Here is a 57,671-nt window from a genome sequence, read left to right on the forward strand (position 1 = left end):
TTTGCAAATGCCTTATAGGGAAGCCAATCGATTTATATAAAATTTTGCAAATATATTTGAAATTTTGAATCAAATGAAAACAATAGGTATAATTAACGGAAAATTAATTACTATTTATAAACATCTGAATTCCAATAACATGGACCTAACGGTGTTCTGATAAACGGAAAAACAAATGCCCTCTTTTTCCTTTCCAGCGCTACTAATACCCTAATACGAGACGTTTAAAACCTACGAAATGCTACAGGGTTTTTCAAAAAAAAATGTTGGGGCTCTCTAACCGGGATTTCGTAGTAGCTTTTCTTGAAACAACCCGCTTACCTCAACCTTTTTCTCAAGATAAATACCGCCCCAAAACCAATACCTGCCAACCCCATCAACAAAACGCCACTAAGTGAATCTCCAAACAAAAAATGTCCTGTGCCAAACAAAAAAGCATAAACGGCGGTGACTCCGGCTGCAAAAGCAAGCAGGGAAGCCTGAAAATCAAAGACCAGAGAACTTGCAATCGGCTGTCCATTATCACGCAAACGCTTATGAATTCGTCGCCAACCAGGACCTGGAGCCTTTGTTTTTCGAACGAATGCCATTAATACCTTTCCATCCGTATCCGGTGTCCAATAGGCTGCGGCCATCCAACTCAGGGTAGTGATCACAATGCCGATAAGCAACTCGGCAGCCGTTGTCAGGGGCTCAAAAAGGGCTGGATGTAAAAAAGCAAAATACAAGGCCATCAAAAAGGAAACGGCCATGGCCACCATTTCACTTATGGCATTGATACGCCACCAATACCACCTCAATATGTAAATCAGCCCCGTTCCGGCTCCAATCTGCAGTAAAATGGCAAAGGTCTGTAGGGCATTTTCCAGTTGCAAGGCTACGTAACCACCGATCACCATGATGAGCAGGGTGGTGAGCCGGCCCATCCCTATCAGGTGCCTTTGAGAAGCATCGGGCCGAATAAACCTTCGGTAAAAATCATTTACGACGTAGGAAGACCCCAGGTTCAGCATGGTGGACAAGGTAGACATATAGGCTGCCACCAGGGAAGTAACCACCAGCCCCATGATACCGACGGGCATAAAGGAAAGCATGGCCGGATAAGCCATATCATCCTGAACGATGGAGGCATCTGCTTCCGGAAACGCCTGCCTCAGGGCATCCAGATCTGGAAAGACAATGATGCTGCACAGGGCCACAATGATCCAGGGCCAGGGCCGGATCGCATAATGTACGATTGTAAATAGCAACACGGAAGAAAGGGCATGGTTTTCATCCTTGGCAGCTAGCATGCGCTGCACGATAAACCCTCCGCCACCCGGCTCCGATCCCGGGTACCAGACCGACCACCACTGTATAAAAACGGGAATCAGGAAAACGATTAAAAACAACTCCCAGTTATTAATGTCAGGGATAAAATCTAGTTTTATGCTTACTTCAGGGTGCTGGAGTAGTTCATCCAGTCCACCAACGGCCGGATGATGGACCGAAACCCAAGCCGCAGCTATGGCACCAGCCAGGGAAATCCCAAACTGCATAAAATCGGTAAACACTACGCCTCGCAATCCTCCCAGGCTACTGTACAGTACCGTCACGAATCCCGAGATGAGCAACACAGGCAAGGGACTAAGCCCCAATAATACACCGCCGATCTTAATGGCTGCCAGGGATACGCCGGAGATAATGACCACATTAAAGAAAATCCCCAGGTAAATGGCTCGAAATCCCCGAAGAAAAGAGGCGGGTTTGCCGCTGTACCGCAGTTCATAAAACTCAATATCCGTCAACACTCCGGACCGTTTCCAAAGCCGGGCGAAAAAAAAGACGGTAAGCATTCCGGTCAACAAAAAACTCCACCATACCCAATTTCCGGAAATGCCATTTTTCCGGACAATATCCGTCACCAGATTGGGCGTATCCGTTGAGAAAGTAGTGGCAACCATCGAAATACCCAGTACCCACCAGGGGAGATTACCACCGGCTTTGAAAAATTCCTGTATGTTTTGAGCCGATTTTTTGGAGCTGTAAATGCCAATCCCAAGGGATAACGCGAAAAACGAAACGAGTATCAGCCAGTCTATTCCCTGTAATAACATGGCCGGAATATAAGGCATAAACCTTAAAAAAGTAGCAACGATGCCCTAAAACAAGAGCATTTTTATAGGTATCAATGCTGAATGATAGCCAATCCATGGTGACAACGGATACGCGCTGGTGCCGATCAGAGTTGGGAGGAATTTTATAAGGTAAATACCAAAAAACGAGGTGGTACAAGTTGAGTATGTTCGAAAAAACCTACCCCTTTAACGTAATAGTGAATCGGGTTCCCTGACATGGCTTGCTCTCGATTTCTATTTTCCCTCCCAATGCGGTGACGTGGTTGTGTACCAGGTACAATCCAATGCCTTTACTATCCGTATTGGAATGAAACGTTTCTCTAAAACCAAACACCTTGTCCCCAACTTTCTCCATATCAAATCCGATTCCATTATCTTCAAAAACAAGCTGTGTAGAACCATTCCTAATCTTTGTGGAAACCGAGATAATCGCAGGGCTGCCTGGCATGGCATATTTAATAGAGTTTGTAAACATATTTAAAAAAATACTTTCCAGGTAAGCTTCGTTATAGTGTATCTCCTTACAGTCTGAAAAATCAACTTGCACCAGGGTATTAGACGTTTCTATCAAGGATCTAATTGAATTGACCACCTTTTTCAGGATCCTCTCCAGATCCAGGGGCTCCACCTCCACAGTCAATACATCTTTTTTGCTTAGATTATCTACGTACCCGTCTAGTGTGCTCTTCAATCTCTCTGTAGAAAGTTGCATCAGCTCAATAAATTCCAATATTTCTGATTTCTCCATATTGGAGGCATTAAAAATGCTAAATAAAGAAAGCAGGTTATTGACCGGTGACCGTAAATCATGGGAGGTCGTGAAAGTAAGCTCTTTTAATTTTTCATTGGACTGCGTCAGTTTGGTGATCAGCGCATTTCTGTCCGCTTCCAGTTTCTTTTTATGCGTAATGTTTTTGGCTACCGCGTAGATAAGCCCTTCTTCCTTTGCCGGTACAGAGGTCCAGGAAAGCCAAATGATGTCGCCGGAATGGGTAATATACCTGTTTTCAAAATTAAGCAGGGGAATTCCATCTGATATGATATAATTCCGGGTTTCCACCGTAGCCTCCAGGTCCTCCTGATGTACAAAGGAATTGATAGGCCTTCCATATAAAATTTCATCCGGATACCCCAGCACTTTTTTTAAGGCCGGATTAATACGCTTAAAATACCCATCAAAGCCTGCCACACTAAACAAATCCAGGGACAAGTCAAAAAACAACTCCATTTTAAACGAAGTCGTTTCATAGAAATTCTGTTTTTTTGAGTAACAATCCATAGCTGATTAAAAATTGAACCGTAAAAGTATCATGTGAAATAAATGTTTTGACAATTTTTGTTTCAAATACATGCTGTTTCCAGTAATAAAAATATCAAATAATTTAATTAATCTCTTACAATACGCATTAAATTTTATGAAAGGCTATTCCAATGTATCAACTTTTGTAAAAAAATAATCGATTAAGCTAATTCTTTTGTGATAAAATTCAAATTTTTTAGTTTAAAAAGATTTTTTAGACCTATTAACACCTAACTAAAAACCGTTGATTTAAGCGGGCCCCATATTAAAATTAAAATCCATTTGTTTTCATTTACCCGCTCCGGGCTTTTTTTCCTTTACTATTCTCAAATAAATCCGTTCTTATGGGCTATATCGTTTTTTAGATAAAACAATTACTTGTGTGTATCTATGACCCTACCACAGTTGATCTGGGTTTGATCCAGTGCCATTCCGATAAACATGGGGTAACTCCAGCTTTTGTAGCGGCCCCAAATTTCCCCGGAATACCTCGGGAAAATTTCCTCTTGAATCACTTCCAGCAAGGGTTGGGCTTTATCACCCAATTGTCGCACACTAATCGCCGCCTGTAATACCTGCACGGCATCATCCAGTTTGAGCATTCGTTCCAATACCTCAAATGCCTGAGGATCATTCATTCTCTTTGCCGCAATTTCTGCCGCTTTGATGGCTACCGCCGGTGCCTCATCCTGCATCAATTGGCTCAAATGAGGCAAAACCATACCGATTTCTCCGGAATAGGCATCCAATGCCACCAATGCCCAAAATCGAGCAGAAGACTCCTCCGATTCAAAAAAAGGAATCAACGTCTCCGGTTCCTCCACCTCTCCCGTCATTCGGGCCACCTCCAATAGCTCACGGAAGGTCTCCGGAGTGTAGCCCTGTGCGATTTCGTAAACACTTTTGCCTGCCGTTTTTGCCTGCTCCATCATGATTCCCTCCGTAACCAAACCGGTATCCCGGTGCCGGATCATCCATTCGTCCAACTCTTGCCGCAAGCCGGAGATCCGTTCTGCCAGTTCCGATTGGTCAATCAGGTTATGTTGTTCCAAAGGATCGTTTTCTAAATCGTATACGACTTCAACTGGCTTGGGAGCAAACAGTTGTAAGACAGATTCCGACAGTTGCCCCCTATCCCGCAAGCGATTGATTTCCGCATAACTTCCACCTTTGTTGAAAATCAAAGCGTTCTGGTAGTAAGGCAATTGGGGCATAAAATGCCGGACGTATAAATACCTCCCGTCATATACGGATCGGGATACTTCGTAACAATCATCTGCCCGGTCCCGGTATCCAAACACAAACTCCTTTTCTTCCGCTGCTTCTCCCAAAAAATTCTTTCCCTCCATCATCTCCGGAACCTCAGCACCCGCCAACCGAATCACGGTGGGGGCAAAATCTACAAATCCTACCTTTCTGTCGGTTACGGAGGCTTGAATGTTGCTTGCCAAATGGCTGTATTTGTCCGGGACGTGCAGAATAAAAGGGATTTGCAATCCGGCATTGTCCAGCCAGCGTTTATGGCCAGGTAAGCCGTGACCGTGATCCGAAAAAACGAACACAATGGTTTCATCCAGCAAGCCATCGGCTTCCAACTGTCCGAGCAGTTTGCCCACTTCCTGATCAAAAACCGCCAGCAGGTCGTACATATGTGCCCATATCTCTCTCATTTTGGGACTGTCCGGAAGGTGAGGTGGTAAAACCGCCTGATCGGGATCACTGTATACCTCCAGCGACTCGGTATCGCATTCCCGTAGGGCATTGGTTGGACCTTCATGGGTCATCATGAAATTAAATACACTGAAAAAAGGTTGCCCATCTGCCCGGTTTCGCCAATGTGCTTCCCTGCTGCTTTCATCCCAGCGTCCCTGGTGATCAAAGTTGTAATCGGTTTTGACATTATTGCTGGTGTAATAGCCCGCTTCCTTTAATACCTCGGGTAAAATTTTCAAGTTTTCCGGAACCGGTATTTCCGAGCGAAGGTGTTGGGTTCCCAGGGAACTGGCATACATTCCCGTAATTAAAGTAGACCGGGCTGGCGCACAAATGGGAGCATTGGAAAATGCCTGGGTAAAGCGAATACTTGTTTTAGCCAGGCTGTCGATATAGGGGGTTCGGGCGTAGGCATCTCCGTAACATCCGTAGATGGGACTCAGGTCTTCATGGGAAATCCATAAGATATTGGGCTGTTCAGGTAATTCTTCGTTCGCTCCACATGCCATTAATCCCAGTAATATCAGGAGCACAACGCAAATGAGTGTTTCCAGGTGAATTATTTTCATGGATTTGGGTTTATAATGATGCGTTTGTAGCCGCTCAGGGCAGGCTGCCCCTGGTCGATTACTTCCAGGATCAAATGGATCGCCTTTCCGGGAGCAACTACCGGCATTTCGAAGGATATTTTGCGCTTATTTTCAGCGTATTGAAACGGAAGCGGTTGTGTTGGACGGTATATTTCTTCGTAAACCCACCAATGAAAATCCAGCTCCTGTCCATCCGGGTCGCTACTTTTACTGGCGTCCAGATACACTCGCTCTCCTGGTTTAGCAGAAATAGATAGTGGTGTCATGGCCATATCGCCATTTACTACGGCTACCGGATTATGGTTGGCCTGCTCAAATGGGAGCTGCGCCCATTGCACACGGGCCATAAAATCGGATTGGAATGCCGTGCGCCAACGCGCTACGGAATGTCTTTCGTTAAGGGTTCCCTCCAGGTAATCCGGAGCGTCTATATACAATTTCCCTTTAAGCAGGCGATACCTGCCACCCCAACCTCCCCAATCCGGACGCTCGGGCACATTAAGCCCATTGCCAATCAAGCCCAAAAAAGAAGGGCTGTCCCCTTCCTTCATTCCATTCGTGCCATGCCCATGCAGTTGGTAGCGTTCGCTGAGCGGACCGTTTCCGTGAATGTTTGCCCTGATCCAGGCCGCATCCTGCATTTGCTGATTGCCAGTCATGTACATACCTCTAAAGGCCGACAATTCACGCACACCTGTGAATCCATACCAGGCGTAGCCATTTGCAATAAAGGTTAGCTCCTTGAATTCGCTAAGCAGGTACTCCCGGTGTCCGTCCTGATCTCCAATGGCATGAACCTGGATGTTGCGGCAAAAAGCGGCTACTTCCTCCGGAGATCTGTTTTGGCTAACCTTCCACAAGGCCTGCGCCAGTTCTCGCAAACCTCCCCAAACAGGAATATGAACCAAGGTTTCCGACGCATCTACCACTTGGATAATGGCCTCTGAAGCTTCGGTGTCAAAACCTTCCCCGATCTCTTCGGAATTTCCTTGCCCCTCCCTGACCAAAGAAAGAAGGACCTCCGGTTTCGGAAAATCTTCCGAATGCAGGCTAAGATTGGGGTACACTTCCCGGTAGGCCTGCAAATGTCCCTTGATGATTTCCGGACGAATGTCCTGTCCATGCCCCAACCTGCTGGTAGCGCACAAGGCCTTGATATCGAAATGGTCCGCATAGTATAAAAAGCGCGTCAGACTTTGCTCGTCATCCGTATCCCCTCCAATATCGGTCAGTAAAATTACTTTTGGTTTTTGGCGTGTAAATCCATTGCTGATTAAAAGGCAATTGATCAGCAACCCAAAAAACAGGTATACGATTACTTTCATACTCAATTTCCTTATTAAAAGGGCAACAGCACATTACCTAATAAGCAGCGCAAAGTAAATCTGTCGCCGAAATCACTTTAGCTCCAGGGCTTCTGTGTTGACAAATTCTTCGCCACGAATGGAGACGAATTCCTCCAGCATGGCTTTTACCTTTTCGGGATGCTGGTCGGCCAGATTTTGTTGTTGTCCCCTATCCTGACTCAAATCGTACAGTTGGAAATCCGAATCGTTGCCCAATTCTATATTTACATGAGTGTTAACCGCCGGACCCTTATAGGGTGGGATGAGCACCCAATCTCCCTGCCGGAAGGCTGTCCGGGTAGTGGCCTCCAAAACCAGGGATTCCCTGCCCTGATCAGCTTGACCCAAAAAGGTATCCATAAAATTTTGCCCATCAGCACTTTGTTCACTGCTACCTGTCAATGCAGCCAGGGAGTTCAGCATATCGATTTGGCTGATCAAGGCATCCGACTGTCCGGGTTCGATGGTACCCTTCCAATAGGTGATGAAAGGCAAGCGGGTGCCGGCTTCAAACAAACTGTATTTCCCTCCTCTGAATGGTCCCCATGGGGTATGATCCCCTAGTTTTTCCACCGCCTCGTCGTAATAGCCATCGTTCAAAACGGGACCGTTGTCACTGCTGAAAATGACCAGGGTATTTTCCAGCAGCCCTTCTGCTTCCAGGGTTTCCATAAACTGCCCGATGCACCAATCGGCCTCCAGTATCACGTCTCCCCGGGGCCCCATTCCAGATGTTCCAGCAAAACGGGGGTGCGGCGTACGGGGCACATGGGGCTGTTGAAAGGCATAATAGAGGAAAAAAGGGTCCTCCCTTTCTTGCTTAACATATTCCTGTGCTTTTTCCAGGAAATGATCCGCCATGTCTTCGTCCACCCATTTGGCCTTTTCTCCGCCTTTCATGAACCCGATGCGGGGAATGCCGTTGACAATGCTATTATTATGGCCGTGGTGCCAATTCATAGTCAGTAGCTCGGGGTTATCCTTTCCAGTGGGTTCCCCGTCAAAATTTTCCTGGTAGCTGATTTCAATGGGATCTTCCGGATCCAGGCCTTGCACCAGGCCGTCTTCCAGGTAAACGGTGGGTACGCGGTCCTGGGTGGCCGCCATGATGTAGGAATAATCAAAACCCACTTCATTCGGTCCTGGGCTTACCTGTTCGTTCCAGTTTACATCTCCTGCGCCTAGTCCCAGGTGCCATTTACCCACGACAGCCGTGGTATAGCCCTGCTTTTTTAGCATTTTAGGAATGGTCAGCTGTTCCGTACCAATCAGCAAAGGAGCCGTTCCGGGCAAAATCTTGGCATCCTTATTTCGCCAGGGATAGGTGCCGGTAAGCAAGGCGTAGCGACTGGGAGTACAGGTGGCGGAGGCCGCATAGGCTTTTGTAAACTTCATTCCCTGATTTGCCAGGAAATCCATATTAGGCGTTTCCAGGGTACCCGCTTCATAGGCACTCATGTCACCATACCCCAAATCATCCATGTAAATGATGACGATGTTAGGCTTTTTGGCGAGGTTGGTTTCCTCCTTTTTTTCGGTCTGGCAACCAAAAAAAGGCACAAGCAAAAAACTAACAAGTAGAGAGAGCACGAGATGAAGGCGGGTCATAGATGGGGTGTCTTTAAAATACAAATGAGTTTGAAGTCAAGATAAAAAAAAATATTAATTTCATTGCGATTGCCTTTTCATTTTCCATTTTTAATAATTAAAAAAGGGCACCCGGTGGGTGCCCTCTTAACTTCTTATTAAAACCGATTTCCTAATTAATTATCCCAAAACAAGGTTCTGGAAAGGTTGTCCTCAGGAGCTACCTGCTGGTAATTCTCCGTGTTGTAAGTTTGCTCGGAACCAGGGTATATCCACCTGTTGGGAGGAAGACTTTGCTGATTGGACTGGTCTTCCCAGAACACCAAATCCGGCATTTCGATTCGTCTCAACTCGGCCCAGTTTTCGTTGGGTTGCACCACGTTGAAATGAAGCCATTTTTGTTCGGCGATAAGCCTCATCTTCTCCATATCTCCGGCAGCCGCATCCCAACTGATATCCGCATCGGCCAAATAGGTATCGATGCCAGCTTCTGTGATGGGAATTGGCTCGGGAGAAATCAAGTTATTACTCATGCCTCGAAGCATTTCGTAATAATGAATGGATTCCCGGACCCCCATTTCATAATGTTCTTTCGCCTGCGCATCTTGTCCCTCTTTCAGGTAGTATTCGGCAGCCATAAAGTGAATCTGGCTGGCGTTTATTAACATACCCGGGAAATACTGGTTTCGGCTTAGAGTGGTACGGTTGTAGATGGCCATGGTATTTGAGCCGATCAACTCGTTCTGTTCTGCACCACTAAGCAATGGATCCAGCGTCAGAAACTCTCCTTCGGCATCTTCACCCGGCTCAAACACATAGGTAAGCCGTGGATCATCGTTATTTAACATGTGATCCAGCACTGCTTTACCAGCCACATTCCCATCCCAATCTTCCAAACCACTTTGAAAACCAGTTGCACCTATGAGGGTTCCCAATTCATGAATACGAAAGGTGATGTTCTCATCGTTGGAAGTTACGATGGGATAATTGACAGGATTAGACAAAATCGCATTGATTTCGGATGCCGCACGATCAGAGAAGGTGGGTGTATCACTAACCCTGGTCAGCATTCGAATCCGTAGCGAATTAATGTATTTTAACCACATGTCAATATCACCGCGGTTTATCAAATCCTGAGATTCAAATCCTGTTAATATACCCGGATTGATTTCCATGGTTCTCAACTCGTCCGCAAATCCAGCCAGATCGTCCAACATTTTAGTATAAATGGCTTCGGGCTCGTCGTAAGTAGGATAGGATTCAGAATAATCGCCACCATTGGTACTGAGCATCCCTGCATCCGAAAAGGGGATGGCCCCATGCAGGTCCACGACTTTCTGAGTATGATCGTATAGATAAGCAGCTGCCGTAATCATAAAGACCCGGTTATCCTGCTTGTTCTGATCACTCAAGCCAGCATACACTTTCTCTAATTCCCGGTACTGCGCCAAAAACTGGTAGTAATTATTCCAGCGATCATTGATGGCGGCCGATCCGGGAACATACTGGTTCTCCTCATTGACCCAGCCAATGGCCTGGGTGTAGCGGTTAAGCGTAATCCTCAAAACCACAAAATAATTCCAATAACTGGGAAGTACATATTCCCGGTTGGCAATCATAAAACCGGTAAATTGCTTCTCAACGGAGGTTTCCGAAACCTTGGAAGGATCGGTGTAATTCTCCTCAAACTCGGAGTATTTACAACCTGCCAGGCTGGTAAGTGCTACCAAGGTCAGTAATACTATTTTATTTTTCATGATGCTTTGATTTTATTTAGAAACTTGCCCTAAGCATTAAACCTACGGTTCTGGTAGCAGGGTTGGTACCTGCATTGGTAAGGGTCTGTGACCATCTTGAACCACCTGTCAACACCTCCGGATCCAGGTCCTTGATATTTCGATAAAAGAAGAACAAATTTCTTCCAAAGGCAGAAACATTGATGCTGTTGGCTCCCAATCGCTCTGCGAAGGTAGAAGGCACATCATACCCTAGAGAAAGTTCGCGTAGCTTCAGGTAGGTGTTTTCCTTGACGTATAGCTCGTACCTGGCCTGGCTGTATTGCGGACCTCCCCAGTTATAGGTTCGCTGGTAGTACAGGGCCTGCGAAATGACATTGGTATTCGGATTTCCATCTGCTGTAACGCCATCCATAAGCATGCCGTCATCATACACCGTTTCTCCGTTCGGGCCTTGAGGGCTGGTAGTTTGTACCCCCTGTCCGTCGGCGTTAATGTAATAAGACAATCCGCCTCTTTCTGCATTCATGTTGTTTAAGCTTTCCTCAGTCAATCCCCTACTAATCATCCAGTTGACTCCGGTAGGCATCACATGGCCACCAATCTGGAAATCTGCCAATACTTGCAACGAGAAATTCTTGTAGTTCAGGTTGTTGAAAATACCACCCACTGCCTTGGGCATGGCATTACCTGCCACGATCCATTCATTGGGATCAATTTTATACATGCCATTGGGCTGAACAATTTTTTCTCCATTGGCATTGGTCTCTACTGGAGGAACAAAGAAATCTCCCATGGGACGACCTACCACGGATCGTAGATGAGCAGCGTTTCCATCGTAGTTTGCATGCATTAATTCGGTAGCGTTATTCGCTAGTTTTTCTACCACGTTCATATTACGGGCAAAATTAACACCTGCCACCCAATTTAATCCATGAGCCTGGTAAAGGGTTCCGCTCAAAGCGACCTCAATCCCTTTGTTTCTCAGGGTACCAATATTCGCCAGTACGGACGTGGCCCCAGAGGTAGCTGGCAAGGTCAAAGGTAAAATCTGATCCCGGATCTGCGCATTGTAGTATGAAAATTCGAACGACAATCTGCCATTAAAGAACTGACTGTCCGTTCCAAATTCAAATTCATGCTTCTGCTCCGGACGAATACCGTCGTTTCCAAAACTACTGGAGATATTGGTATACAGTACAGGAGCTCCACCCGGCTGTTGAACTCCGAGCGTATTTTGATTGTAGGCAATATTGGCCCGGTACACGTCCGGATAATTACCCACAATACCCCAGGAACCTCTTATCTTGGAAGCACTGATCCAGGAAGGCAGTTCAATGGCATCCGATAGGATGAAACTGGTATTGGCTGAAGGATAAATAAAGGAATTATTGTCCGGATTCATGGTGGAAGTACGGTCCCTTCGTACAGTTCCTTCTACATATAAGAATCCTTTATAATTCAGGTTTAAAGTACCAAGTGCAGCGTCGATGACCCTTGAGGTTCTCCTGGATCCGTTATTGGGCAGGTTGACCGAAGCCACTACGTCAAATAAATTCTCCGTGCTTAAGCCTCCATTTGTACCTCTGGATATCGAGGAGAAACTTTCCTTGTCCGCTGTATAGCCGGCGGTGGCGCTAAGGGTTACATCGTCCGTAATTTTCTTGTCGTAATACAGGAACACATCCCCGTACAAAATACTAAAGATCTCATTGGACATGCTAAACCCTCCCGAAGGACCAAAAGCCAGGGGCCGGGTAGTAGAACTCTTATTTTCATTTTCCCGGTAAGTAAAATCGGTAGAAATCCTGGTTCTCAGACTCAATTCATCCGTTAACGAAAAGGTATTGGTAATGCTACCAATCACCCTATTGCTCAACTCGGATGCCCTTTGTTCGTTTACACGCCACACATAATCGGCTATCGCACCTTGAAAACCGTTTCTGGTGATGTTCTCATCAGGTGTCAGGCTTTGTCCGTTTCCGGTAACAAATCGGTAGCCCCTACTGGTTTTGTATTTGTCCAGGTACCAGGCACCGTTGTCAAAACGGGTCATCATCCCTCCAAAATTATTGATCAATCGGTCTACAGAATACGGTCGATTAGATGTATTTTGATTGATATAATTGATCATTAGATCCGTTTTTATCTTTTTGGTAACCCGGAATGTGGCATTCAAATTGGCAATATTTTTGCTATTTTTCGAATTCAAACTCAACGCTTCATTGTCCTGCCTGGTAAGGGAAAAACGAAAATCAGCCACATCGGTGGAGTTGGAGATGGCCACGTTTACCTGGGAGCTGATGGGATCGTTGAATAAAGCTGAATAATTATCCTCTTGAGCTACATAAGGCCTCATCTCCCCATCCCAAGCCATAGCAGGTTGCCCATCGAAAGGAGCACCATAATTGATATTTGTGGCAGGAAGCCCTCTAGATCCATCGTCGTAAATAAAAAAACCATCTTCATTCACGCCGCCGTTTGCCCAACTAAGTCCCTCTACATGTAGAGGGGCTCCCGGACCTCTTACATTCTGATAACGGGGAAGGTAAGCGATTCTATCCATAGCATAATTGGCATTGAAATCTACTTTAAACCCTTTCGTATTTCCTTTTTTGGTGGTGATCAGGACCACCCCATTCACCGCCTCTGATCCATACAAGGCAGCGGCTGAGGCTCCTTTTAATATGGAAATATCGGCAATGTCTTCAGGGTTAATATCTAGCAAGCCATTTCCCCTGAGTCGCTGATCGCCCCAGTAATTGTTATTGTTTACTTCCTCGTTTCGGATAGGGATACCATCCAAAATAATCAGAGGCTGGTTTCTACCGGTGATGGAATTGATTCCCCGGATAGTAATGTTTACTGCGGAGGTAGCTCCCCCAGCTCCCGCCTGAATCCGAACGCCCGGTGCCTTTCCATAAAGGGCCGTCGCCAAATTGGGAGTTCCCACTTTGACCAGCTCGTCTGATTTAATGGTAGAGGTGGCGTAACCCAAGGCTCTTCGATCTCTTTCCTGACCGAAAGCAGTCACCACAACCTCATCCAGGCTTTCGACGTCTTCCTGCATGGTCACATCAATGCTACTTTGGTTTCCTACTCGGATGGTTTGGGTTTCGAAACCAATGAAAGAAAATACCAGCGTGGCACCTTCCGGAGCGTCAAGGATGTACTCTCCATTGATATCCGTAACCGTTCCCGTGGATGAACCTTGTACGGTGATGGTTACTCCCGGCATCGGCTCACCGTTATCATCTGTGACCGTTCCTGTCACCTGCGCCTCCACTGCAATTGATTCCACTGCCGAAGCAGTACCCAGGCTGGTATTTGCCAGGGTTTGGCTTGCCAACAAACAGGACAGCGCAATACCTTGAAATAAAACGAAGATTGTTCTCTTTATTCCAACGGTTTTTTCTAGTAGTTTTTTCTCATTCTTCATTTTTTGATTGGTCAGGTTCAGGTAAGCATTTGCCATACATGAACATTTTGATAAAATGGTTACTTAATTTTTGACAATCCGATATAATAAGGTGACTGTCGGTTTCTTTGTTACATAGGCAATCGTATTTTTTTGTGAGGTATAAAATTAGATTAATTAATTTAGAAGTTCAATTTTATAATTTTTTTTGTCTTAATCCAGAAGTTACCTAAATTTTTTATTTTGATAACCAGTATTTTTTTAAAATCCAAAGTAAAATCTGTAAATGGCAGCATATAGTCTGTTTAATTCTCCGAAAATTCAATAAAAACCGGTCCACCTCATGCTCCTCCAACGCCGATGGTAGCGGGGTTTCGGGAATCTAAGCCATCCCTTAGCTACAGCAGGAGTCAGAACTGAGAAGAAAGCCATACCACTCCCCTGGCAAATGGCCCAATACGCTATCAGGCAGGTATACTAAGTAAAACACATTCCTAAATGAATATTAAGATAGTGTTATGCCTGATCAGCCTGCTTCTCTGGCTGAATCCGGGTAATGCCCAAGATCAGCTTCCTAAAGGTTCGGCTCCCAATATTATCGTCATTCTGGCAGATGACCTGGGCTATGGGGATTTGGGGGGCTTTTATGGCGGGCAAGCCCACACCCCTCACCTTAATCGTCTGGCAAAAGAAGGCGTGCTTTTTACCGACTTTCATAGCAATGGTGCCATGTGCTCTCCTACCCGTGCGGCCCTATTGACCGGAAGGTATCAGCAGCGGCTCGGTATAGAGGATCCCCTACCGGGAGATTGGCAGGAAAAAGGGATTGGAGCCATAAAGGGAATTGCCCGGGAGGACCTGTATGCTACACCGACAATGGCGGATTACCTGAAGAAAGCCGGTTATGCCACCGCTTTTTTTGGCAAATGGCACCTCGGCAACCACCCGGATGCCAATCCCCGGAATTTTGGTTTTGACACCTTCCGAGGTCTGACTTCGGGCGATGGGGACTACTTCTCCAAATTGGATCGCTTTGGCTATCCGGACTGGTGGAGAAATGAACGCCTGGCTTTCCAGGAAGGATACACCACGGATGTCATCACCGACAATGGAATTCAATTTATAGCCGAAAACAAAGGGCAACCGTTTTTCCTGTACCTGGCCCATTTAGGGGTCCATTTTCCCTGGCAGTCACCAGCAGATGCCCGGTTGGAAACCCGTAAGGAAGGCGTTGATTACACCTCCAGCCTTCCCGGACCTGCCAGTAAATTGGGCCCACACGCACCTGAAGAAGTTCCCGAAGTACTGGTAAGCATGATCGAAGCACTGGACCAGAACGTCGGCAAGCTGCTCGCTTATCTTAAATCGGAAGGGCTGGATCAAAACACCCTGTTGTTTTTTACCTCGGATAATGGGCAATACCTGGACTACCAGGGCGATACCTGGCCTGTCGTGGGATCCAATGGCCTGCTGCGGGGTGAAAAATCAGACCTATACGAAGGTGGACACCGGGTACCGGCCATTGCCTGGTGGCCTGGAAAAATTCCAGCGGGGAGTCAGTCTCACGAAACCCTGGCCACCTTTGACCTTTTGCCCACCTTTTTGGCGTTGACGGGTCAGCCGCTGCCCGACCTGGAAGGACCGGACCGACTGGACGGACAAAGCCTGCTACCCGTCCTGACCTCCGGTGGAAAAATGTCCGAACGAACCCTTTTCTGGAGAACTCCGGAAGCCATTGCGGTGAGGAGGGGCCCCTGGAAACTCCTGGAAGACCGAAGCGCTGGCACTCTAAGTTTGTATAATCTGGAGCAGGACCTGGCCGAAAGCCGGGACCTGAAAGGTGATTTTCCGGCAATCCTCCGTGAGCTAAAGCAATCGCGAGATCGCTGGGAGCGGGAAATGGATGAAAATTGATAAAGGAATGGCTTTTCACAGTGTGTACTCGAAAAAACCGTCGAGGTCCCGAAGACCTCAACGGTTAAAGCCATTGACCGTTGGGGTTTCCAAAACCCCGACGGTCTTTCTGCAGCGAGTGCACGAAAAAACCCTCGAGGTCCCGAAGACCTCAAGGGTTATTCCGGGCCCCATTTACCAAAACAAACTATAAAATATGTTAAAAAATTTCTTTAAACTAACGTTTCTATGGATATTAGGTGATGTATTTATTTATGGATTTTAAATTATATTTCCATGTTCAAAAAACTACATTTATTACTTTTCATAGGTTGTTTTATCGTTAGCCTGCATTCTTCAGCTCAAATAAGGTTAGAAGTATATGGAGGGCCTTCCCTTTCCTATATGGATTTTGAAACAAGCCCTTCTAATATCCAGTCTCAAAACGAACCTTATAACCAATTGAGTTATCACCTTGGTTTGGGAGCCCTTACCCGTTTATCAGACCATTGGCAGCTCGTTACCCAGGCGGAATTATTTGTCAGGTCCATGGCAGTGAGGAATTCCGGCGATTTTGGAAGTGGTGGGTTTACCTATCTCGGTCCTACCAACTATGAAATGCCCACCTTTGCTTTAGGAGCCAGATACACTATTGAGAAAGAAAAATATGGCTTTTATTTGCAGCCATCCGTTGGCTTCACACTGCTTCCCCAGGAGATCAGAAACCCAAGTACCGCTTTTAACGAGCTTCAAGACAACTTTAACAGGGATGTAAACCAAGTCAGCCCCTATGGTCTGGGGCTCAGGCTTGAGGCAGGTATAAAAAGGTATACCAGAAACAAAAACTACTTTATGGTAGGTATCAGGCATCAACAGGGACTAAGGGTGACAGATGAAATGGTACAAACTACTTCCAGACCCGGCGAACCTGAAGTAAGGGTAGCTGGCAGCAGCAGGAGCTCGTACACCGGCCTGTTTATCGGCTTTGGGCTAAATACGGACAATTGGAAAAAATAAGGCACTTTTTGAAATCAACCATTAGCTATTATAGACAAATTTACTTTGATGCAGAGCGTACACGAAAAAACCGTCGAGGTCCCGATGACCTCAACGGTTACAGACATTGACCGTTGGGGTTTCCAAAACCCCGACGGTCTCCTCGCCGAACGGACACGAATCAAAACCCTCGAGGTCGGGAAGACCTCAAGGGTTACTGGAGTTCGTACACCGGCCTGTTTATCGGCTTTGGGCTAAATACGGACGATTGGAAAAAATAAGGCGTTTTTTGAAATCGACCATTAGCCAATAAAGACCAATTTACATTTTTAACCCTCTGTAGGATTTAAAATATCCAGCCGTTAAGCCCCAAAATCAAGGTGTTTTTTCCGTATTTTTTTAAAATGTAAATGAACGGCATAAAAAAGCTAATTTTTTAATCCTTTTTCAAAATGAAATTGATTTTTACAACAAAATACTGGACCCAATTCGCCCTATATCAGGAGCTAATATTAATTTTTTGTTAAATAATAGTTACAAATAATACCTCGGCTTCGATTACTCAGTACAATGACTTATTGGCAGCTAGCATAAAACCCACCAATAAGTTTTGTAAAAACCAGACCATGGTACCTGGAGGGGTACGGTGAAAACCCTACATAACAGAGTAGCCAATTAACCTAAATTTTATCATCATGATTACTTTAGAAAAATTCATGTCTGAATTGAAAGGAGAAAACATCAATGAAATCGTAGCAGCAGGTAGCAGTGCCAGCTCTATGAGTGGTGAAAGCTCCGAAAGCTCTGAAAGTTCTTTGAGCTCTGTGAGCTCTGAAAGTTCTTCCAGTTCTTAATCCAAGTTAAGCAAAGATGGCCTGGCAGGTTGATCCTAGCCGGGTCATCTTTCTTTTTCAATGCGGAGTGTCAAAATTATACTTCTGGAAACCAACTACATCAAAATAGCCCCAAAATGGAAAAATACCAGATTTCAAAAAGCCTGCATATCATTTCCCCTATGGAATACAATCGGGAATTGTGTCCTGAACGCTTCAAAGAAAATCATCATGTAATCACTGCAGGCCATCTAAAAAAAGGTTTTTTAATCAATTCCAGTGTAAGGTATTTCCTTGAGAAATTTAGTTCACCTAAAACGTTGGACGAGGTAATTGATGAGGTTGCAGGGGAACTGGGAACGGAGAAAAACAACTTAATGGCACATTGCGAAACCATTTTTAAAATTTTTAAGAAAAGAAGCTTCTTAGTGAGTGAAAAGGCAGCCGAGAATCCACAGCCCAGGTTACCCTATTTTGAGGCAGGTGATACGTTAGGGGTTTTTGACATCCTTCATTTAATATCCAATAAAAAATTTGTGGACCTCTATAAGGTTCGTAAAAGTGGGGGACTTCAAACGTATGTCATTAAATTATTGAGTAGCAAAAAGACAGAAAACCCAAAACAATTTCAAAAAGAACTTTCCCAATTCAAGCACGAATACAATTTGTTGTGCAAAGGCGAAAGGGTAAATAGCTTATGTAGGGCTTATCATTTTGAGCAGGTAGGCAATGAATATGCCTATATCGTCATGGAATGGATAGATGGAGAAAGCTTGCCCAGGTTTCTAAGGCACCATCCCCTATTGACAGAAAATGAGGCCTATGGATTGGTATTTGAAATTTTAAAGGGATTTGCCCAACTACATTCGGCCAAAATAATACATGGGGACATTCATCCTTCGAATATAATGGTGGGTGAAAAACAAAATGTAAAAATCATCGACCTAGGTCTGGCCCTTACCCATGATCACCCGGCTTCGGAAACGGTTAAAAAAGGTGGCGTGATGTACTACATGCCTCCCGAACGGATCAATACTACCACCATTAATAAATTCACCAAATTCCCTGATTACTATTCGGATGTCTATCAATTAGGCCTGGTCATGTATTTTATTTTTTTTAGAAATGAGCCCTTTAAAGGATTTATATGGGAGGATTTGTCCCATAACATAAAAAACGACGATTTCATTGTTCCGGAGAAAACCGTTTGGAAAAGGGAATTAAACCCTGAATTGAAAGATATCATCTCCCGCTGTGTTTCCAAAAATCCTGAACAAAGGTACCGGGATGCAGGAGATTTATTGGCCAATTTTAAACGAACAGCAATCGTAAAGGCAGGACAAGAAAAAAAATACTATGCGTAGTGTGAATGAACAACAACTCAAGCACAACGATTGTGGCATCAGCGCAGCAAAGATTATCTACAATCTGCACCATATTCCTGTAGGCAGGGAATACATTGAAGATAATATTTTCATCTCAGAAACGGGTTCCAGCCTTCACGACATCAAGGATTTCTTTTCAAATCAATCTTTTGATGTAAAATTCAACCTGCTGGATGTCAACAGCCTTAAATTTGATACCCAAAAGATCAAAGACGCTACTCCCTGCATCCTATCCATTAAAAACAGGAAAGGATTACATTTTGTGGTAATCCAGGGCTTGAAAAACAAAAAGCTAAAAATTCTGGATCCTGCAGACGGACAAAGCTATCGGTGGTCATTTTCAGAATTGATGCACCGTGCCCATTATGCCAGTGTCAATTATGATTTTGTAAATAATCATGACCTCATCGAACAAATAGTTTCCCAGGAACTGGAACCCTATGGTATTTCTGCGGATAAGGTGGAGGAGATGGACAAAGACACCATAATCAATAAACTGACTTACTTTTCTTACCTGAAAAAGAATTTTGGATTTGCCAATGAGGCTGCTGAAAAGGATTTTCTGGCAGATTTACTTTTCCATCAGGACCTGAGCATGTTGCCCAAGCAGTTCCGGGCAATGAAAATCAAATCTTCAAAAATCAGGTTAAAAGTACCTGTAGTCCTCACCATTAAAAAGGGGGCTGGGGTACAGATTTCAACAGAAGCAAAAGCCACCGACGAACGATCTAAAAATCCCTATTTCCGGCTATTTAAGGAAATGAAACCTTTCCACAGGCTATGGAGTATTTATATTGTTACTGCGATCTTAGTTTCTTTTTTCAGCCAGTTTACCCTGTTCAAAAGTCAGGTTTTGATCGACCATGTGCTCCCGGACAAGGACCTGAACCTGCTACTGTTTTTTGCATTTGGTTTGATGTTTTTCAAGATTTTTAACCTGATGATCGGCATTTATAAAAAATACATTGCCATTCACTTGGGAAATATTTTCGATAACTATTTTCTGACTTCTTTTGCAGAGAAGCTGAATATGCTACCCATCCGCTATATCCAGACTTTCAGCCGCGGAGATCTTACGGAACGAATCAAAGACAGTCTCAAGTTAAAGTCATTCTTTATTAAATTTTTTACAAGAATACTGATTGACGCTTTTGTCAGTATAGCCGCTTTGGCACTGATGTTTGCCATACACTGGAAAGTCACCCTCATAGTAGTGGCTGTATTGGTTATCTTTATCATATGGTTTTACTTAATCACCCCCCATATCAGGTCGAACGAAAACCGGCGTTTTTTCGAAAAATCAAATTTATTTTCCGCACTTTTTGAAAATATTGATGGGCTTCAGGTCATCAAATCATTCAGGATGGAAACGGTATTTTTACAAAGGCTGATACCGAAGATTAAACAAATACTGGCGATTCAAAAAAGGGTGAGGTATGTCGCCCTGTTAAACTCGGGAGTGATTCATATGGTGATTGCCATAGCTTCCGCCATGATCATGCTATTTTTATCCAGAAGTGCCATTTTATACCAGGACATCACAGCGGGTCAGATCATCACCTATATTGCATTTTCTTCACAAGTCTTTTCAGCAGTAAGGGGCATTTTGGACGAAAGCCTGGACATTCAGGAAAATGAGATCATCCTTCGCAGGTATTTTGATTTTAGTAAGGCAGGCCAACCGGAACCTAAAGCCATCCACCAAAAGATCAAAATTGATCAGATAGAATCCATTGAATTTCAACAAGTAGGATTCAGTTACCTGCCTCACAAACCGATTTTTAGTGACCTGAATATTACGATTTTCAAGGGGGAGAAAATTCACATGGAGGGTCGCAATGGAACCGGCAAAAGTACCTTCTGTAAGGTGTTATCGCTGCTTTATCCACCAGAATCAGGTGAGATTTTCCTGAATGGAGAGAAATTTTCCTTTTACCAACAGGGATCCATTCGAAAAAAAATCCTGCTGGTAAGCAATGAAGACATCCTTTTCAATGACACCCTGGGCTATAATATGGCGTTTCAATACGACATCCATACAAGCAAGGTGCTGGAATTGGCAAAAGAACTGGGATTTTATGAGTTCATTTCAGAGAAAACGGAGGGGCTGGATTTTATTATCAATGAGCAGGGTCGAAACTTATCTACCGGTCAGCGGAAGAAAATATTGCTCATGCGGGCTTTTTTATCCAAAGCAGAATTGATCATTTTGGATGAAACCTTATCCGGTATTGACCGGGAATCCAGAGAAAAAATTGAGAACTACATCAATAAAGAGGAAAACCGTTCCTTTATCATTATTTCCCATGAGCCACTGGAACATGTTGAATTTACCAAAAAACTGATCGTAAAAAATGGAAGTATCGAACAACTACAGTTACAGTATCAGGGAGCATAAATTTACCATTTGGTTTTTCAGAAGTCTTATTTTCATTACCCTCATGGTTTTGGTTTTGTTTTTCACCATCAAAATCAATGAGTCGGTTACCATTAGCGAGGGTGAAATCATTGCAGAAAACCCTCAGAAAGACCTGAAAGCGCCATTTGATGGACAATTGCAAGCCATTCTGACCAGAGAAGGGCAGTCGGTAGATGCAGGAGATACCCTGGTCATCATCAAAAACCGGGAATTGGAAGCCCAAAAAAACCAAATAGAAAATGAACTGGCCTACCTGAAAGCCAGGGCCAAAACCATCTCGGAGTTGAGGTCCAGCCTGAGAACAAAGTTAAATACCTATGCCAGCAGCACCCGGATTTCTTCACAAAAACTGGCACTGGACACCCAACTTCTGGAACGCCACATGGAGATGACAGCCTATCAGGCTGAGCTGATGAACAGCCGTTTACAATCCGCCAAAGAAAAGTACGAAGGGGATTCTATTTTGTACCATAAGAACATGTTAAGCAAATATGAATTCAATGATGCCAGGGACACCTACTTGTCATTGAAAGAAAGCATCGTACAACTTGAAGACGAAAGCGTGACCTACGGCGGAGAAAAACAGTTGGCAAGAAACGCCTATGAGAAAATGGAAAACGAGCTGATACTTGGAAAATTGGAGCTGGAAGAAAACCTTAACACGCTACACCAAACCGAAATAGAATTGGAAAACCAAATCAAACAAGCGGAGGCCACCCATACGCAGCTCACCAAAGACCTCGCCTTGCAATACATTACTGCCAGCGAAAAAGGGACAGTCAATTTCCTGTTTAACACCAAGCTTTCCAGTAACCTGATCCTGAAAGGAGACCTTTTGGTAAGCATCGCCCCGGAAACCTCCAACTATTACGCAAAAGTATCTGTCCCCGAAAAAGAACTCCCCTTTCTAGAAAAAGGCTTGAGGGCCAGGCTAAAATTGGATGCATTTAACCAATATGACTTTGGAACGCTGGAAGGCACACTGGATTTTATTGCGGAAAGGAAAGAAAACGAACTATACTATGCACATATCAAACTCCCTGAAAGTAGCGATTTGACCCTTAGGCCGGGATATGCGGTAAGGGGTGAAATTATCCTTAACAGGATGTCCATTTACCAGGTATTTATCAAGAAAATATTCAATAAAATCGACGGCTCATGAATGTAAAAAAAACGATCCTGACAATTTTATGGATAGGGACGCTGAGCCTGCAGGTTCAGGGACAAACGGTTCTTTCCCTGGAAGACTGCTTTAGGATAGGCATCAATCAAAACCTGAACCTTCAAAAGATGCATAATGATGTCCGAATTCAAGAAATTGAAAAATCGACCGCTCAATATCAACTGTTACCTTCTTTGACCTATGACATGAATCATTGTTTTTCCTTTGGAAAAAACATTGATCCGGTGACCAATTCCTTTGCATTTGAGCAATTTAGCGGAGGGGAAATGGGGCTCAGTTTACGCATGACCCTATTCTCAGGTTTCAAAAACCTACTTGCCATCAAAGAACAGGAATTCGGTGTTCAGGAAAGCCAATACGCCAAAAAATCAGCTGAGCTGGCATTGCTCACTAAATTGACTCAACTGTATGCGGATCAAATCCTGCTGGAAGAACAAATAAAAGTGATTCAAAACAATATTAGCACCCTGGAAAATGAATTGGAGATCATCTATGAAAAGATCAAAATAGGAAGACTTTCGGAATACGAAGCCTACACTTTCGAAGCCAGGGTTAGTACGGAGAAAGCGGAATTCATAAAAGTAAAAAATGAATCGACATTGGTTTTGCAGCAAATCAGGGAATTGTTAAACCTAAGCTATGACACCGATTTTACCCTGGCACCTGTGGATACCGCTGAAGTGGAACAAATTTACTTCAAACCCATTTATAGGGAAGAAATCCTCCGGCATGTAGGTCAGCACCATCCGGAATTACAACAGGCAAAGGCACAGAATCAGGTATCGGAAATGTTATTAAAAGGTGCCAATCGCAGTTTTTTTCCAACCTTACGCATAGGAGGTAGTGTTTTTTCCAATTACAACGTAAATTTAGGAAACGATCAAAACGGGGAACTTATATTACCCAGGCAAATCCAAAATAATCTGGGCCAATACCTGAGCTTTAACCTCAGCATCCCGGTTTTCACTCAAATGGGAAATGCCAATCAGGTGAAACAGGAAAAAATCAAATTGCATAACAGCAAATTAGCAATGGCGGAGACAGAGAACGCCATCACCTCTGTTACCCTTCAATTAATCAATGACTTTGACACTTCCAGAGAACTGTATAAAATCACCCGCAAAGCCTGGGAAAAAAACAAATTATCCTACTCCCTACAGGAAGAAAAATACAGGCTGGGGAAAATCAGTTCAGTAGAACTCCTGACAGCCAGAGATATCCTGAACCAATCCAATGCTGCTTTTTTACAATCAAAATTAACCTTGTATTTCAGCAACGTACTATTAGAATTAATCGATGAAATTTAAACCCTTGTACAGCTCAATCGATCTGCTACCAGCCGTTTCCTTCAGCGAAATTGGTGAAAAGCCAACTAATGAGGATTACGTTTTTCCCAATGAGGAGTGCCTGTCCGATGAATTCCAGTCCTTTATTTGTTGTGATGGAGTAGGCGGTGCGCCTTCCGGAGAAATCGCCTCCGAGATTGCCTGCCATTCCATGGCCGAATACTTTAATCATCATCCCAATAGCTTTCACGATGCTCGGTTCATGCAAAATGCCGTTACATTTGCGAGGGAAAAAATGATGGCCTATGAAAACAAGCACCCCGAAAGTAAGGGAATGAAAACCACCCTGACCACCGTTAGTTTTCATCAGGCGGGGGCAACTCTTGCCTGGATGGGGGACTCGAGAATCTTTCAGGTCAGGGATGGTGAAATCCTTTACCAAACCTGGGACCATTCCTATGTAAACAGATTGGTAGAGCAAGGACTATTAACCGTAGAAGAAACCCGTCACCACCCTAAGAGAAACGTTATTACCAAAACCTTGGGAACAGCGAAATCAGAGCGCATTCCTGAATTGAAAGTTATTAGCGATATCCGAAAAGATGATTACTTTTTGCTCTGTACGGACGGTTTATTAGAAAAGCTCACAGATAAGCACATAAGTAAATGGCTTGTAAAAAAAGAGGAGCCAGAAAGGATCAAAGAAAAAATCCTGGACCATTGCATGGGGAAAACCCATGACAATTTTTCCATGATCCTGATAAAAATCAAACGTGCAAATAGCGATGGAGATTAAAACAATCCTTTTTTCCCCTTACCATTTCCAAAAGCTAATTCCAGAAGGTATCCGGCTGCCCAAATCCGCTAATAGGATATTCCTAACCAAAAACGCTACCTTTTCAATGATAGCATTGTTAAATAGAAATTAATCCGCCGCCTGATATTCCAGCCGGTAAATTTTCCCATCAAACCCACAAATTAACAGTTCATTGGACGGATCCAATCCAAATGCGGCGACAGGAAACGAAGCCTGCACTAATTCGGTATTGGTGGGATTGCTCCTATCCGTAACGTCCAGTGCCCAAATCCTCCCGGAAATAAAATCGGCATAAATATACCTTCCTGCCAGTTCCGGCAGGGCCGAACCCCTGTATACATAACCACCTGTGACAGAACCGTCTCCCTCACTGTGGTCATAGGCCCACACCGGAAGCTCAAGTCCTTCCGTTTCACAGGCAGATGCAGGATCAAAGCATTCAAAACCCTCCATGGTATTCCAGCCGTAATTCCCGCCATTCTCAATCAGGCTGATTTCTTCGTAGCGGTTCTGTCCTACATCCGCCGCCCATAGCAGGTTGGATTCCGTATCAAAACTAAACTTCCATACATTTCTCAAGCCATAAGCAAAAATTTCTTCCCTAAAGCCCTCCCCGTTTCCGACAAAGGGATTGTCTTCCGGTATCGCATAATTCAAATCTCCTGCCTGTGCATTTACGTCAATCCTCAGCAGGGATCCCAGCAAGGTTTCCCGGTTTTGACCATTGCCCTGTGGATCTCCCCCGGAACCTCCATCTCCCAGGGCTATATACAGGTACCCGTCGGGACCAAAAGCAAGTTTGCCCCCATTGTGATTGGTAAACGGTTGCTCGATTTCCAACAGTACCGTTTCACTTTGCGCATCGGCCTCGTCCGGATCGGAAGCCGAAACCTTAAATCTGGATATTACCGTTCGTGCCGGATTGGAAGCGGTGTAATTGACATAAAAAAACCCATTTTCGGCATAATCCGGATGAAAGGCAAGCCCCAATAAGCCTTCTTCGTTTCCGGAATCATTCACCTGGTTCACCAAGTTTAAAAAGGTACCTTTTTCTTCGGCCTCTGCTTGGTTAGGGAAAACGGAAATAACCCCCCTTTGCTCTACCACAAAAATCCTGTCGCTATCATCTCCGGCATGGAGGATTTCCAGCGGTCGGTTGAATGGAAGGTTGGGAAAGGCTTCAACCAATTGTAGGACTTTCTCTTCTCCGGGATCGGGAGCGGGATCGGGATCCTCCTGTACACAAGCAGTAAGGGAGATCAAACCGGTGAAAAAATAGCAGGCAAGTAAGCGTGAACTAGAAATCATAAAACGGATCGTTTGTTGTAAACCAAGAAGGTAAAAACGCTGCAAACCATATGCCAGCAGGTAAAAAGCCCAAAAACAAGCCGAAAATAGCCGGTGGTGCCTATATGAGTTGCAAGCCAGCATTGGTTTTCCCATCGGGATTTTGCAGTAAATGGCAGAAAATGCAGCCTGCTATATATTGAACATATAGGTAAATTTCAACAAAAGTGCCTGATTTTGCCTGGTTTCGATAAAGGGTGACATGGAATAATTGTAGGTATAGACCAAAAATAAATCCGACATGGTCAGGTACCTCCACTGAAACCGGCTATTGATATTGAAATTTTCCTGCTGGGTATTGTATTGTAAAAAGGTGGTCCAGAATAACTGAGTGCTGAAATTTACTTCACTCCGGGCATTGATCAAGGTTAGGGTGGACGCTCCGGCAGGTTCCGGGAGTGAGAGGATGTTTTGCTCCCAGGCCAGCGAAAAGGTCCCCCAGGGCTGCCGTCTTAAATTCAATTCCATTAAATAGGTAGTCAGGTAGCCGTTGTAAAACAACCCTGTTTCCACTTCTGCCCGAAAAGGCAGGGAGGTTCTGGCATCCGAGCTGTAGGAAAGGTTGGCACGGGGGTAACGGTAAAGCCCTGGCTCCAGTGGTTCTCCATCGGTAAATCTGGTGTGAAACAACAAGCGGGTTTCCAATGCCTGAGCCTGAAAGGTGATTCTGCTCGTGTTTCTGAAACTGAGTTCATAGTCCAGCCGATATTCATTGTCCATCAATGACCAATCGGTATAATAATTTACGGTATTCCGGAGCTGAATATCATGCAAAATTACCTTGCCGCGATTCTCGGGACGAAAGGTGTACCCAATCCGTGCGTGAAAATGTTCCGATCCCAAATGATATAAGGTGTCATTCAGGGCATCGTAGTTACTCATTTTAGGAATGAATCCCATATCCGCATGGTAATCATCCCCCATACCGTAGTAATTCAACCGGAAATTCCATTTTCTTCCTCCGTATTCAAAGCCCAGCTGCCGGTAGTTTCCCATGCCGATCTGCGATTTTTCCGAAAGGTGAAAGGACCCAAAATAATTCCAGGTACCGGACTCATTCAGGTAGTTAAGTTCTAAACCGGCATTCCTCCCAAAATCAAATTTGTCTAACCCATTACCTACCGTCTGCGCCTGTCGGTTGGTGACATATCCCCTTAAGACGGATCTTTCCCATAAACTTTGGTTAAAGACCCCCACGCTATAGTTTTGGGCCGGTCCGGCTTCGGTAGGCCTGGTCTTGATATTCATCAGCCCAATCCTGAAGTTTGGGTTAAGATTCCCGCTCAAACGGGCTCCGTAGGCGATCGGCACCGGCCGGTTGTTCACGTCAAGCCCAATTCGCCTGGTAAAGATCGGTTTGGCCGAATTCGGTCCGAATCCCGTAAAAAGATCATTGTTTTCGAGAAAAAAGCCCCGTTGCTCGGGAAACCGGAGGTTGAATCGGGTTAAGTTGGTCTGTTGCACATCTACGTCCACCTGTGAAAAATCCGGATTTATCGTCAGGTCCAGGTTCAAAGAAGATGTGAGTGCCACCTTCGCATCCATGCCCACATCTGCGGTCGTTTCGTTTTCAGCACCCCGAACCGTCCCGGCCGTGACATAGGGTATAAGGGAAATGTTGGTGCCTGTTTTGTCGGGGGCTTTGTCCCAAACCATATTGCCGGTGTAGCCCAGGTCGTACAACTGAAAATTGACAGGAATGGGTGTCCAGCTATAATATTCATTCTGAGACATGTTGTTCCGGATAAAATTGATTCCCCAGGTCGATATATCCTTTTTAAACCTCAGGGTTTTGAAAGGAATGGCAAGTTCCACAATGTACCTATCGGGAAGCCTGGTCACTGCAGAAAACCATCGATTGTCCCAACTAAAGGTCAACTCTCTTGGCGCATTTGGACCAAGTAAATCCTCAGACTGTGCATTAAAGGGACTGATTCCGAAAAACAGGCCATTGGTTCGGCTATTCACCGGGTCGATGATTACTCCAAATCCATCCCCTTCAAAGAAGCTTTTGTCTCGTTCCAAGGTTTGTACGACATAATCCTCCACATCATAGCAAATGGCTGAAATGTAGACATTATCCGAATCATAGGTCACCCTTACCTCCGTACGGGGATCGGCTTTTTTACCATCCAGCGGCTGTTGCATCCAGAATTCATCCGCCACATCTGCCTCCAACCAGGCTTCCTCATCCAATACCCCGTCAAGTGTTATGGGTGTTGTTGCTCTTTGGATCTGTAATTGGTAATTGGACAAGATTTCGGTATCCGATTGGCCAAATAGAAAAGTAGCTCGCATCAGGAGTACAAAAAAGGAAAGAATGGGAATCTTCATTCGTTTATGGGTGCTTGATATGGTCAGCGGGACCGATGAAATGAAAGTGGTTAAGGCGGGGAATAGTTGAAAACGAAATCAATAAACACCCATCTGTGACCAAATTTAATTTTTTCTCCTTTTAAAAAGAAGTTGCGATTAAAAATTCAACGGTATTTTATATGACCGGCATTTATTCATTTATGGGTACTTAAAAACCAAACACTATTAGGCCTCAATGACAAAAAATTCACAAAAATTAAATAGCATAGCAGCTTCATTTCGCTAGTATATCCTCCCCTATTCCGGGGCGTTGGTTACAAAATTCGTCAAGCAATTCATGGTTTGTCATGGAAAGTACACCACGCAAAAATACAGGAGATCCACGAACCAACCGAATAAAAAAGCCGGTTTCCCTTATAGAAACCGGCTTTTTCAGCAGATCCACTACTTCCTGGATCCACATAATACGAAATATCAATTCATGGCCATGGTTTCGTCTTCCTGGTAAAATACCCGCCATATTTTTCCGCTTACCGAGTCAGAAATCAACACTGTCCCATCGGGAGCCTGGGCGATACCAGTAGGCCGGTGCTTGGCATCACTGGGGGCCTCTATGGTTTCTACTCCGGCAAAACCTTCTGCAAAAGCCTCGTGGGTTCCAGTGGGAGACCCGTTTTCAAACGGTACAGCAGCTACAAAATACCCCTTCTGCTCCAGAGGTGCCCGGTTCCAGGAACCGTGAAAGGCTACCAGAGCAGTGCCTTTGTACGTTTCCGGCAACTGATCACCGGTATAAAATAGCAGGTCATTGGGTGCCCAATGGGCAGGGAAGGTCATTACAGGCCCTTCGGTACCTTCGCAGCGCTCGGCTTGCTCCCGGTCGCCCCCGTATTCCGGAGCCGTCACCCTTTTGTCCTGAGAAGGATCATAATAGCAATACGGCCAGCCAAAATCAGCACCATCACTTAAGCGGAACATTTCCTCCGCTGGCTGTTCGGCACTTTCCTCTTCGGTATACATATCAGGGAAGAGGCCGTGCAACATGTCGCGGCCATGCTGAACCACATATACGTGGCCATCTGCGGAGTTGTAGTCCAGTGCCACGGCATTTCGAATACCTGTAGAAAAGCGGTAACCGTGTTCCAGCTGCGTTTGTCCCGTTTCTTCGGCATCAAAGCGCCAAATGCCGCCGTGCCGCTCTAATAGCGGGCAAGGATCCATTGCGGGGGAGCCTTGGGTACGGTCTTGCTCCTGGCAAGCATTGGAAGGTGCGCCGACATTGACGTACATGTGACCCTGCTCGTCAAAGGTAAAGGGCTTCACCGCATGAGAAGTTTGTACGGGCAGACCCGAAACAATCGTATCGGGTGCGGTGGCGTTATCCGGAATCAGGTTGTCTCCCGAAAAGGTAAAACGGAACACCGTGCTGTCGTTTGAGGCGTAAAGGTTACCCTTGTAAAAGGCCATGCCGGTACCGCCAAAATCGCCAAAGTATTGGATGTCATCTGCCCGGCCATCGCCATCTGTATCCCGCAGGGCAACAATTCCTCCTTCTTCGGTGGCCTCGCGCAGGTTCATGTAAATGTCGCCATTTTCATTGACCGCCAGGTGACGGCCCCTTCCCAGGTCCTCCGCTACTACGTAGGCCTGTAGTCCGGCACCCAGATTTAGCCCCCCCTGGTCTTCATCAGCTGTGAAGTAAGGGGATGGGGTTTCCGTTTGTTCGGTTGGACTGCCGCAGGCAGCCATTACCAGCACCGCCATCAAGCAAGTGTACAAGCTTTGGGTATAATTCATGGTTTTTATTGGTTTTCGGTTTGGAAAGAACTTAAATATACAGCTAATACCCCTTAAGAACAAATTTTATTGTATTTAGACGTTTCGCCTCCAATCCTCAAAACTGTCTTCATAGATTAATTCACAAATAATTAACCCGCCTGCATCCCGTTTACCTGATAAATCCAGTATCGTTAAATAATATAGTAAGGTTAGATTATCATTTTCTCCATAAAGCTATCTTTAGCAAGTACGATACAGGCAATTTTGTTTTTTGGTCCGATTGCCAGGATACTACCTTATAATGCAGGTTATTAGTAATATCAATTTCATTTTTGGTTCTTTATTCGCTGCTTCTTGGCTCACCAAAAACGTGGCGCTTCCAAAGCACCTTCTTGTCGGCCGAATCGGAAGTTTAAGTACCAAACTATCTACAGCCCTTATCTGCCCTATGTTTATTTTGCTTCAGTTGGGCATCGTGCTACTTTGATGGAAATTTATATTTTTTGTAGATTATTTGAAGTTTTTGTACTTTGGAACGATACTGAAGATGGATTTCTTTAGTTCAGCCAAAAACAAAACATGAATTATAATCAGGTAGCAGAAGAATTTCGTACAATGGCCTTGGGTTTCAGGGATAGCTTGATCGCTTTCCTTCCAAAACTGTTCCTTGCCCTACTTGTATTGGCCATCGGTTATTTGGTGGCGCGTCTGACGGAATGGGCGGTAAAGCGGTTGTTGAATTACTTAAACAGCCTGATCAATGACAGGTTCCGAGACAGGATTCAACACATCAGCTTTGGCCCCTCAGCTGCGTTTATCAGCAAGACTTTCTTCTGGATTATTTTTATTTTCTTTCTTATTCTCAGTACGGAAGTACTCGGTTTATCGATTATTACCACCTGGCTTGGAAGCGTTCTGACCTATTCACCAAGAATTTTAGCTGCCATTTTAATTGTTTTTGTGGGAATCATTGCGGGCAGAATGTTGGGAAAATTGATTGCCTCCGCCACGGCCCAGGTAGCCATTTCTTACGGTAATATCCTCGGAAAAATAGTTCAGTACACTATTCTCATCACTTCCATCATTATTGCCGCTGATCAGATCGGTATCGATATTGCTTTTCTCACACAACTTATAAACATCCTTTTAGCGGCGATTGTGTTCGGTGCGGCACTGGCATTTGGCCTGGGCGCTAAAACATCGGTCAGCAATATTCTCGCTTCCTATTACATACATAAACTGTACAAAGAGGGAGATTATGTGAAGATAAGTGATATAGAAGGCAGGATTATTAATATCGGCACTACGGCAGTTCTTTTGGAATCGAAAACAGGCCGAGTGACTATCCCTTCAAAGGAGTTTATCGAAGTAAAATCTGTCTTGATCAAAAAGGAAAAGTAATGGATACGGATGAAACGATACTGGAGGCTTTTATTCATAAGCACGGCCGGGCAGCCACGCAAATTCTCGAGGAGCTTGAGCCCGAAGAGGTGGCCACCTTGTTTCGGGAAATCCGGGTTGACCTGGCTGCCAGGATACTGGAGCCGATGTATGCCTACAAAGCGTCCCGTATCTTGGAAAGCCTTGATCAAACCCGGGCTGTTGAAATAATAGAACAAGTAGACCTGAAAACGGCCGAATTAATATTGAGACAGATGGAGGGGCCGCTCCGCAATTCACTATTGGAAGATCTGCCATCGGAAGTGTCGGGTCCGCTTCGCCTGAAGCTTAGATACCTAGAAAATACGGTAGGTGCCTTGATGGATCCAGTCTTATTTACCTTGCGGAAATCCGTCAAAGTGGGCAAGGCGTTGACCCTCATAAAGGAGCATAGGCGGCTGGTCTCTCCTTATGTGTTTGTGGTCAATCAGGACAAATCCCTATACGGCCTGGTCAACCTCCAAGACCTACTTTTGGCCGATAAGGATGTCCCTCTTACTACTTTGGCCAATACCGGTGCACCAAAGCTCTACGATGATGTTCGTTTTGAAACGGTCATAAACATTGATAGCTGGCTTCACTATTATGCCTTACCGGTAACAGATCGCTCCGATGTTCTCGTCGGCTCATTAAAGCTGGAAGCCGTTAGACGGGGAAATGTAAACAGCGAAGAAGTGCTTGATAAACAAGCTATCAAGGCGAGCGCCGCACTGGGAGAGCTTTACCGCATCGGGTTAACGGGTTTTTTACGGAGCCCGGGAAAATGAAAACCCGTTGTCCTGATTTTATCAACTTATGCTAAAAATCCATCATGTCACAAATCCCTGCCTCGGCTAAAGAAAAACTGATAAACGGCTTTTTCAGACAATTTCCCGGAGATGCCGCATCGCTGCTCAATGGCTTTTCTACCGAGGAGATCATTGATTATCTCAAAAGACCGGATCATAACGATTCCAAACAGGTCTTTGCCCGCCTGAATCCCGATATTGCCACAGAGGTCATTGCTTTAATGGATGATCACTTATTTGCTCGCATTTTCTCCAACATCGATGCTTATTTGGGAGCGAGGTTGCTTTCCCGCCTGGATAAGGAGGAGGCTGAAGCCAAAACGGCTTTGTTGTCCCCTGCGCTGGCCCGCGAAATAAAAGAGCTGATGAGCTATCCCCTGGATTCCGCGGGTCATTTGATGAACCCTTTGGCAACCACTTTCCATCCCGAAAATACGGTAAAGGAGGTGTTGAAGCGACTGCGCGCACTGGGAGACCGCCGGATTGCAAATATCTATGTAATCGACCATGAAGGCACTTTCCTGGGCGTAGCCACACTTCAAAGAATCGCCATCTCAGAACCCAAGGTGAAATTACAGGATATCATACAAGCTCCTTTGGGCGTGATACATGCCTTAGCACCCGTGGAAGATGTGGTGGAACTACTGGAAGAAAAAAGGATCATTCATTTGCCGGTTATTGACATCAATAACAAGCTACTGGGCGTCATTCGAAACGGCGACTTGGTTACTGCCTCCAAAGAAGAGGCAACGGAAGACCTTCAAGCGATGTTTGGTGCCGGTAGGGAAGAACGAGCCCTGTCAAAAGTTTCCCTTGCGGTAAAGAACAGGTTACCCTGGCTCCATATCAATCTTGTTACTGCATTTATGGCTTCCCTCGTAGTGGGTTTTTTTGAAGATACGATAGCCAGAATCACGGTGCTGGCGGTTTTCTTACCGGTAGTGGCGGGGCAGTCGGGCAATACGGGTTCACAAGCCCTGGCCGTTACCATGCGCGGTTTGGCGCTGCGGGAAATCAGGATAGCGCAGTGGTTCAAAGTAGCGAGAAAAGAGATTATGGTAGGATTGATTAATGGGTTTGCCGTGGCCTTAACTACTTCTGTCATCGTTTATTTCTGGGCTTCTTCCTTCGGCCTGTCCGTAGTAATTGGCATCTCCATGGTGGTATCTATGGTCATTGCAGGATTTTCGGGAGCGGTCATCCCGATAATTTTGAAGTCACTGGGACAGGATCCCGCCACATCCTCTTCGATCGTGCTGACCACGGTGACCGACATCTTCGGATTTTTAAGCTTTCTGGGTTTGGCCACAGCGCTGGCAGATGTACTGAACATTGTCGGATAATGATTCATAGGAAATACCTGAACTTCGAAACGGTCCCCGTCAATTTCTTAAATAGAATCGGATTTTAACATTTCTCCTTTTGCCGACGCCTAGTACAAAAAATGAATCCCATCACTTCCCATTCCCCTACCAAATCCAGTATCTTTAATCCTTAAATTGGCTCAATCACCCTGCGCTCCATGATGCTACCTACTGTACGTTCGTTACCGGCAATGTTGGCCCTGCTTTTGGGGTTTTCCTGCCAGGAACCCCACCTGCTTTCGGAAATTCCTTCCTCCCATTCGGGAGTGAATTTCCAAAATACGCTGCTCGAAGACGAGTTTATGAACATCCTTACGTTCGAGTATTTCTACAACGGCGCCGGGGTGGCCGTCGCGGATTTCAATGCGGACGGCCTGGACGACCTGTTCTTTACCTCCAACATGGGAAACTCGGAGATCTACATCAATAAAGGAAATTTTACCTTCGAAAACATCACGGCTACGTCAGGAATAAATACCGAAGGCAAATGGGCCACCGGAGTCAGCATCATTGACATCAACCAGGATGGCCTGCGGGACATCTATATTTGTTTCTCGGGACCCTATGGCTCCCCCCAACGTGCCAACGAATTGTACATCAATCAGGGTGACCTTACCTTTACCGAAATGGCGGAAAGCTATGGACTGGCGGACCGGGGATTCAGCACGCAAGCGGCCTTTTTTGACTTTGACCGGGACGGGGATCTGGACCTGTACCTGCTCAACAATATGACCGATGAAACGGGGCCCAATATCATTCGGCCCAAGCGCATCCATGGGGAAATGCTGAATACCGACAAGCTGTACCGCAACAATGGCGATCAAACCTTTACCGACATTTCCACCGAGGCTGGCATTACCATCGAAGGCTACGGCCTGGGGGTTTCCATCTCGGATATCAACCAGGATGGCTGGCCAGACATCTATGTCTCCAACGACTACCTGTCCAACGACCTGCTCTACCTAAATCAACAAGACGGTACCTTTGAAAACGTAGCGGGCAATGTCTTTCCCCATACCAGTTACTCTGCCATGGGCAACGACATCTCCGATTTTAATAACGATGGGCGGCCCGATATCATTAGTGTGGATATGTTGCCCCCCGACTCTTACCGGCAAAAATTAATGTTTGGAAAAACCGGTAACGACCGGTACCTATCCGAACTCAAAAGCGGGTACGAGCCCCAATTGATGCGCAACACGCTGCAGCTAAACCGGGGAAAAAGCCCGGGAGATGTTCCGGTATTTTCAGACATCGCCTATATGGCCGGTGTAAGTGCCACGGACTGGAGCTGGGCACCGCTTTGGCTGGATCTGGACAATGATGGCTGGAAAGACCTACTGATCACCAACGGATATCCCAGAGATATCACCAACCGGGATTTTGTGGATTACCGCTCCGGATTTTCACGACTCAATAGCAGGCAGGTGAGTGAAGCCCTGCAAAATCTGGAGGGGGCGCACATCCGCAATTTTGTGTTCCGAAACCAACAAGACCTAACCTTTGAAGAGGTCAGTAGGGACTGGGGTATGGACCTCCCCTCCTACTCCAGCGGCGCGGCCTTTTCCGATCTGGACGGCGACGGTGCACTGGATTTGATCATCAATAATACCTATGCAAGCGCATCGGTTTATAAGAACAACACCCGGAAGCAAGGGGCACACTACCTGCAAATCAAGCTGGAGGGCAAGCTTCCCAACCTGCAGGCCATCGGAGCCAGGGTATATCTATGGACGGATTCCGTCCAACAATTTCACGAGCACTACCTGAGTCGGGGCTATCAGTCTTCGGTATCCGAAACGATCCATTTTGGACTGGGAAATTCCGACCGAATCGATTCCCTGCTGGTGCTTTGGCCGGATGGGGAAAGCAGCCGGATCCGGGATGTTTTAGCTGACCAAACCCTGGAAATAAATCAAAGTAGTTCCGGGGAAAGGGTGGCCGGCAAAAAATCGGATGCCCCGGAAAGCAAGGAAAAGCAGTTTCCGGGCCTACCCCTTTTTACCCATGAAGAAAAATACTACGCTGATTTCAACCTTCAGCCCCTGTTGCCGCACAAGCATTCCCAATTAGGGCCGGGGGCCGCGGTAGGCGACCTCAATGGAGACGGAAGGGAAGACTTGTTTTTTTCCGGAGCCCACGGACAGGCGGGGCAATTATTTATCCAAAATCCCGATGGTAGTTTTACGATCGAATCCCTTCCAAAGGAGGATGCCCTTTATGAAGATATGGGTGCCCTGTTTTTTGATGCGGATGGCGATGGCGACCAAGACCTGTATGTGGTTTCAGGAGGAAATGAGTTCCCACCCGAGTCTTCTTATTATCAGGATCGCCTCTACCTGAATACAGGAGAGGGAAACCTGGTCCTTTCAGAAGACCGGCTTCCTGACAACCCGGTAAGCGGCTCCTGCGTGATTGCCGGGGATTTTGATAAAGACGGGGATATGGATTTATTCATTGGAGGAAGGTTAGCACCCAATCAGTACCCGCTCCCGGGAACATCGCAGCTTTTAATGAATGAAAACGGTAAATTCACCAATGTGATACAGGAAGTGGCTCCGGGATTGGATACGCTAGGAATGGTTACCGCCGCACTCTGGTCCGATTATAATAACGATGGCTGGCTGGACTTATGGGTAGTAGGCGAATGGATGGAAATCACCCTATTTGAAAACCAAAACGGTAAACTGATACTAAAAGAAAGCCCCCCCGGGCTGGAAGGCAGTTCCGGATGGTGGAATAGCATCATCGGAACCGACTTGAACCGGGACGGAAGGACGGATTATGTGCTGGGCAACCTGGGATTGAACAGCCGGTACCGGACCCGAATGGAAGCACCCCTTCAGATTCATTGGGCCGATTTTGATGCCAATGGCAGTATGGAAGCCATTATTTCGCATGTAAGGGATGGAAAGAGGGTTCCCGTGCACCCCCGGGACGATCTTTTCCAGCAGATTCCTTCCTTAAAAAAACCCTATCCAACCTACCATGACTATGCCTTGGCGGATATGGCATCCCTAATCGGAGCTACCGCTGAGAAAGCGCCTAAGCAGTTATCCGTGGAGCAATTTGCATCGGTCATTTTGATGAATACCGATAGCGGATTCCAGATTACCCCACTTCCAAACGAAGCCCAGCTTGCTCCCGTTTATGGCGCCTTGGCGGAGGATTTCAACGGAGACGGGCAAACGGATCTTTTTTTGATAGGAAATAATTTCGCCGGAGAAGCGATCAATGGCCCCTACGATGCCTCGTATGGCCTGATGCTGCATGGAGATGATGCCGGAACCTTAAAGGTACCCAAACAAAATCCCTGGGTCTCCGGAGACCTACGTGGATTAACCCATGCCACCTTGCAGCAAAGCGGACAAACTCTGGCCCTCGCTTTGAAGAATAATCAGGCCTTGGAATGGCTGAACCTCTTTCCGGCTTCGCCGGCTCATTATTCTCCCCCCAGGGTAGAAAACACGGCTTACGTCATGCTTCATTATCGCTCCGGAAAAGTCCGCAAAAAAGAATTCTATTGGGGAGCCGGATACCTGACCCAGCAACCCAATAGAATCATTTTTGAAAAAGACTTACTTCGTATTGACTACTTTGATTTGGATGGAAACCAGTTGGATTCCTATCCGATTCAATCCAATTTGGAGAAATAGCGTACTTCAAACCGGTTTTGATTGTTTCCTTTAAACAGCGGCTCCTTTTCTGCCCGTAGAACCAGTTGATCCCTGTCGACAAGAAGGATTTCGTAGGTGTTTATCAGTACGCCTTCCTCATCAAGATACCTTAGCTGCCCATCTTTGATTTCGTACTCATTGGATAGGAATGAGTTCTGGGCAATGGTCCTGGTTTCGCCGGAAGGAAGAAATTCATATACCTCCTCTTGATGCCAGTCCCCACTGCTAAAGCCAAATTGATTGTAATGGTAATAAGCGGAATCCAACTTCCATTTCCCCAGCAATTGTTGCTCCGTGTTGCGTTGACAGGCACTTAACAGAACAGCGCAACCGATAAGGAAAAATGTCCATTTCTGCATCAATAACCGGGATTTTGAGTTAAAACACCGTTACTAAGGTCAATTTCCCTTTGGGGAATGGCAAACAGGTAGTGCTTGGGCCTTTCAAAATTTCTGGGCGGCTTCAGGGGCCCCAGGTCCTTTTGGTAAAGGGCCACAATGTCTACCAAACCTGCTTTATCCCAGCGAATCAGGTCCTGATGCCGTTGATTTTCACCGGCCCGCTCCACCCTTCTTTCGTGAATCAGGTCTTCCATGGTGGCATTGGTCAATGGCGTTCTGCCGGATCGCTCCCGAACGGCGTTGAGCTCTGCATCACCATTTAGTCCGGATCGGATTTTTGCCTCGGCCACGATCAGGTACACATCTGCCGTACGCAAAATGGGGTTGTTGTGGCTCATGTTCAGCCCCCCCTGCGGCCTCCAGGAGCTGTATTTTCTGAAATGGTATCCCGTAGAGGACAGATCTTCCGTATAAGGGGTCGCCCCACGGTCTCCTCCTAAGTCCACCATATCTCCCGGCTGGTAAACGGTATAATCCAGGCGGGGATCCCCCTCCTCAAATTCATCGATCAGATCCTGCACCGGTTCGTGAAAATCCCATCCTCCCCAAGGCCGGGGGGTGGTATAGATCACGTGGTTGTTTTCCCTCCAGCCCTGCAAGCTCTGAATGGCAAAAAGCATCTCGGGATTGTTCTGGGTTTCCACCCTAAAATTGTCGGAAAAATTTTCAGCCAGAGGATAGGGGCCGTTTAGCACCTGTTGTCCGTACTCGATGGCATTCGCAAAATCCTCCTGATACAGATACAATTTTGCCAGCAAGCCCCTGGCAGATCCCTTATGCGCTCTGCCCACATTGTCTGCATCGTGGTTTTCCGGTAATAACTCAGCCGCCGCCAGCAAATCAGCAGCTATTTGAGCCTGCATCTCTTCCATGCTGGCTCTTTCTTTGTTGTATTCATTTGCCAGGGCATCCTCCTCCAGAATTAACGGCACCCCACCATAAATCACCAAAAAGCGCCAGTACATAAAACCTCTTAGAAAATGGGCTTCCCCAAGGGTACGGTTTTTCAGATTCTGATCCATAGATATCTCCGGCACATTGATGAGTACGGCATTGGCCCGGGATATTACCTCGTACTTATGTCTCCAGCTATAATACAATTGCGGATTTCCAGCATCAAAGGTAAAGGACTCAATGGCCTGATCCTCCCCGTGATCTCCCGCTCGGTATTGATCATCGGAAGGAATATCGAACGTATGCTCCGCATGCCCGTAAAAATCGTGGTTCACAAGCGGTTCGTACATGGCATTGGCGGCCGCCACGGCATCGTCGCCATTTCTCCAGAACTGAGAAGAGGTAGACTGGCCGTAAGGGACCGTTTCAAGTATATTATCCTCGCAGGCCGCTAGCAGCGTGCAAGATAGCAATAGGTATAATACTGATTTTTTCATAGCTTAACTTAAAATGTAATGGTGGTACCAATCGTCCAGCTTCGAGCTTGTGGATATTGAGCAAAATCTGCATTTAACTGTAGATTTCCGTCCGTATATCCCAATTCAGGATCCATTCCGGTGTATCCCGTCAGGATAAAGACATTCTGCCCGGTGACATAAAACCTCGCTTTGGTCACCCCTACCCGAGAGGTAAGCATTTCCGGTAAGGTATACCCTACTACCATGTTCTTTAGCCGGAAGAAATCACCTTTTTCCAAAAACATGTCAGAAGTACGGTGATTGAGGTTATCTCGCTTGGTCGTCATCCTGGGGATTTCGTTGCTACTTCCCTGTCCATTCCAGCGATTGATGGTTTCGGCATACATGTTAAACGGATAGGTGGGGTCTATGCCCTGCATCCGGTCGGCGTTATAAATATCAAAACCGGCATTGCCCAAAAAGAACAAACTCAGATCAAAGTTACCGTAGCCCAGTTCTGCGTTTAATCCATACACCACCTTGGGATGCGGATTTCCGATGACTTCCCGGTCCTGTTCGTCTATCAGGCCATCCCCGTTCAGGTCAATAAACCGAACGTCACCCGGCTGTATCAACCCATCGTCTCTTCTGGGATCATTGGCAATATTGGGATCGTTTTGAATGGCCTCGTTGGTCTGGTAAATGCCGTCTGCCCGCCATCCATAAAAGCTGGCAATCGGAAACCCTTCGTAAGTCCGGGACAATTCCTGACTGGAGCGACCGTATAGGCGTGACCCGATAAAATTACCATCGGCCAGCTGGGTTACCTCATTTCTTATAAAGGAAGCGTTTCCACTGACGGAATAAAACAGCTTACCTTTGTTTTCCCGAAACAACAATTCCATCTCCAATCCCTGGTTCCGTAGTTCCCCGATATTTTGGTTCGGTATCTGTGCCGTGCCAATACTACCAATGGTAGGGGGAGCGATCAGCATGTCCTTGGTATCCTTAATGAAATAATTAAAATTGGCCAACAACCGGTTTTCCAGGAAACCGATGTCCAGGCCGATGTTTGTCATCTGGGCGGATTCCCAGGTAATATTCAGGTTCGGAATCCGGGTTTGTGCGGCACCCACCGTTTGGTTACCCCCAAAGGAATACCTTCTTCCGGAGCTGATAAGGGCCAAATACTGCAAGCCCGGCACATTTTGATTTCCGAGACTTCCCCAGCCCCCGGTAAGCTTAAGGTTAGAAATGAAACCCACATTTTGGAAAAAGGCTTCCTCCGAAATTCGCCAGCCCAGCGAAAAGGCGGGAAAATAACCCCAGCGATTTCCCGGCGCAAATTTCGATGAACCGTCACTTCTGAAAGTAGCCGTAACCAAATACCGTTCGTCGTAATCGTAAGCTACCCGACCAAAATAAGAAGCCAGCGCATCGTACGATTTGCCGCCTCCGATGGAATTCAGGGTTTGCCCCACGTCTAAAAACCGCTGGTCGAAAGACTCATCGATAAAATCAAGCTTACTGGCATTAAATCCATCTGAGTTGAAAGTTTGGGTGGTATACCCTCCTACAAAATTCACTTTGTGCAGATCGGCAAATACCTTGTCATAGGAAACAAAATATTCCGCCAGTAGGGAATAATACTCATTATAGCTTCTTGACAAGCTATTGCGTGGACTTGCCCTGATCTGATCGTCAACAATAATATTGAAATTGTAGCCATCACTAATAGCCCCTTCCAGGCCAAAATTGGCCCGGACTTTCAAGCCTTCCAGTATCTCATATTCAGCCTGAACATTGCCCAATAGTTTGTGGCTGGTATTGTTATTATCTTGCGTTTCCTGCGTGAAAATGGGATTGTTGATATCCCCAAATTCTCCGGAGATCTGGGAGGAGCTATAGCTTCCATCCGCATTGCGAACCGGCAGTCCCGGATGAAAGCGGATGGCGCTCCATAAAACACCTGTTTGAGCCGACAAGGTATTGGGACTGACCTGGTTGATGGATACCAATTGCAGGTTTTGGCCAATTTTAAACCGATCGCTGATCTTGTGATCGGAGTTTAAGCGAAAACTAAGCCGACGAAAGTTGGAATTGGTAATCATTCCCTTTTCTTCAAAAACACCGCCCGATAACATAAAAGAAGAATTTTTATTCCCTCCGGTCAAAGTCAGGTCCATGTTTCGGGTACTGCCCTGTCCCAGTAATTCTTCCTGCCAGTTGGTTTGTTGGGTCTGATAGGCTGGATTTTCCCAGATGGGATTGATGGCCAGGCCGTCGTTGGCGTAGCGTTCCCGCTTTAAAAGTGCCAGATCGGGCGCTTCCAGTACATCAATGGTTTTGATGGCATTGGAAACCCCTGTGTATCCGTTCAGTTCAAATTTCAAGGGTTGGTCAAAATCCCCCCTTTTGGTGGTTACAATCACCACGCCATTGGCCGCACGGGTTCCATAAATGGCCGAAGCCGAGGCATCCTTAAGCACCTCAATGGATTCGATGTTGTTGGGATTCACATCGTTTAGATTTCCTCCCGGTACGCCGTCAATGATTATCAGCGGGTCTGCATTATTAAGGGTACCGGTTCCCCTGATCCTTATGGAGCCCTGATTGCCGGGAGCACCTCCATTTCGAACCACATTGACACCGGCGGCCCTTCCCTGTAAGGATTGCGCTGCCCCGGAGACGGGTAAGTTTTGGATATTACTGCCTTTGATGGAAGAAACCGCACCGGTCACATCCCTCTTTTCCTGGGTTCCATAACCTACCACCAACACCTCATTCAAAGAGGTTTCGTCGGCGACCATCTGGATGGTAAACTCCGTCCGGTTACTCACCTCTATGGTCTGGGTGGTATAGCCAATAAAAGACACCACAATGCTTGCCTGATCGGGAACGGTAAGAGAAAATTTCCCGTCAATATCGGAAACCGTACCGGTATTGCTTCCGGCAACGGTTATCGTAGCCCCGGGCATGGGTTACCCATTCTCGTCCAAAATGGTGCCCTGAATGGTCAGGTCCCGAACGTTTTCGGGGATTTCATTCGCCTGCGAAGTTCCGGGAAGGCAGAACGCCAACAGGGCCAGGAACTGAACAGCAAACAGGAAATTTTTCGTCCCCCGTTTAATTGGTAATTTTTCGTTCATGAAAGTTTTAAATTTTAGTATTAAAATAGATTCAATCTTGGACCTGCTTTCACATTAGATCCGGGTTTAATAGGGCCATTATTTCATTTTGTGCCAGGTTATGGTTTGGGCTGTCCTCACAATACAGCAGTTGGTTTGATATGCCGTTTGAAGGAATGGAATTTCATTTCCTATCCGTGAAAAGATTTATTCTAGCGATCGATTTGGTAGCAAAAGATTATTTTAGCCTTTTGAATAGCAAAACCTATCACGCTTAAATCCTTTTTAGGTTGATAAGAAATTAGTAATTAAATTTTGTAAAAATTAGTGATTTATTCAAATGAATATTAAAAATTAACGGTTAATTAATTAAAATTTTTTTTCTTGACAATTATTTAAAGTGAATCGCTAGGAAGATTATTTCATTTACCATTTCCGGTAAGGTCATACAAACCTAAGTTCGATCTATTTTCCGAAAAAAACTTTCTCAAATTCAGCCCCATCTGGGGGTAGGAGGTACTTCTTGGTTTGCGTTCCGTGGCCTGCACCCACGGTTATTGTTTTTCAGACCCTTCAGACCTGCCTTTACTCAGAGAATCAGCAGCAGCCAAGATTGGCATCTATAGAAATTTTTTTCCTTTAGTCCAATCATATTATAATGAGGTCACCTATCACTTCCAAAGAAACAAGCTCTTATTTGAATCCGAAGCCTATAGGGCTTCAACAGTAATAACCCCGGGCGAAACCCGGGGTTTGCGAGCCGGTAAATCCTTCCACCAACCCCGGAGGTTGAACACGGTCCTGCGTACAAAGGAGAGTTGCTCAATTTTGTGATCACCCAGGGAAATGTAGGCGGCAGAGAGTCCTCTTTTTGTCCGGTACCTCCACCCCATAAATGAATTCCTATAGTTTAAAGCCTGCTTGCTGTTCCATGCACCAGCCTATGGGAGGCAATCAACCAAAAACCCTTTCCGATACGGGCGAATTTTCTATGAAATTTTCTTACTTTGTATCAAACGAAAAGCACTTTCCCAAAATGACAAACCTATACGCCGTATTACCTTTCCTTCTCTATCTACTCGTCACCCCCTCTACCGCACAAACCGAACAGAAGCCAAACATCCTTGTGATCGTTCCGGACGACCTGGGTTGGTCGGATGTGGGATACCAGGGTTCGGAGATTCTCACACCAAACATTGATCGCCTGGCCCGGAATGGGAAAATTCTGCAGCAGTTTTACGTGATGCCCACCTGCACCCCCACCCGGGTCAGCCTGATGACGGGAAAATTCCCCAGCAGGTTTGGGGTTTTGGCACCGGCATATGGGGAGGTGATCGACTTGGGAACACCGACGCTCCCTTCCCTGCTACGGGATGCAGGCTATTTTACCGCCATTGTAGGAAAATGGCACCTGGGCTCTCCTCCCTACACCCCGTTGAAATACGGGTTTGATCAATCCTATGGCTATTTTGACGGACAGATAGACCCATATACCCATGAATACAAAACAGAAACCAAGCTAACCGACAGAAGATCCTGGCATAGAAACGATCAATACCTGGACGAGCAGGGGCACGTGACGGATCTTCTGACAGCCGAGGCCATCCGGATAATCGAGGAACAGCGGGAAAAACCCTTTTTCCTGTATCTCGCCCATCATGTACCGCATTATCCGCTGGAGGAAACGGAAGCCTACCTTTCACTCTATGATGACAAACCGCAGATGCACCCCTCCAGAAAGCTATTTGCCGCCAGTGTTTCCCATCTGGACGAGGGCATTGGCAAAATTCTGAAAACCTTAGAGGAAACCGGTCAGCGAGAAAACACGGTCATTTTATTTCTGAGTGATAACGGCGGGCAAAAAAGCTGGCAAAGCACGGAGCATTACCGGGGAAAGTATGCAGACAAACCGCATTTGGTATTGGGCAATAACTACCCGCTCAGGGGCTGGAAAGGAGACCTTTATGAAGGAGGTATACGGGTTCCCGGAATCATCAACTGGCCGGGCAGGCTCGCTTCCGGAAAAATTTCCATGCCGATCCATATGGCTGACTGGCTTCCCAGCCTGTTGGAACTTGCAGGAATTCCGAACCCTGGAAGGCAACGTCTAGATGGGGAATCCATTTGGAAATACCTGCAAAACCCTGAGGCTAGCCCGCAACCGACACGTTCCTTTTACTGGAAAATAAAGGGAGCTTCCGCCGTGCGGGAGGGAGATTGGAAACTCCTGGTTCGGCAGGATGGAAGTAAGGAACTGTATGATTTAAAAGCCGATTTCAGAGAAACCCGGGACTTTTCCCACCAACATCCGGAAAAAGTCAAACGCCTGATGGGGTTGTTGGAAAGCTACCGAAAAGACGACCGGGATTAATTTTTTATTGGATTAACAGCATTTACGCAAACCCTCCACTGCGGCAGAGGGATTTGTCCGCATTTGACTGGTCGGTATTCGAACGCCTTGCCTTGTACTGCTCCCGATTAGGTCAAGATGAATGTCGTTTGGCAAAATACACATTGTAGGTAAATGGATCGATTAAACGGAGGTTAATTGCTGTTTTACCCCTCAGGAATACCTAACAAAAAAATATATAATATTATTATTTTTTATTGTAATATTTTAACAAAGAATAGTAGTAAATTTGTCTTGTTAATAAACCTTATAATTATTGTAACGGACAAAATCATGAACAATTTAGCACCAATTCGCATAGTTACCGCCCTGTCTCTGGTCTTTTTGACCTTTCTGGCAGGCATCTCCGGCACTTTTGCCCAAAACAACAATCCAGGACCCAAATTTGGCATCAAAGGAGGGCTTAACTTATCACAACTCTACGTGGATCAACCCAACGTTGAAGACGAGAATATGAAAGCGGGTATTCATTTTGGGGTTTTCGGAAAAATACCTGTCAATAGTTTCGTTGCCGTACAGCCTGAAGTGTTGTATACCAACATGGGTTCCAAAGTTTCTTATGGCGGTTCCGATTTCGAAAGCGTTTTTGGAATCGAGAGCGGAGAGATCCGGTTCAATCTTAATTACATACAGGTACCCATCGCTTTGGCGGTCAACCTGGGACCTTTGAATGTTCATGCAGGTCCCTACCTGAGTTATTTGCTTTCTGCCAATGTAAATAACTGGAAATCATCCGAAACCAGCCCCACCGAGGTTCGCGAATTAAACACGGATGACTTTAACCGAATAGACTACGGGCTGGTCGTCGGCGTTGGATTTGACATCAAGAATGTCAATGTGGGCGCCCGGTATAATTATGGCCTTAGGCAGGTCGGAAATGATGGCCTGGCTGGAAACCTGACTGACAACTCTAAAAATGGAGTAGGTCAAATCTACTTAGGTTTCGGTTTTTAAATCAAATTTATTTCCTTTTGGTAACCATGCTTTCTCTGAAGGCATGGTTTTTTTGCTTTTCCCAAGCCATCCGTCCTAGATGCAGGGGAACATTGTTGATGGGAAAAACGCTTGATACATTCTATTGAAGATGACAAGCTCCTAAAAGCAACACATTCCAACTATTAAATTTTCTTTTTAGCGATTAACTAATATCTTTAGACCTAAATCCAATATTGTATTTTTTACGATGTATAAAAAAGGCCTATCCGAACGGGACATTTGCACCAAATTCATCACGCCGGCGCTGAAAAAAGCAGGATGGGATATTCAAAAGCAAATCCGTGAAGAAGTTTTTTTTACTGATGGCCGAATCATCGTGCAAGGTTCCCTTCATACCCGGGGAACAAGAAAAAGAGCTGACTACATCCTATATTACAAAAACAATATCCCACTGGCCATCATTGAGGCCAAGGATAACAAAAAAGGAGTAGGTTCAGGAATGCAGCAAGCCCTGGAATATTCCGAAATACTCCAGCTTCCTTTTGTCTTTACTTCTAATGGTGACTCCTTTGTTTTTCATGACAAAACCAACCCTGAAATACGAGAAAAAGAAATTCCTTTAGATGAGTTCCCTTCGCCTGCCACGCTTTGGGAAAAGTATCTGAAATTTAACGGTATAGAAAGCCCAAAAGCCCGAGAAATAGTAGCGCAGGATTATTATGTGGATGATTCGGGCATGAACCTGAGATATTATCAGGCAAATGCGGTGAACAGAACCATTGAAGCCATAGCCAAAGGAAAAAATAGAATTCTGCTGGTCATGGCTACGGGAACGGGAAAAACCTACACTGCCTTTAACCTGATCTGGAGGCTTTGGAAAACAGGCATCAAAAAAAGAATCCTGTTTCTTGCGGACAGAAATGCCCTTCTCAATCAGACCAAAAACGGGGACTTCTCCCCATTTGGAAATGATATCATGCATATCATCAAAAACCGCAGGATTGATAAATCATACCAGATCTACTTTGCCCTGTACCAGGGGCTTACCAGCAATGAGGAAGAAAAAAATGCCTACAAGGAATTCAGCAGAGACTTTTTTGATCTGGTGGTGGTGGATGAGTGCCACCGCGGGTCCGCTTCGGAAGCCTCTGCCTGGCGGGAAGTGTTGGAGTATTTCGAAGCAGCCACGCAGATCGGTATGACGGCTACCCCAAAGGAGACCAAAGACATCTCCAATATGGACTATTACGGAGATCCTGTCTATACCTATTCCCTCAAGCAGGGAATCATGGATGGCTTTTTGGCTCCTTATAAAGTCGTTAGAATTACCACCAATCTTGATGAAGGTTGGCGGCCTACTTCCGGCATGTTGGACAAGTTTGGCAATGAAATCATAGACCGAATCTATAACCTGAAAGATTATGACCGCAAAATGGTCATGGATCAACGGACACAACTGATCGCAAATAAGATAACGGAGTTTTTAAAAGCTACCGATCGTTTTGCCAAAACAATCGTCTTCTGTATCGATATAGAACATGCCCAACGCATGCGGCAGGCACTGATCAATGCCAACGCTGACTTGGTTTCAAAGCACCCCCACTATGTGGTCAAAATCACCGGGGACGATGAGGTAGGCAAAAGGGAGTTGGACAACTTTACGGATGTAGAAGAGCGCTTCCCCGTCATCGCCACAACATCCAAAATGTTGACTACGGGTATAGATACCAAGATGGTCAAGTTAATTGTACTGGAAGCAAACATCGCCTCCATGACTGAATTCAAGCAGATCGTCGGAAGAGGCACCCGAATAAGGGAAGCGGAAGGGAAGCTGTATTTCACCATTATGGATTTCCGAAAAGCTACCAACCTCTTTGCCGATCCGGATTTTGACGGGGAACCTGTACAGATCTACGAACCTGGAATAGACGATTCCCCTGTACCACCCGTATATCCGGAAAACGAGGAAGAAGAGGGTAATCAGACTGAAGAACCGGAAACTCCTGGTTTAGGTTCGCCTCCACCTGGTATCCTGATCCATGAACCGGATCCGGAGGCAGAGCCTAAGAAGTACTATGTCAACGATCTAGAAGTATCCGTCATCAACCAGCGCATCCAGTACTTTGGAGCGGATGGCAGATTGATCACGGAATCCCTAAAGGATTATACCCGGAAAAACATCGGAAACAATTTCAGTTCCCTGGATGCTTTTATCCAGCACTGGTCAACAGCGGAAAAGAAGGAAATTCTTTTGGCAGAACTGGCCGAGCAGGGAATTTTATTGGAAGCCCTTCGGGAGGAAATCGGCAAAGAAATGGACGATTTTGACCTGATCTGTCATATTGCGTTTGACCAGCCGGCATTGACCCGGAAAGAACGGGCCGACAAGGTTCGCAAACGAAACTACTTTGCCAAATACAGCGATAAAGCCCAGGCAGTGCTTAATGCGCTCCTGGATAAATACGAACAAGAAGGAATTACAACCATCGAGCAGGGAGCTATCTTAAAAGTTCAACCCCTCAGTCAATTGGGTTCTCCCGTGGAGTTGGTGAGGGCTTTTGGCAAGGGGAAGGACTTTGAGAACGCACTAAGGGAATTGGAAAAGGAAATTTATAAATCGGCATGAATTGAAGTTAGCAGATAAAATAAAATTACCTGAGGGACGGCGGCTTGAGTTCAAAGAAATATTGCCATCTAATGCAGACTTTGCCAAAACAGTGATCGCTTTTGCAAACGATGCTGGAGGTGAACTATTTATCGGCGTAAAAAACAATCCCAGATTACTGATTGGTATTCCTGAAAATCAATTAGATGGCATCGAAAACAAAATCAGCAATATTATTCATGACTCCTGTACTCCTTTAATTCAGCCAGAAATTTCATTTCTTGAAGAAGATAATAAACATTTCATTCGAATATTCATTCACAAAGGGAGTAAGCCTCCCTACTTTTTAAAAAACAAAGGGAAGGATCAAGGCACCTTTGTCCGAGTTGGTTCATCCAATAGATTAGGTGATAAAGAATCGATTTTGCGCCTTGAAAGATTAGCTTCAAATATTTCATATGATGCAGAATTGAATTATTCCAAAGATTTTAATGAATTAGAATTAGATGAATTCGCTACTTTTTTTAAGGAGAAAACAGGTGAAGAATTAACGGAGAATATTCTTGAAAAACTGGACCTTATTGTCAACGAACAAGGCCAAAAGCGGGCTACTAATGCACTCGTCCTCCTTTCGAATGATAAACTAAAAACTCAACTTTTTCCCAATTCAAAAATTGAATGCGCAAGGTTTAAAGGAACTAAGCCTGGAAATTTTATAGACCAAAAATCTTTTGCAGGAAGCATTGTTGGTCATGCTGAGCTGGCCTTGAATTTTGTGAAACGTCATATTTCTGAAGGGACGAAAAATTATGAGGGTGTTTATAGGAACGACCGCTGGGAATATCCGATCATAGCGCTGCGTGAAGTTATTCGAAATGCGGTCATTCACAGAGACTACTCTCTCACCGGAAAAGACATTAAAATCGCTATTTTTGAAGATAAAATTGAAATCACTAGCCCAGGTAAATTGCTTCCTTCGGTAGATTTTGACGAAATGTTTGCCGGACAGTCGGATGTGAGAAACAAAGTGCTGGCTCCAGTTTTCAAACGGCTCGGCCTAATTGAACAATGGGGCAATGGATTGCAGTTGATAGCTGATGATTTAAGAGAATATCCTGAAATCAAACTCAGATGGAACGAACCGGGGATGGCTTTCAGGGTGGCTTTTGTCAATCAGTATTATTCACCACAGCAGGAGTTGCAACAGGAGTTGCAGCACGAGTTGCGGCACGAGTTACGGCACGAGTTACGGCACGAGTTGCAGCACGAGTTGCAGCACGAGTCCCTTATAACAAAAGTTCTCAAAATAATTTCAATCAAAGAAATTAACACGAAGGGAATAGCTTCAACTTTAGGTCAAAAAAGTATCTCAGGGTCACTGAAAAAGATATTAAATAGTTTGTTGGAAAAGTCATTAATCGAATGGACAATCCCGGAAAAGCCAAAAAGTAAAAACCAGCAATACAGAATCACAAGGCGGGGCATTGCTTTTTTGCTCTTACTCGGAGAAAAAAACTAGAATCGAAAAAATATAAATTACCTAAATGTCAACAATCACCACCAATATCAAAGGCATCCGCGACATCATGCGGAAAGACACAGGAGTAGATGGGGATGCACAGCGCATCTCACAGATGGTCTGGATGCTCTTTATGAAGATTTTTGCAGATAAGGAAGAAGAATGGGAAATTACCATAGAAGATTACCAAAGCCCTATCCCTGACCAATTCAAATGGCAAAACTGGGCCGCCAATGAAGAAGGCCTGACAGGAGATGCCCTGATGGACTTTATCAACAATGAGCTGTTTCCGGCCCTCAAAGAACTGGATTTCAGCATCAGTCCCCAGGCCAAGATCATCCGGTCTGTATTTGAGGACACCTACAATTACATGAAAAACGGAACGCTCTTCCGTCAGGTCATCAATCAGATCAACAAGATCGATTTTAACAGTTCCAAAGACCGTCACCTGTTCAATGACCTTTACGAAACGATTTTAAAAGAATTGCAATCCGCAGGTTCATCGGGAGAATACTATACCCCCCCCCCGGGCGGTGACACAGTTTATGGTGGATATGATCAATCCCCAACTCAAAGAAACGGTGCTTGACCCTGCCTGTGGAACGGGCGGATTCCTTACCTGTACCATAGACCATAAAAAGCAACTCGTTCAAAACGACCAGGATGAACGTGATCTGCAAACCACCATCCGTGGGATAGAGAAAAAGCCCCTACCCCATTTACTCTGCACCACCAATCTGATGCTGCATGGATTTGATGTACCTGCGGTGCGCAGAGACAACCTCCTCAGCAAGCCTTATTCCGACTGGGGAGCAAGTGACAAGGTGGATATCATTCTGACCAACCCGCCTTTTGGGGGAGTGGAAGAAGATGGGACCGAAACGAATTTCCCCCAGAAGTTCCGCACCAAGGAAACCGCCGATCTATTTCTGGCCCTGATTATCCGTTTGCTCAAAGATGGCGGCAGGTGCGCCGTGGTCTTGCCGGATGGGACCCTCTTTGGGGAAGGTGTCAAAACCCGGATCAAAGAAGAACTGATGGAGCGCTGCAATTTGCATACAATCCTGCGCCTTCCCAATGGGGTATTCAATCCCTACACGGGCATTAAAACCAATTTGCTGTTCTTCGAAAAGGGATCGCCTACCAAAAATATCTGGTACTTTGAGCATCCCTATCCGGATGGTGTCAAGAGCTACAACAAGGGCAAACCCATTCATATCAAGGAATTTGACCTGGAGAAAGCCTGGTGGAATGATCGGGAAAATGAGGCCTATAGCCAATATGCCTGGAAGGTTTCCGCAGAGGAAATTAAAAACAGAGGATACAACCTGGATATCAAAAATCCCCATCAGGTCGCAGATGAGCTGGAAAGTCCGGAGGTCCTGCTAAAAAAATACCAAGCCACCGAAAAAAAGATCTCGGATATTCAGGACGAGATTATTAAGGTATTATCAGAAGCTTTAAAATAGACGTCATCGGTAGGAGGAGGTACGACGACGAAGCAATCTCATCAATTGAAAAGATTGCTTCGTCGTGCCTCCTACCGATACCGGGAACGACTTATGAAACTATTAGAACATTTTAAGGAACTGACCTTGCATCCCAAAAATGCCCAAGAGCTGAAAGGGTTGATTTTGCAATTGGCGGTGCAGGGGAAATTGACGAGGCAATGGCGGGAGGAGCATCCGGATGTGGAGCCAGCTTCGGATTTATTGGAAAGGATTAAAGATGAAAAAGAAAAACTTGTAAAGGAAAAGAAAATCAAAAAGGAAAACCATCTTCCCAAGGTATTGGATGAAGAAGCCCCCTATGAATTGCCTAAAAGTTGGATTTGGTGCACTTTGGGAGATTTAAACCGAGAAATCCATTATGGTTACACGGCTTCTGCACTCCACACCTTTAGTGGCATAAGAATGCTCCGAATAACTGACATTCAAGATAATAAAGTCAATTGGGATCGAGTACCTGATTGTGATATAAAAGAGAAGGATTTTCTTAAGTATAAACTTGAAGAAAATGACATTTTAATTGCCAGAACCGGTGGTACCATCGGGAAGTCGTTTCAAGTTAAAGGAGTAAATGTAAATTCCGTTTTTGCATCCTATTTAATTCGAGCAATTCCAATGAAGCAAGTTTTTCCGGGATATATTAAACAATGGCTAGAATCTCCCATTTATTGGAAACAACTTACCGAAAACTCTCAGGGAACTGGTCAACCAAACGTGAATGCCACAGCATTGAAAGGGTTGGCGGTTTCTTTACCTCCTCTAGAAGAACAAAAAGCCATTGTAGAAGTAGTCAATCAATTGTTTGCAGAAGTGGAGCAATTGGAAACTTTGACCAAGGAGCGCATAAAGTTGAAGGCAGACTTTGTGACTTCGGCCTTAAGCTGGTTGACCCAAGCAGCAGAACAGGATACCGCTAGTCAGTGGGCATTTTTGCAGGAACATTTCGGCACCTTCTTTACTGAAAAAGAAAGCGTCAAAAAAGTCCGGGAAGGCATTTTGCAATTAGCTGTTCAGGGGAGGTTGACGCATCATTGGAGATCCCTTCGACAGGATCAAGGAATACAAGTCGAACAAGCTTCTACCCTACTTGAAAAAATCAAAGCCGAAAAAGAGCAATTGATCAAAACAGGCAAGATCAAGAAGGAGAAACCGCTGCCTGAGATTTCAGATGATGAAGTTCATTATGAATTGCCTGAGGGGTGGGTTTGGTGTAGGTTTCAAGAAATATTTGATATTCGCGATGGTACACATGATTCACCAAAAGACGCGTTTGGTTCTGATACATTTCCTCTTATCACAAGTAAAAATTTCAATAATGGTAAAATTGATTTTAACACAGCAAGAAGGATATCAAGTGAAGATTACTTGAAGGTAATTCAAAGATCTCAAGTACATAAAGGCGACATACTATTTTCAATGATTGGAGGGAATATTGGAAATCAAGTTGAGGTAGGAGGTTTTACAGAATTCGCAATCAAAAATGTAGCTCTTTTTAAGCATTATAGATATGGCTTGCCCAGTGAAGGTTTTCTAAAATTCTTCAGCCAATATATTGCTTTAAGTTTACAAGGAGAAGCAGCTGGTGGTGCCCAACCATTTGTATCACTTAAATTTTTCAGAAACTTGATTGTTGGACTCCCACCTAAGGAAGAACAAAAAGCCATTGTAGAAAAAGTCAATGTTTTAATGGCATTATGCGATAAACTAGAACAAGAAATAGAAATCCATCAAACCATCCAGGAACAATGGATGCAGCGTTGTTTGAGGGAGGTGGTGAATGCAAAGACTCCTGATGAACTTCATTTAAATTTAGCCGCAGAGCCTATCCCTAGGTATGGAAATAAATAAGGACTTTGGAACGATTTTGTAAACTTATAGGTTGACACAGTGAAAGTAATTTGTATATTTGAGCATTCAAAAGATTGCCTTTATGCAGTAAAGTATGAAGGGAGTGAGCAGGATGCGCTAGATATACTGCAGGAAAAATGGGCGGATCCTGAGGATTTGCGTCTGTTTTTCAAACAATACAAAAGAGACTATGAATCGTATTATGGTAAAGCTACACTTAGCCAAATCGTCGAGAAAGCAATCGAAGATGCAGATGCTTTATTTGAAATCCTATTCAAATTGGCCGAAGATGTATCAGGAAAGCATCTAAGCGAATTTTTTAAACCATTACACAAAAAGGAAGCTGGAACAGCTTATGAACTACAACAACTTAAAGCTTACGGTACTTACAGCAACTCTTTCCTGAGGATTTACGCCATCCGGTATGGCAACTCGTTTGTCATCACAGGTGGTGCGATCAAGTTGACCGATCAGATGAAGGATCGGAAGCACACACAGAAGGAACTATATAAGCTTAATATGGTAAGGGAGTACCTGCAGGAGAAAGGTGAAAAAGGGGAGTTCGTTTACTTAGACATTTAAAACCATGAGCAAGACGGAAGAAAAAATAAAAAATCTGGCGGCGGAAAATCCTGCTTCCGGTTGGAAAGAAAAAGTTGCTTTTAGAATAGCTAATAAAACATGGCTCAAAAAGTCAACCCGGATTTCCTTGCGGATTTTGGATGCCCTTGACGATAAAGGCTGGAATCAAACTGACCTTGCCAATATTTTGGGTGTCAGTCGACAGCATGTAAGCAAATTGGTAAAGGGCAGAAATGATTTTAAACTTTCTACAATTGCAAAACTGGAAGAAGTCCTAGAGATACGGTTACAGGTTATTTTGGCAGAAAATGAACAAGTAGTAACTGAAGAAATAATTTGTGACCGAGTGAACCAAGAAATCATGGATTACCATCGTAAATGGGCCCTAACCCAGCAATATTTTAGTTTAAAACAACAAAAAACCAATCCTCAATTAGTAATGGCCGTAGAGCCCTCTAGTGAGGATGATTATGCCAAAGCAGGATGAAAGCAAAATTTTCTCCGTTACAGTTATTGGATTTCAAACTGCTTCAATCTCACTATGGATATGAAGTAACTGAACAGGACAACTTGGATTTGCAGGAACTATTTTCCACCTATTCGGTAGAAATTAATTTTGAAATGGCCAAAAGTGAGGAAAATGAAGAGATACAGCTTCTTACCACAATTGAAGTTAACCAAGACATGGAAAATCCAAAACCTGGGTACCAAATTATGGTAGAAGGAGGAGCAACATTTAAACTCAAAGACGCTGAAAATATCGAGGAGAGGTTAAGGAATAACTTATCTCAGTTTTCTACCCTGAATATGATAATCAATAACCTTCGAAATATCATTTTTCAAATTACCAATCTGGGCCCGATGGGCGGATATCTACTTCCTCCAATCGACATCACTAAGCTTTTACAGGATAAAGCAGATTTGCAGGATAAAAAGTAATAATTTATTCTATTTGAATTTGGAATATATTGGTGAAAATTCTGAGTGTTGTCAGATAGAATTATTATATGTAGGTTAAAATGCTGAACAAGGGCTCACATTTATTAACTTAATCAATGTTCAGTTCCAATTTTATCTGGATCAATGACTTGAAAGATCTCTAACACCCTATCCCGTCCTCCAGAGAAACCAAATTGCAACGAACTATTAGTATCGGTCTTTAATTCATTTAATTTCTGCTTGAAACTTTCTATATCACTAAAACCAAAAATATTTTTTACTTTTTGAAAATGTTTTCTTGAAACCATTCGATACAATATCTCAATTTTGCCTACCTCTCTAGAACGTGCTTGTTCGAAATAAATATAAAGATCAGGAACCCAATACTTCCCTTTTAGTACTGCGACATAATGGCATAAAAGATCAGCTTCTACTAATTCTTGCTTAGAAACTTCCTTAACTAACCTTGACGTAAACAAATGACCTAGCGGAGAAGGGTATCTTTGCTGTTCAATATGCTCATAATATTGAATCAAATCTTCATTTGATTTTGAAAGAAAAAATGTAAAATTCTTACCTTCATTTTTATAATTAGCTCTGTCCTTTGTGAAATATAATGAAGAGAATAGGTTCTCCAAAAATCCATATGACCTATATTTTAAAGCCAATGCAACAACGTAAAGGAAAAATTCATGAATTGCTATTAGAAAACCCTCATATTGATAGGCATAATGGGAGCCGCTGCCTTTACTATTCAAAAGAAGCGTCATCTTCTCAAAAAAAGAAATTATTAAATCAAATTCAAACTTTATCTCGGAGCGGATAATTTTTTGAAAAAATTTAATAAAATCATCTCTAATTGGAGTGTAACTATTTACAAAATTAACGAGAGCCTTACCAGAATCTGACCTAAATTGGCCACTACCTAATATTTGAAATTGACTTATTTCATCAAAAACATTATCCAGAAATTCTTGAATTAACCCATTAAGCCTTTCTGGATGCCGATCGATTTGATTATCCAGCCGCTTGACTGTGAAGGAGGTTTTGAAAGTATTTACCGCATCCTCAAACAAATATTTAGGAGGATTACCCAAAGCTGGTTTTGAGATTGAAGGTCTATTAAACAGATTCCTTAAAAGCTCTTCATAATTGATTTCAAAAGTACTTTCATCCGAAAGATCAAAATACAACCTGCTTTCTAGATATACAGGCAAGATAGCTTTTCCCTCTTCATCTTTCTCCGTAACAATTGGAATAAATTTTTCCTGATCACTCTTTTTATAAATTCCTGGGGTAATGATCACGGTTTCGGTCCCTACACCTCCTTTCCTATCATTTGCCTTATCGACATATGTCTTATCACATACTATTAGTACTTTTTTTATTGCAACATCGGAAACCATAGACTCCATAAATTTATGAAGGTCGTGTCCAGGCTTTAGATCCCATTTATCCAAAACTACATCGATTCCATCGTGGCGGAGCCTATTGGCAAAACTTATCGTCCAATCTTGATGCTTTGGATTAGTTTGGCTGTAAGAAATAAAGACTTTGATTGTTTCGGACTGTTCCATTATAACTAAGGAAATTTATTTTAGAAAATATTTTACCAGAAGCAATTATTCATCGTTCCATGAAAATAATTTGGTGCTAAATATATTCTTTCAATTCTTTTTCCGGCATTTCATCATAAGTCTGCCCGTTAAGTTCTCGACCGGCTTTTTTCTTGTTTTTACCACCCCATTGTTTAAAGAAAAAAGCCACTTTAGCGACTTGGCATTGTTCCTGAATATCCAAGACCCAGTCTGGGTTCATGGGTCTGGCCTTGTGACCACTCTCCCCACCGACAATGACCCAGTCGATACCGTTTAAATTTATATTTGGAAGGGCACCGATCAGGGGTTCGCAGGAAAGGAACTTTACCCGGGCACCGGATTGGCGAAGAAAGTCTATTCGGTCCAGAACCTGTTCATCTTCCACCGACACGCCCATCCAGATATTGTGTGACCAGGGCAAAAGATCACTGATTTCAGCCAGTCGGTCCGCCCGCTTGGTGAGGACCTGGAAAACATGCTGTCCATTGTCCTTCATCACCTGAAATACTTTTTGGATAAATTCTAGTGGCACATCCTTGTGAAAAAGGTCAGACATAGAGTTCACAAAAACTACTTTGGACTTTTTCCAGGCGTAGGGAATTCCTAAAGCTTCTTTATGAATTTTGACCTTCTTAAATCCTTCCTTGTACTTCTCCACTCCCATGGCCTGAAGGCGCTTGGTCATTACTTCCGCATAGCAGAATTTGCAGCCCGCTGAGATCTTGGTGCAGCCCGTGACCGGATTCCAAGTCAGTTCGGTCCATTCGATTGAGGTTTGTGCCATGGTAGGTTAGGTTAGTTGGATGGATATTTGGTTTGGTCTAGAATTGATTTGATTTGGGAAGCTCTAACATCTTTATATCCATAAGGATCAATAAAGAAAACAGAGCATTCTGATGATTCCAATATCTTTTAACAGATATTTTTTTCGTAAACCTATTACAAGCATAGACCTAATTTTTGTGCAAATTCCGTTTTTACGTTTACGATATGCTGGGATTTTCGTCCAAGAATCCCCCTTGCCCCCTTATAAAGGGGGATTTAACTGCAAACATCTTGAACAGCTAGTGATATACTTTTTCATTAATATCGGATGGCTATTTACCCAATTAAATCCCTGGTTCTATTTAACAGTATCCTTTAGCTTTGAAAACGGTATATAGATTTCAGCCATCAAACGAGGAACGGATGACATTTTAATAGCAGCGGGTTAAACCATTGACCCGGAAAAATAATTTCTAATGGATGAATTCTCCAATACCTTCGCTTCAATTTCCGGCTCCAGGTCAATATCCTTATTCGCTCCTAACAGTGATTCAAAAGGTATACCCAAATACCTGTTTAATAAAACGATCATTTTTAGGGACAGGATGCAGCCGCTTCGACAAGCTCCATTTAATAAAAGAAGTTAAAATACGTCAAGAAATGTGCGATAAGACTATAATTTTAAATATATTTAAACTCCTGTTTTCCAGATTTTAAGAAGGATAATCGCCCGTAAAATGAATCCTTTTT

38 protein-coding genes are annotated in these 57,671 nt (G+C 44.7%); 22 read left to right on the forward strand and 16 right to left on the reverse strand.

What is annotated here, in order from left to right:
- Window positions 1-317: 317 nt before the first annotated feature.
- The 7 genes from GJQ68_RS02985 to GJQ68_RS03015 form a co-directional block, all read right to left on the reverse strand.
- The gene (locus tag GJQ68_RS02985) at window positions 318-2,096 is read right to left on the reverse strand and encodes a sodium:solute symporter family protein (RefSeq protein WP_162416193.1); all 1,779 of its coding nucleotides are present in this window, start codon (window positions 2,094-2,096) and stop codon (window positions 318-320) included.
- A 199-nt stretch (window positions 2,097-2,295) separates the two neighbouring features.
- Complete coding sequence (locus GJQ68_RS02990) at window positions 2,296-3,396, reverse strand: PAS domain-containing sensor histidine kinase (RefSeq protein ID WP_162415836.1); 1,101 nt, start codon at window positions 3,394-3,396, stop codon at window positions 2,296-2,298.
- 395 nt (window positions 3,397-3,791) lie between these two features.
- Window positions 3,792-5,699, reverse strand: a complete 1,908-nt coding sequence (locus tag GJQ68_RS02995) for a sulfatase family protein (RefSeq protein WP_162415837.1) — start codon at window positions 5,697-5,699, stop codon at window positions 3,792-3,794.
- Window positions 5,696-7,045: a nucleoside hydrolase-like domain-containing protein gene (locus GJQ68_RS03000; protein WP_162415838.1), complete on the reverse strand. Its 1,350-nt coding sequence runs from the start codon at window positions 7,043-7,045 to the stop codon at window positions 5,696-5,698. Before GJQ68_RS03000 ends, GJQ68_RS02995 begins: the two co-directional genes overlap by 4 nt.
- A 72-nt stretch (window positions 7,046-7,117) precedes the next feature.
- A complete protein-coding gene (locus GJQ68_RS03005) occupies window positions 7,118-8,674 on the reverse strand; it encodes a sulfatase family protein (RefSeq protein WP_162415839.1) in 1,557 nt (518 codons plus the stop codon).
- Between the two features lie 155 nt (window positions 8,675-8,829).
- Window positions 8,830-10,410, reverse strand: coding sequence for a SusD/RagB family nutrient-binding outer membrane lipoprotein (locus GJQ68_RS03010; protein ID WP_162415840.1), 1,581 nt, complete (start codon window positions 10,408-10,410; stop codon window positions 8,830-8,832).
- A gap of 16 nt (window positions 10,411-10,426) precedes the next feature.
- On the reverse strand, window positions 10,427-13,864 hold the full coding sequence (locus GJQ68_RS03015) for a SusC/RagA family TonB-linked outer membrane protein (RefSeq protein WP_235941019.1): 3,438 nt from the start codon (window positions 13,862-13,864) through the stop codon (window positions 10,427-10,429).
- A 441-nt stretch (window positions 13,865-14,305) separates the two neighbouring features.
- On the opposite strand from GJQ68_RS03015, the gene GJQ68_RS03020 reads away from it, so the two are divergent.
- The 8 genes from GJQ68_RS03020 (at window position 14,306) to GJQ68_RS03055 (ending at window position 24,598) form a co-directional block, all read left to right on the forward strand.
- Window positions 14,306-15,721, forward strand: coding sequence for a sulfatase-like hydrolase/transferase (locus tag GJQ68_RS03020; RefSeq protein ID WP_162415841.1), 1,416 nt, complete (start codon window positions 14,306-14,308; stop codon window positions 15,719-15,721).
- Between the two features lie 276 nt (window positions 15,722-15,997).
- Complete coding sequence (locus GJQ68_RS03025) at window positions 15,998-16,717, forward strand: outer membrane beta-barrel protein (protein ID WP_162415842.1); 720 nt, start codon at window positions 15,998-16,000, stop codon at window positions 16,715-16,717.
- Between the two features lie 674 nt (window positions 16,718-17,391).
- A complete protein-coding gene (locus tag GJQ68_RS03030) occupies window positions 17,392-17,550 on the forward strand; it encodes a hypothetical protein (protein ID WP_162340581.1) in 159 nt (52 codons plus the stop codon).
- A 116-nt stretch (window positions 17,551-17,666) separates the two neighbouring features.
- Window positions 17,667-18,893: a serine/threonine protein kinase gene (locus GJQ68_RS03035; protein ID WP_162415843.1), complete on the forward strand. Its 1,227-nt coding sequence runs from the start codon at window positions 17,667-17,669 to the stop codon at window positions 18,891-18,893.
- Window positions 18,886-21,312, forward strand: coding sequence for an ABC transporter transmembrane domain-containing protein (locus GJQ68_RS03040; protein WP_162415844.1), 2,427 nt, complete (start codon window positions 18,886-18,888; stop codon window positions 21,310-21,312). The genes GJQ68_RS03035 and GJQ68_RS03040 overlap by 8 nt, the downstream gene beginning before the upstream one ends.
- Window positions 21,269-22,495: an HlyD family secretion protein gene (locus GJQ68_RS03045; protein ID WP_162415845.1), complete on the forward strand. Its 1,227-nt coding sequence runs from the start codon at window positions 21,269-21,271 to the stop codon at window positions 22,493-22,495. The genes GJQ68_RS03040 and GJQ68_RS03045 overlap by 44 nt, the downstream gene beginning before the upstream one ends.
- Window positions 22,492-23,823, forward strand: coding sequence for a TolC family protein (locus GJQ68_RS03050; protein WP_162415846.1), 1,332 nt, complete (start codon window positions 22,492-22,494; stop codon window positions 23,821-23,823). Before GJQ68_RS03045 ends, GJQ68_RS03050 begins: the two co-directional genes overlap by 4 nt.
- The gene (locus tag GJQ68_RS03055; RefSeq protein ID WP_162415847.1) at window positions 23,813-24,598 is read left to right on the forward strand and encodes a PP2C family protein-serine/threonine phosphatase; all 786 of its coding nucleotides are present in this window, start codon (window positions 23,813-23,815) and stop codon (window positions 24,596-24,598) included. The genes GJQ68_RS03050 and GJQ68_RS03055 overlap by 11 nt, the downstream gene beginning before the upstream one ends.
- Before the next feature lie 129 nt (window positions 24,599-24,727).
- Here GJQ68_RS03055 and GJQ68_RS03060 read toward each other — a convergent pair whose 3' ends face one another.
- From GJQ68_RS03060 to GJQ68_RS03070, 3 genes are all read right to left on the reverse strand, one after another.
- Entirely contained in the window at window positions 24,728-25,927 is a 1,200-nt protein-coding gene (locus GJQ68_RS03060; protein ID WP_162415848.1) for a PQQ-dependent sugar dehydrogenase, read from the reverse strand.
- 171 nt (window positions 25,928-26,098) lie between these two features.
- Complete coding sequence (locus GJQ68_RS03065; RefSeq protein WP_162415849.1) at window positions 26,099-28,300, reverse strand: DUF5916 domain-containing protein; 2,202 nt, start codon at window positions 28,298-28,300, stop codon at window positions 26,099-26,101.
- 456 nt (window positions 28,301-28,756) lie between these two features.
- Window positions 28,757-30,079 carry a PQQ-dependent sugar dehydrogenase gene (locus GJQ68_RS03070; RefSeq protein WP_162415850.1) on the reverse strand — a complete coding sequence of 441 codons (1,323 nt, stop codon included), beginning with the start codon at window positions 30,077-30,079 and terminating at the stop codon, window positions 28,757-28,759.
- A gap of 561 nt (window positions 30,080-30,640) precedes the next feature.
- On the opposite strand from GJQ68_RS03070, the gene GJQ68_RS03075 reads away from it, so the two are divergent.
- The 4 genes from GJQ68_RS03075 (at window position 30,641) to GJQ68_RS03090 (ending at window position 37,309) form a co-directional block, all read left to right on the forward strand.
- Window positions 30,641-31,462, forward strand: coding sequence for a mechanosensitive ion channel family protein (locus tag GJQ68_RS03075; protein ID WP_162415851.1), 822 nt, complete (start codon window positions 30,641-30,643; stop codon window positions 31,460-31,462).
- Window positions 31,462-32,268 carry a magnesium transporter MgtE N-terminal domain-containing protein gene (locus GJQ68_RS03080; protein ID WP_162415852.1) on the forward strand — a complete coding sequence of 269 codons (807 nt, stop codon included), beginning with the start codon at window positions 31,462-31,464 and terminating at the stop codon, window positions 32,266-32,268. The genes GJQ68_RS03075 and GJQ68_RS03080 overlap by 1 nt, the downstream gene beginning before the upstream one ends.
- A gap of 44 nt (window positions 32,269-32,312) precedes the next feature.
- A complete protein-coding gene (mgtE, locus tag GJQ68_RS03085) occupies window positions 32,313-33,632 on the forward strand; it encodes a magnesium transporter (protein WP_162415853.1) in 1,320 nt (439 codons plus the stop codon).
- 179 nt (window positions 33,633-33,811) lie between these two features.
- Window positions 33,812-37,309: a VCBS repeat-containing protein gene (locus GJQ68_RS03090; RefSeq protein ID WP_162415854.1), complete on the forward strand. Its 3,498-nt coding sequence runs from the start codon at window positions 33,812-33,814 to the stop codon at window positions 37,307-37,309.
- Here the strand turns inward: GJQ68_RS03090 and GJQ68_RS03095 are convergent.
- The 4 genes from GJQ68_RS03095 to GJQ68_RS23290 are packed head-to-tail and all read right to left on the reverse strand — an operon-like array spanning window position 37,288 to window position 42,232.
- Window positions 37,288-37,689, reverse strand: coding sequence for a hypothetical protein (locus GJQ68_RS03095; RefSeq protein ID WP_162415855.1), 402 nt, complete (start codon window positions 37,687-37,689; stop codon window positions 37,288-37,290). The two genes, GJQ68_RS03090 and GJQ68_RS03095, sit on opposite strands and share 22 nt — an antisense overlap.
- Window positions 37,689-39,122 carry a RagB/SusD family nutrient uptake outer membrane protein gene (locus tag GJQ68_RS03100; protein WP_162415856.1) on the reverse strand — a complete coding sequence of 478 codons (1,434 nt, stop codon included), beginning with the start codon at window positions 39,120-39,122 and terminating at the stop codon, window positions 37,689-37,691. The genes GJQ68_RS03095 and GJQ68_RS03100 overlap by 1 nt, the downstream gene beginning before the upstream one ends.
- A gap of 8 nt (window positions 39,123-39,130) precedes the next feature.
- On the reverse strand, window positions 39,131-42,061 hold the full coding sequence (locus GJQ68_RS03105) for a SusC/RagA family TonB-linked outer membrane protein (protein ID WP_235941020.1): 2,931 nt from the start codon (window positions 42,059-42,061) through the stop codon (window positions 39,131-39,133).
- 3 nt (window positions 42,062-42,064) lie between these two features.
- Complete coding sequence (locus tag GJQ68_RS23290; protein ID WP_235941021.1) at window positions 42,065-42,232, reverse strand: hypothetical protein; 168 nt, start codon at window positions 42,230-42,232, stop codon at window positions 42,065-42,067.
- A 1,015-nt stretch (window positions 42,233-43,247) separates the two neighbouring features.
- On the opposite strand from GJQ68_RS23290, the gene GJQ68_RS03110 reads away from it, so the two are divergent.
- The 10 genes from GJQ68_RS03110 (at window position 43,248) to GJQ68_RS03150 (ending at window position 54,558) form a co-directional block, all read left to right on the forward strand.
- The gene (locus tag GJQ68_RS03110) at window positions 43,248-44,582 is read left to right on the forward strand and encodes a sulfatase-like hydrolase/transferase (RefSeq protein ID WP_162415857.1); all 1,335 of its coding nucleotides are present in this window, start codon (window positions 43,248-43,250) and stop codon (window positions 44,580-44,582) included.
- Between the two features lie 312 nt (window positions 44,583-44,894).
- The gene (locus tag GJQ68_RS03115) at window positions 44,895-45,575 is read left to right on the forward strand and encodes a porin family protein (RefSeq protein ID WP_162415858.1); all 681 of its coding nucleotides are present in this window, start codon (window positions 44,895-44,897) and stop codon (window positions 45,573-45,575) included.
- A 229-nt stretch (window positions 45,576-45,804) separates the two neighbouring features.
- Entirely contained in the window at window positions 45,805-48,183 is a 2,379-nt protein-coding gene (gene hsdR, locus GJQ68_RS03120) for an EcoAI/FtnUII family type I restriction enzme subunit R (protein WP_162415859.1), read from the forward strand.
- A gap of 1 nt (window position 48,184) precedes the next feature.
- Window positions 48,185-49,681, forward strand: a complete 1,497-nt coding sequence (locus tag GJQ68_RS03125; protein ID WP_162415860.1) for an ATP-binding protein — start codon at window positions 48,185-48,187, stop codon at window positions 49,679-49,681.
- Between the two features lie 25 nt (window positions 49,682-49,706).
- Window positions 49,707-50,270 carry a type I restriction-modification system subunit M N-terminal domain-containing protein gene (locus tag GJQ68_RS23295; RefSeq protein WP_235941022.1) on the forward strand — a complete coding sequence of 188 codons (564 nt, stop codon included), beginning with the start codon at window positions 49,707-49,709 and terminating at the stop codon, window positions 50,268-50,270.
- Window positions 50,236-51,150, forward strand: a complete 915-nt coding sequence (locus GJQ68_RS23300; protein ID WP_235941023.1) for an HsdM family class I SAM-dependent methyltransferase — start codon at window positions 50,236-50,238, stop codon at window positions 51,148-51,150. The genes GJQ68_RS23295 and GJQ68_RS23300 overlap by 35 nt, the downstream gene beginning before the upstream one ends.
- 93 nt (window positions 51,151-51,243) lie before the next feature.
- Window positions 51,244-53,037 carry a restriction endonuclease subunit S gene (locus GJQ68_RS03135; protein WP_162415861.1) on the forward strand — a complete coding sequence of 598 codons (1,794 nt, stop codon included), beginning with the start codon at window positions 51,244-51,246 and terminating at the stop codon, window positions 53,035-53,037.
- Window positions 53,038-53,076: 39 nt separating this feature from the next.
- Complete coding sequence (locus GJQ68_RS03140; protein WP_162415862.1) at window positions 53,077-53,619, forward strand: hypothetical protein; 543 nt, start codon at window positions 53,077-53,079, stop codon at window positions 53,617-53,619.
- Between the two features lie 4 nt (window positions 53,620-53,623).
- The gene (locus GJQ68_RS03145) at window positions 53,624-54,106 is read left to right on the forward strand and encodes a helix-turn-helix transcriptional regulator (RefSeq protein ID WP_162415863.1); all 483 of its coding nucleotides are present in this window, start codon (window positions 53,624-53,626) and stop codon (window positions 54,104-54,106) included.
- Window positions 54,103-54,558 (forward strand): protein-export chaperone SecB, encoded by a 456-nt coding sequence (locus GJQ68_RS03150; RefSeq protein WP_162415864.1) that lies wholly within the window; start codon window positions 54,103-54,105, stop codon window positions 54,556-54,558. The genes GJQ68_RS03145 and GJQ68_RS03150 overlap by 4 nt, the downstream gene beginning before the upstream one ends.
- Window positions 54,559-54,671: 113 nt before the next feature.
- Here the strand turns inward: GJQ68_RS03150 and GJQ68_RS03155 are convergent, their stop codons facing one another.
- Window positions 54,672-56,135 (reverse strand): toll/interleukin-1 receptor domain-containing protein, encoded by a 1,464-nt coding sequence (locus tag GJQ68_RS03155; RefSeq protein WP_162415865.1) that lies wholly within the window; start codon window positions 56,133-56,135, stop codon window positions 54,672-54,674.
- 76 nt (window positions 56,136-56,211) lie between these two features.
- Complete coding sequence (locus tag GJQ68_RS03160) at window positions 56,212-56,940, reverse strand: DUF5131 family protein (protein ID WP_162415866.1); 729 nt, start codon at window positions 56,938-56,940, stop codon at window positions 56,212-56,214.
- Window positions 56,941-57,671 lie beyond the last annotated feature (731 nt).

The organism is Cyclobacterium roseum (genome assembly GCF_010119225.1).
Classification (GTDB): domain Bacteria; phylum Bacteroidota; class Bacteroidia; order Cytophagales; family Cyclobacteriaceae; genus Cyclobacterium; species Cyclobacterium roseum.

Bases quoted from the DNA above. Each gene is read 5' to 3' on its own strand.
- mgtE (WP_162415853.1), top strand. From the start codon at position 32,313: ATGTCACAAATCCCTGCCTCGGCTAAAGAAAAACTGATAAACGGCTTT.
- GJQ68_RS03095 (WP_162415855.1), bottom strand. From the start codon at position 37,689: ATGCAGAAATGGACATTTTTCCTTATCGGTTGCGCTGTTCTGTTAAGT.
- GJQ68_RS03145 (WP_162415863.1), top strand. From the start codon at position 53,624: ATGAGCAAGACGGAAGAAAAAATAAAAAATCTGGCGGCGGAAAATCCT.
- GJQ68_RS03010 (WP_162415840.1), bottom strand. From the start codon at position 10,410: ATGAAAAATAAAATAGTATTACTGACCTTGGTAGCACTTACCAGCCTG.
- GJQ68_RS03080 (WP_162415852.1), top strand. From the start codon at position 31,462: ATGGATACGGATGAAACGATACTGGAGGCTTTTATTCATAAGCACGGC.
- GJQ68_RS03060 (WP_162415848.1), bottom strand. From the start codon at position 25,927: ATGATTTCTAGTTCACGCTTACTTGCCTGCTATTTTTTCACCGGTTTG.
- GJQ68_RS23290 (WP_235941021.1), bottom strand. From the start codon at position 42,232: ATGAACGAAAAATTACCAATTAAACGGGGGACGAAAAATTTCCTGTTT.
- GJQ68_RS03040 (WP_162415844.1), top strand. From the start codon at position 18,886: ATGCGTAGTGTGAATGAACAACAACTCAAGCACAACGATTGTGGCATC.
- GJQ68_RS03035 (WP_162415843.1), top strand. From the start codon at position 17,667: ATGGAAAAATACCAGATTTCAAAAAGCCTGCATATCATTTCCCCTATG.
- GJQ68_RS03065 (WP_162415849.1), bottom strand. From the start codon at position 28,300: ATGAAGATTCCCATTCTTTCCTTTTTTGTACTCCTGATGCGAGCTACT.
- GJQ68_RS23295 (WP_235941022.1), top strand. From the start codon at position 49,707: ATGTCAACAATCACCACCAATATCAAAGGCATCCGCGACATCATGCGG.
- GJQ68_RS03045 (WP_162415845.1), top strand. From the start codon at position 21,269: ATGGAAGTATCGAACAACTACAGTTACAGTATCAGGGAGCATAAATTT.
- GJQ68_RS03055 (WP_162415847.1), top strand. From the start codon at position 23,813: ATGAAATTTAAACCCTTGTACAGCTCAATCGATCTGCTACCAGCCGTT.
- GJQ68_RS02995 (WP_162415837.1), bottom strand. From the start codon at position 5,699: ATGAAAATAATTCACCTGGAAACACTCATTTGCGTTGTGCTCCTGATA.
- GJQ68_RS03110 (WP_162415857.1), top strand. From the start codon at position 43,248: ATGACAAACCTATACGCCGTATTACCTTTCCTTCTCTATCTACTCGTC.
- GJQ68_RS03070 (WP_162415850.1), bottom strand. From the start codon at position 30,079: ATGAATTATACCCAAAGCTTGTACACTTGCTTGATGGCGGTGCTGGTA.
- GJQ68_RS03115 (WP_162415858.1), top strand. From the start codon at position 44,895: ATGAACAATTTAGCACCAATTCGCATAGTTACCGCCCTGTCTCTGGTC.
- GJQ68_RS03025 (WP_162415842.1), top strand. From the start codon at position 15,998: ATGTTCAAAAAACTACATTTATTACTTTTCATAGGTTGTTTTATCGTT.
- GJQ68_RS03160 (WP_162415866.1), bottom strand. From the start codon at position 56,940: ATGGCACAAACCTCAATCGAATGGACCGAACTGACTTGGAATCCGGTC.
- hsdR (WP_162415859.1), top strand. From the start codon at position 45,805: ATGTATAAAAAAGGCCTATCCGAACGGGACATTTGCACCAAATTCATC.
- GJQ68_RS02985 (WP_162416193.1), bottom strand. From the start codon at position 2,096: ATGTTATTACAGGGAATAGACTGGCTGATACTCGTTTCGTTTTTCGCG.
- GJQ68_RS03000 (WP_162415838.1), bottom strand. From the start codon at position 7,045: ATGAAAGTAATCGTATACCTGTTTTTTGGGTTGCTGATCAATTGCCTT.
- GJQ68_RS03005 (WP_162415839.1), bottom strand. From the start codon at position 8,674: ATGACCCGCCTTCATCTCGTGCTCTCTCTACTTGTTAGTTTTTTGCTT.
- GJQ68_RS03050 (WP_162415846.1), top strand. From the start codon at position 22,492: ATGAATGTAAAAAAAACGATCCTGACAATTTTATGGATAGGGACGCTG.
- GJQ68_RS03020 (WP_162415841.1), top strand. From the start codon at position 14,306: ATGAATATTAAGATAGTGTTATGCCTGATCAGCCTGCTTCTCTGGCTG.
- GJQ68_RS03090 (WP_162415854.1), top strand. From the start codon at position 33,812: ATGATGCTACCTACTGTACGTTCGTTACCGGCAATGTTGGCCCTGCTT.
- GJQ68_RS03100 (WP_162415856.1), bottom strand. From the start codon at position 39,122: ATGAAAAAATCAGTATTATACCTATTGCTATCTTGCACGCTGCTAGCG.
- GJQ68_RS23300 (WP_235941023.1), top strand. From the start codon at position 50,236: ATGATCAATCCCCAACTCAAAGAAACGGTGCTTGACCCTGCCTGTGGA.
- GJQ68_RS03150 (WP_162415864.1), top strand. From the start codon at position 54,103: ATGAAAGCAAAATTTTCTCCGTTACAGTTATTGGATTTCAAACTGCTT.
- GJQ68_RS03155 (WP_162415865.1), bottom strand. From the start codon at position 56,135: ATGGAACAGTCCGAAACAATCAAAGTCTTTATTTCTTACAGCCAAACT.
- GJQ68_RS03015 (WP_235941019.1), bottom strand. From the start codon at position 13,864: ATGGCAAATGCTTACCTGAACCTGACCAATCAAAAAATGAAGAATGAG.
- GJQ68_RS02990 (WP_162415836.1), bottom strand. From the start codon at position 3,396: ATGGATTGTTACTCAAAAAAACAGAATTTCTATGAAACGACTTCGTTT.
- GJQ68_RS03075 (WP_162415851.1), top strand. From the start codon at position 30,641: ATGAATTATAATCAGGTAGCAGAAGAATTTCGTACAATGGCCTTGGGT.
- GJQ68_RS03105 (WP_235941020.1), bottom strand. From the start codon at position 42,061: ATGCCCGGGGCTACGATAACCGTTGCCGGAAGCAATACCGGTACGGTT.
- GJQ68_RS03135 (WP_162415861.1), top strand. From the start codon at position 51,244: ATGAAACTATTAGAACATTTTAAGGAACTGACCTTGCATCCCAAAAAT.
- GJQ68_RS03030 (WP_162340581.1), top strand. From the start codon at position 17,392: ATGATTACTTTAGAAAAATTCATGTCTGAATTGAAAGGAGAAAACATC.